The sequence below is a fragment of the Vreelandella sp. 2A-K22 genome (assembly GCF_054065485.1).
Map to the genome: position 1 here is coordinate 343240 of NZ_JBSUGC010000001.1, position 55990 is coordinate 399229.

At 54.3% G+C, this 55990-nt stretch carries 56 protein-coding genes (2 of these 56 running past the window's edge); 20 read left to right on the top strand and 36 right to left on the bottom strand.

Annotated elements, in window-relative coordinates:
- A protein-coding gene (locus ACW17M_RS01605; RefSeq protein WP_027957973.1) for a DUF423 domain-containing protein crosses the window boundary here: on the top strand, nt 1-383 show its 3' portion. The gene continues 1 nt to the left of window position 1, outside the view; only the last 383 of its 384 coding nucleotides appear in the window; only part of the start codon is in view: it crosses the left edge, with 2 bases visible at nt 1-2; it ends in the stop codon at nt 381-383.
- 461 nt (nt 384-844) lie between these two features.
- Here the strand turns inward: ACW17M_RS01605 and ACW17M_RS01610 are convergent, their stop codons facing one another.
- The 4 genes from ACW17M_RS01610 to ACW17M_RS01625 all read right to left on the bottom strand — a co-directional run bounded on the left by ACW17M_RS01610 (nt 845) and on the right by ACW17M_RS01625 (nt 4853).
- Nucleotides 845-2515 (bottom strand): phosphoethanolamine transferase, encoded by a 1671-nt coding sequence (locus ACW17M_RS01610; RefSeq protein WP_009286207.1) that lies wholly within the window; start codon nt 2513-2515, stop codon nt 845-847.
- Between the two features lie 24 nt (nt 2516-2539).
- Nucleotides 2540-3226 (bottom strand): phosphatase PAP2 family protein, encoded by a 687-nt coding sequence (locus ACW17M_RS01615; RefSeq protein WP_035539266.1) that lies wholly within the window; start codon nt 3224-3226, stop codon nt 2540-2542.
- Entirely contained in the window at nt 3208-3585 is a 378-nt protein-coding gene (locus tag ACW17M_RS01620) for a diacylglycerol kinase (RefSeq protein WP_081742678.1), read from the bottom strand. Before ACW17M_RS01620 ends, ACW17M_RS01615 begins: the two co-directional genes overlap by 19 nt.
- A gap of 77 nt (nt 3586-3662) precedes the next feature.
- Nucleotides 3663-4853 (bottom strand): glycosyltransferase family 9 protein, encoded by a 1191-nt coding sequence (locus ACW17M_RS01625; RefSeq protein WP_027957969.1) that lies wholly within the window; start codon nt 4851-4853, stop codon nt 3663-3665.
- A 217-nt stretch (nt 4854-5070) separates the two neighbouring features.
- Between ACW17M_RS01625 and ACW17M_RS01630 the strand changes: the two genes are divergently transcribed.
- From ACW17M_RS01630 to ACW17M_RS01640, 3 genes are all read left to right on the top strand, one after another.
- Complete coding sequence (locus ACW17M_RS01630) at nt 5071-5733, top strand: response regulator (protein WP_027957968.1); 663 nt, start codon at nt 5071-5073, stop codon at nt 5731-5733.
- On the top strand, nt 5730-7142 hold the full coding sequence (locus tag ACW17M_RS01635; protein ID WP_027957967.1) for an ATP-binding protein: 1413 nt from the start codon (nt 5730-5732) through the stop codon (nt 7140-7142). The genes ACW17M_RS01630 and ACW17M_RS01635 overlap by 4 nt, the downstream gene beginning before the upstream one ends.
- Before the next feature lie 234 nt (nt 7143-7376).
- Nucleotides 7377-7820 carry a DUF411 domain-containing protein gene (locus ACW17M_RS01640; RefSeq protein ID WP_400669660.1) on the top strand — a complete coding sequence of 148 codons (444 nt, stop codon included), beginning with the start codon at nt 7377-7379 and terminating at the stop codon, nt 7818-7820.
- 11 nt (nt 7821-7831) lie between these two features.
- Here ACW17M_RS01640 and ACW17M_RS01645 read toward each other — a convergent pair whose 3' ends face one another.
- Together ACW17M_RS01645 and ACW17M_RS01650 are read right to left on the bottom strand one after the other, a co-directional pair.
- Nucleotides 7832-8248 carry a PaaI family thioesterase gene (locus tag ACW17M_RS01645; protein ID WP_039857653.1) on the bottom strand — a complete coding sequence of 139 codons (417 nt, stop codon included), beginning with the start codon at nt 8246-8248 and terminating at the stop codon, nt 7832-7834.
- Between the two features lie 70 nt (nt 8249-8318).
- Nucleotides 8319-10505 (bottom strand): malate synthase G, encoded by a 2187-nt coding sequence (locus ACW17M_RS01650; protein ID WP_457546802.1) that lies wholly within the window; start codon nt 10503-10505, stop codon nt 8319-8321.
- Between the two features lie 217 nt (nt 10506-10722).
- Here ACW17M_RS01650 and ACW17M_RS01655 point away from each other — a divergent pair, with 217 nt between their 5' ends.
- On the top strand, nt 10723-11706 hold the full coding sequence (locus ACW17M_RS01655) for an alpha/beta hydrolase (RefSeq protein WP_022521274.1): 984 nt from the start codon (nt 10723-10725) through the stop codon (nt 11704-11706).
- Nucleotides 11707-11778: 72 nt separating this feature from the next.
- On the opposite strand, the gene ACW17M_RS01660 is transcribed toward ACW17M_RS01655, so the two are convergent.
- Nucleotides 11779-12681 (bottom strand): LysR family transcriptional regulator, encoded by a 903-nt coding sequence (locus ACW17M_RS01660; protein WP_009286202.1) that lies wholly within the window; start codon nt 12679-12681, stop codon nt 11779-11781.
- Nucleotides 12682-12821: 140 nt separating this feature from the next.
- On the opposite strand from ACW17M_RS01660, the gene wrbA reads away from it, so the two are divergent.
- Both wrbA and ACW17M_RS01670 read left to right on the top strand, forming a co-directional pair.
- Entirely contained in the window at nt 12822-13433 is a 612-nt protein-coding gene (wrbA, locus tag ACW17M_RS01665; protein ID WP_022521275.1) for an NAD(P)H:quinone oxidoreductase, read from the top strand.
- Between the two features lie 15 nt (nt 13434-13448).
- The gene (locus tag ACW17M_RS01670; RefSeq protein WP_022521276.1) at nt 13449-14084 is read left to right on the top strand and encodes a DsbA family oxidoreductase; all 636 of its coding nucleotides are present in this window, start codon (nt 13449-13451) and stop codon (nt 14082-14084) included.
- A gap of 77 nt (nt 14085-14161) precedes the next feature.
- Here ACW17M_RS01670 and ACW17M_RS01675 read toward each other — a convergent pair whose 3' ends face one another.
- Nucleotides 14162-15472: an esterase-like activity of phytase family protein gene (locus ACW17M_RS01675; RefSeq protein ID WP_027957963.1), complete on the bottom strand. Its 1311-nt coding sequence runs from the start codon at nt 15470-15472 to the stop codon at nt 14162-14164.
- A 219-nt stretch (nt 15473-15691) separates the two neighbouring features.
- On the opposite strand from ACW17M_RS01675, the gene ACW17M_RS01680 reads away from it, so the two are divergent.
- Nucleotides 15692-16270, top strand: a complete 579-nt coding sequence (locus tag ACW17M_RS01680) for an NADPH-dependent FMN reductase (protein WP_022521278.1) — start codon at nt 15692-15694, stop codon at nt 16268-16270.
- On the opposite strand, the gene ACW17M_RS01685 is transcribed toward ACW17M_RS01680, so the two are convergent.
- Nucleotides 16267-17799 carry a YifB family Mg chelatase-like AAA ATPase gene (locus ACW17M_RS01685; protein ID WP_457546803.1) on the bottom strand — a complete coding sequence of 511 codons (1533 nt, stop codon included), beginning with the start codon at nt 17797-17799 and terminating at the stop codon, nt 16267-16269. The genes ACW17M_RS01680 and ACW17M_RS01685 overlap by 4 nt on opposite strands.
- A gap of 207 nt (nt 17800-18006) precedes the next feature.
- Here ACW17M_RS01685 and ACW17M_RS01690 point away from each other — a divergent pair, with 207 nt between their 5' ends.
- On the top strand, nt 18007-18339 hold the full coding sequence (locus ACW17M_RS01690; protein WP_027957950.1) for a type II toxin-antitoxin system PrlF family antitoxin: 333 nt from the start codon (nt 18007-18009) through the stop codon (nt 18337-18339).
- A 179-nt stretch (nt 18340-18518) separates the two neighbouring features.
- Here ACW17M_RS01690 and ACW17M_RS01695 read toward each other — a convergent pair whose 3' ends face one another.
- Nucleotides 18519-18989, bottom strand: coding sequence for an OsmC family protein (locus tag ACW17M_RS01695; RefSeq protein WP_081742675.1), 471 nt, complete (start codon nt 18987-18989; stop codon nt 18519-18521).
- A 63-nt stretch (nt 18990-19052) separates the two neighbouring features.
- Here ACW17M_RS01695 and ACW17M_RS01700 point away from each other — a divergent pair, with 63 nt between their 5' ends.
- Nucleotides 19053-19658, top strand: coding sequence for a GntR family transcriptional regulator (locus ACW17M_RS01700; protein ID WP_233974130.1), 606 nt, complete (start codon nt 19053-19055; stop codon nt 19656-19658).
- Between the two features lie 102 nt (nt 19659-19760).
- On the opposite strand, the gene ACW17M_RS01705 is transcribed toward ACW17M_RS01700, so the two are convergent.
- From ACW17M_RS01705 to ACW17M_RS01735, 7 genes are all read right to left on the bottom strand, one after another.
- Nucleotides 19761-20261, bottom strand: a complete 501-nt coding sequence (locus tag ACW17M_RS01705; RefSeq protein ID WP_027957948.1) for a GNAT family N-acetyltransferase — start codon at nt 20259-20261, stop codon at nt 19761-19763.
- On the bottom strand, nt 20258-20545 hold the full coding sequence (locus ACW17M_RS01710) for a type II toxin-antitoxin system TacA family antitoxin (RefSeq protein ID WP_027957947.1): 288 nt from the start codon (nt 20543-20545) through the stop codon (nt 20258-20260). Before ACW17M_RS01710 ends, ACW17M_RS01705 begins: the two co-directional genes overlap by 4 nt.
- Nucleotides 20546-20631: 86 nt before the next feature.
- A complete protein-coding gene (locus ACW17M_RS01715; RefSeq protein ID WP_041157292.1) occupies nt 20632-21522 on the bottom strand; it encodes an ABC transporter substrate-binding protein in 891 nt (296 codons plus the stop codon).
- 170 nt (nt 21523-21692) lie between these two features.
- Nucleotides 21693-23795 (bottom strand): TonB-dependent siderophore receptor, encoded by a 2103-nt coding sequence (locus ACW17M_RS01720; protein WP_457546804.1) that lies wholly within the window; start codon nt 23793-23795, stop codon nt 21693-21695.
- Between the two features lie 157 nt (nt 23796-23952).
- Nucleotides 23953-24951 (bottom strand): helix-turn-helix transcriptional regulator, encoded by a 999-nt coding sequence (locus ACW17M_RS01725; protein WP_457546805.1) that lies wholly within the window; start codon nt 24949-24951, stop codon nt 23953-23955.
- 49 nt (nt 24952-25000) lie between these two features.
- Complete coding sequence (locus ACW17M_RS01730; RefSeq protein WP_231500632.1) at nt 25001-27178, bottom strand: TonB-dependent receptor; 2178 nt, start codon at nt 27176-27178, stop codon at nt 25001-25003.
- A 143-nt stretch (nt 27179-27321) separates the two neighbouring features.
- On the bottom strand, nt 27322-27669 hold the full coding sequence (locus ACW17M_RS01735) for an accessory factor UbiK family protein (RefSeq protein ID WP_022521302.1): 348 nt from the start codon (nt 27667-27669) through the stop codon (nt 27322-27324).
- A gap of 344 nt (nt 27670-28013) precedes the next feature.
- Here ACW17M_RS01735 and ACW17M_RS01740 point away from each other — a divergent pair, with 344 nt between their 5' ends.
- The 3 genes from ACW17M_RS01740 (at nt 28014) to glnK (ending at nt 30174) form a co-directional block, all read left to right on the top strand.
- Complete coding sequence (locus ACW17M_RS01740) at nt 28014-28352, top strand: P-II family nitrogen regulator (protein ID WP_007112359.1); 339 nt, start codon at nt 28014-28016, stop codon at nt 28350-28352.
- A gap of 45 nt (nt 28353-28397) precedes the next feature.
- Nucleotides 28398-29645: an ammonium transporter gene (locus ACW17M_RS01745; RefSeq protein ID WP_009286189.1), complete on the top strand. Its 1248-nt coding sequence runs from the start codon at nt 28398-28400 to the stop codon at nt 29643-29645.
- Nucleotides 29646-29835: 190 nt separating this feature from the next.
- Nucleotides 29836-30174, top strand: coding sequence for a P-II family nitrogen regulator (gene glnK / locus ACW17M_RS01750; RefSeq protein ID WP_027957942.1), 339 nt, complete (start codon nt 29836-29838; stop codon nt 30172-30174).
- Between the two features lie 150 nt (nt 30175-30324).
- Here the strand turns inward: glnK and ACW17M_RS01755 are convergent, their stop codons facing one another.
- Nucleotides 30325-31101 carry a ferredoxin--NADP reductase gene (locus ACW17M_RS01755; RefSeq protein WP_007112363.1) on the bottom strand — a complete coding sequence of 259 codons (777 nt, stop codon included), beginning with the start codon at nt 31099-31101 and terminating at the stop codon, nt 30325-30327.
- A 180-nt stretch (nt 31102-31281) separates the two neighbouring features.
- Between ACW17M_RS01755 and ACW17M_RS01760 the strand changes: the two genes are divergently transcribed.
- A complete protein-coding gene (locus ACW17M_RS01760) occupies nt 31282-32208 on the top strand; it encodes a LysR family transcriptional regulator (protein ID WP_009286188.1) in 927 nt (308 codons plus the stop codon).
- A gap of 4 nt (nt 32209-32212) precedes the next feature.
- Here the strand turns inward: ACW17M_RS01760 and ACW17M_RS01765 are convergent, their stop codons facing one another.
- The 7 genes from ACW17M_RS01765 to phnD form a co-directional block, all read right to left on the bottom strand.
- Nucleotides 32213-34321, bottom strand: coding sequence for a methyl-accepting chemotaxis protein (locus ACW17M_RS01765; RefSeq protein ID WP_009286186.1), 2109 nt, complete (start codon nt 34319-34321; stop codon nt 32213-32215).
- Nucleotides 34322-34332: 11 nt separating this feature from the next.
- Entirely contained in the window at nt 34333-36204 is a 1872-nt protein-coding gene (locus tag ACW17M_RS01770; RefSeq protein WP_233974125.1) for a methyl-accepting chemotaxis protein, read from the bottom strand.
- 125 nt (nt 36205-36329) lie between these two features.
- Entirely contained in the window at nt 36330-36758 is a 429-nt protein-coding gene (locus ACW17M_RS01775; protein WP_022521305.1) for a host attachment protein, read from the bottom strand.
- Between the two features lie 92 nt (nt 36759-36850).
- Nucleotides 36851-37660 carry a phosphonate ABC transporter, permease protein PhnE gene (phnE, locus tag ACW17M_RS01780; RefSeq protein ID WP_022521306.1) on the bottom strand — a complete coding sequence of 270 codons (810 nt, stop codon included), beginning with the start codon at nt 37658-37660 and terminating at the stop codon, nt 36851-36853.
- Complete coding sequence (phnE, locus tag ACW17M_RS01785) at nt 37654-38466, bottom strand: phosphonate ABC transporter, permease protein PhnE (RefSeq protein ID WP_022521307.1); 813 nt, start codon at nt 38464-38466, stop codon at nt 37654-37656. The genes phnE (ACW17M_RS01780) and phnE (ACW17M_RS01785) overlap by 7 nt, the downstream gene beginning before the upstream one ends.
- Complete coding sequence (gene phnC, locus ACW17M_RS01790) at nt 38453-39250, bottom strand: phosphonate ABC transporter ATP-binding protein (protein WP_233974124.1); 798 nt, start codon at nt 39248-39250, stop codon at nt 38453-38455. Before phnC ends, phnE (ACW17M_RS01785) begins: the two co-directional genes overlap by 14 nt.
- A 56-nt stretch (nt 39251-39306) precedes the next feature.
- The gene (gene phnD, locus ACW17M_RS01795) at nt 39307-40299 is read right to left on the bottom strand and encodes a phosphate/phosphite/phosphonate ABC transporter substrate-binding protein (protein WP_022521309.1); all 993 of its coding nucleotides are present in this window, start codon (nt 40297-40299) and stop codon (nt 39307-39309) included.
- 173 nt (nt 40300-40472) lie between these two features.
- Between phnD and ACW17M_RS01800 the strand changes: the two genes are divergently transcribed.
- Complete coding sequence (locus ACW17M_RS01800) at nt 40473-41072, top strand: histidine phosphatase family protein (RefSeq protein WP_027957939.1); 600 nt, start codon at nt 40473-40475, stop codon at nt 41070-41072.
- A 50-nt stretch (nt 41073-41122) separates the two neighbouring features.
- Entirely contained in the window at nt 41123-42586 is a 1464-nt protein-coding gene (locus tag ACW17M_RS01805) for a sensor domain-containing diguanylate cyclase (protein WP_457546806.1), read from the top strand.
- A 19-nt stretch (nt 42587-42605) separates the two neighbouring features.
- On the opposite strand, the gene ACW17M_RS01810 is transcribed toward ACW17M_RS01805, so the two are convergent.
- The 7 genes from ACW17M_RS01810 to hemE all read right to left on the bottom strand — a co-directional run bounded on the left by ACW17M_RS01810 (nt 42606) and on the right by hemE (nt 49592).
- Nucleotides 42606-42998 carry a RidA family protein gene (locus ACW17M_RS01810; RefSeq protein ID WP_022521312.1) on the bottom strand — a complete coding sequence of 131 codons (393 nt, stop codon included), beginning with the start codon at nt 42996-42998 and terminating at the stop codon, nt 42606-42608.
- 99 nt (nt 42999-43097) lie between these two features.
- Nucleotides 43098-43874, bottom strand: coding sequence for an amino acid ABC transporter ATP-binding protein (locus ACW17M_RS01815; protein WP_022521313.1), 777 nt, complete (start codon nt 43872-43874; stop codon nt 43098-43100).
- Between the two features lie 36 nt (nt 43875-43910).
- Nucleotides 43911-45011 carry an amino acid ABC transporter permease gene (locus ACW17M_RS01820; protein ID WP_009286182.1) on the bottom strand — a complete coding sequence of 367 codons (1101 nt, stop codon included), beginning with the start codon at nt 45009-45011 and terminating at the stop codon, nt 43911-43913.
- 15 nt (nt 45012-45026) lie between these two features.
- Nucleotides 45027-46217: an amino acid ABC transporter permease gene (locus ACW17M_RS01825; RefSeq protein WP_022521314.1), complete on the bottom strand. Its 1191-nt coding sequence runs from the start codon at nt 46215-46217 to the stop codon at nt 45027-45029.
- A 101-nt stretch (nt 46218-46318) separates the two neighbouring features.
- Entirely contained in the window at nt 46319-47344 is a 1026-nt protein-coding gene (locus tag ACW17M_RS01830) for an amino acid ABC transporter substrate-binding protein (protein WP_009286180.1), read from the bottom strand.
- A 269-nt stretch (nt 47345-47613) separates the two neighbouring features.
- The gene (gene speE / locus ACW17M_RS01835) at nt 47614-48480 is read right to left on the bottom strand and encodes a polyamine aminopropyltransferase (RefSeq protein WP_022521315.1); all 867 of its coding nucleotides are present in this window, start codon (nt 48478-48480) and stop codon (nt 47614-47616) included.
- A complete protein-coding gene (gene hemE, locus ACW17M_RS01840) occupies nt 48480-49592 on the bottom strand; it encodes a uroporphyrinogen decarboxylase (protein ID WP_035539256.1) in 1113 nt (370 codons plus the stop codon). The genes speE and hemE overlap by 1 nt, the downstream gene beginning before the upstream one ends.
- 252 nt (nt 49593-49844) lie before the next feature.
- Between hemE and ribA the strand changes: the two genes are divergently transcribed.
- The 3 genes from ribA (at nt 49845) to cheZ (ending at nt 52204) form a co-directional block, all read left to right on the top strand.
- Complete coding sequence (ribA, locus tag ACW17M_RS01845; protein ID WP_009286177.1) at nt 49845-50480, top strand: GTP cyclohydrolase II; 636 nt, start codon at nt 49845-49847, stop codon at nt 50478-50480.
- A gap of 36 nt (nt 50481-50516) precedes the next feature.
- Nucleotides 50517-51236 (top strand): PAQR family membrane homeostasis protein TrhA, encoded by a 720-nt coding sequence (gene trhA, locus ACW17M_RS01850; RefSeq protein ID WP_457546807.1) that lies wholly within the window; start codon nt 50517-50519, stop codon nt 51234-51236.
- A gap of 281 nt (nt 51237-51517) precedes the next feature.
- Entirely contained in the window at nt 51518-52204 is a 687-nt protein-coding gene (cheZ, locus tag ACW17M_RS01855; RefSeq protein WP_022521318.1) for a protein phosphatase CheZ, read from the top strand.
- A 72-nt stretch (nt 52205-52276) separates the two neighbouring features.
- Here cheZ and ACW17M_RS01860 read toward each other — a convergent pair whose 3' ends face one another.
- Together ACW17M_RS01860 and ACW17M_RS01865 are read right to left on the bottom strand one after the other, a co-directional pair.
- Nucleotides 52277-52900 (bottom strand): glutathione S-transferase family protein, encoded by a 624-nt coding sequence (locus ACW17M_RS01860; protein ID WP_027957924.1) that lies wholly within the window; start codon nt 52898-52900, stop codon nt 52277-52279.
- A 42-nt stretch (nt 52901-52942) separates the two neighbouring features.
- Nucleotides 52943-53896, bottom strand: a complete 954-nt coding sequence (locus ACW17M_RS01865; RefSeq protein WP_342584477.1) for an AraC family transcriptional regulator — start codon at nt 53894-53896, stop codon at nt 52943-52945.
- A 98-nt stretch (nt 53897-53994) separates the two neighbouring features.
- Between ACW17M_RS01865 and ACW17M_RS01870 the strand changes: the two genes are divergently transcribed.
- The gene (locus ACW17M_RS01870; protein ID WP_342584476.1) at nt 53995-54732 is read left to right on the top strand and encodes an SDR family oxidoreductase; all 738 of its coding nucleotides are present in this window, start codon (nt 53995-53997) and stop codon (nt 54730-54732) included.
- Between the two features lie 80 nt (nt 54733-54812).
- Here ACW17M_RS01870 and djlA read toward each other — a convergent pair whose 3' ends face one another.
- Nucleotides 54813-55577, bottom strand: a complete 765-nt coding sequence (djlA, locus tag ACW17M_RS01875; RefSeq protein ID WP_027957921.1) for a co-chaperone DjlA — start codon at nt 55575-55577, stop codon at nt 54813-54815.
- Between the two features lie 32 nt (nt 55578-55609).
- A protein-coding gene (gene dxs, locus ACW17M_RS01880) for a 1-deoxy-D-xylulose-5-phosphate synthase (protein WP_400669588.1) crosses the window boundary here: on the bottom strand, nt 55610-55990 show its 3' portion. 1545 nt of this gene lie beyond the right edge of the window; only the last 381 of its 1926 coding nucleotides appear in the window; its start codon lies beyond the right edge, outside the window; the stop codon is at nt 55610-55612.

Below are 55990 nucleotides of genomic sequence, written 5' to 3' on the forward strand. Positions count from 1 at the left end.
TGCAGCGAACAGATAAAGTGTGGTGGTGTATAGCGGCCCTTTCAGGCGCCATACTGGTGATGCTAGGCGCCTATGCAGCCCATGGTTTGGCGGCGCGCACCACAGAAGCGATGGTGAGTGCCGTTGAAACCGGTGTGCGTTACCAGGCCTGGCACACGCTGGCCATCATGATCGTGCTGGTATGGCGCCAAGTGCAGCCGCTTGCCGGACAGCGTTGGGTGCTGGCGCTGTGGGCGCTAGGCATGGGCTGCTTTTCAGGCTCGCTCTACCTGATGGTGCTGGCAGGACTGAATCTTGGCATTGTCACTCCTATTGGCGGGCTGCTGTTGATGGCCGGTTGGCTGGCGCTTGGGGTGATAGCGTTATTATGCAGCCGCACTTAACAGGTAGCAGTTAGATTAAAAGATATAAAACAACCACAGTACCAACGCCTGCCATACCTATCGCGTCCAGTGTCTCTATCACCTCGCCCCGTAAAGGGTAAATACGGCTACACATAGCTGTGCTTGTATTGCCTAACCTCAATAGCTGCGCTGTGCTGCTAACCCCAATACTGAAAATAGCGATAATGACTTCAAGTGACTCTATCTCAAATAGCATAAGAAGAGCGCTTAGCAAGCTGATTAAAACTACGCATAACCGAAATGAAAACCATTGCTTGAAAATGAGAGCAGTATCATCCTTATTTATCGAATCCTCAGGTGCTGTCTTTTTTGTTGATAAGAGCCGCCTTTCAAAAAACGGGTGAGTCTTTGATAAAAGAGTTATGAGCATGCCGACGCACCTGAGTTGTGATGAAGCTGAATCAATTTTGCCACTGAATAATTACCGATTACTTACGCGTTTAACTGCTGTTGGGTTGTCGGCACGTTTGGCTAATATCTTGTTCCTGCTGGTAGACAGTACTTGATACGCCAAGCAAACCCAACACGCTGTGAAATAGGTTGTCGTGTGAGGCGGCTTTGTCGGAAATCTGGTGTAAGCAGTCCGTATCTAGCCCTTGCTGCTGTGAAAAGGTGCTGGAAAGCCACCAAACCATAGGCACATGCGTCTGTTCGTCGGGGGCAATGGCGTAGGGAATGCCGTGCAAATAAAGCCCTTTTTCACCCAGTGATTCACCATGATCAGAGAGATAGATCATCGCAGCTGCGTAGTCATCCTGACGCTTTAACGTCTCAATTACCTGATTCAACACAGTGTCGGTATATAGAATGGCATTGTCGTAGCTATTGGTAATGGCATCTCTTGAGCACTTCGCTAAATCAGCGGTGGTGCAAGCAGGAACAAAACGTTCGTAGTCAGCAGGGTAACGCTGGTAATAGCTGGGGCCATGGTTGCCTAGCTGATGCAGCACTATCACCTGATCAGTTGGGGTGCTGCTAATTTGCATGGTTAAGGCTTGAACCAGTGCCTCGTCCAAGCAGCGCCCATCTTGGCATAAAGAAGCGTAGTCCTCTGGAGAGAGTGCTTTTGTCGTCACTCCTTCGCAGACGCCTTTGCAGCCCGACTGGTTATCAAGCCAGGTGACCTCTAAACCGGCGTGTGCTAATACGTCCAGTAAGGATTCATGTTGCTGAGCATAGAATTTAACGTAATCGGCACGCCCCGGTAATGAAAACATGCAGGGTAATGAGGCAGCCGTGCTGGTGCCGCATGCGGTAACGTCTGAAAAATTAATAACGTCGGGCTGTTGGGCAAGTTTGGGCGTGGTTTGACGTTCATAACCATTTAACCCCCAATTCACCGCCCGCGCCGTTTCGCCCACCACGATGACGAGCAGCGTGGGTTTGTCACCCACTTGTGAACTGATACGGGCATCTTCTCCCACTGGGGAGCGCACCGTATTTGCGGAAGCGTGCTGGCTGAAAACTGCCTGCGCCATCGAAACAATATAATTGCCTGGAGTCACCAAGTAGCGAAGCTCTTTATTGTTGCGCATGAGTGACGATACTTCTTGATAAGATAAGACTATCGCTAACAGCAATATAGTCGTACTGGCGAGGTAATAAGCTGAGCGGCGCAAAACAGCCTTCTTCCAGGTTGAAGGCGCGATTTTAACTCTCCAAATGATAAGGGTAGGCAAACCAAAAAAGATTGCCAAATGAATCAGCAAGCCAGCTGTAAGAAGCTCCCGTGCTTCGTTAGTATCCGTTTGAAGCACATTGTCTAACATTGAAGTATCAAAATAGGTGCCATAGTAAGTGGTAAAGTAGCTGACGAAGGCGGCTATTAGAAACAGTAAGATTAATAGGGGTTTTACCAATGTTCGAACAGCAAGGCTAACGAAGACCAAAAAATGAATGCAGGTCATTACCAAAAACATATTGGCGAAGGTAAGCCACGTCTGAACTGCAAGAAGATCATAGCCAACAAGGGCTTGTTGCCAAAAAGGCGCATTGTAAAAAACACTGAATATGACAACGGCCCATAAGACAAGTTGCTCCGTGCTCAATATGGGACGATAATGCCCAGCGGTGTAAACAATTTTTAAAGGCAAGGACAACAAAGGGGGCATCGAAAGGCTCTCTGTGTGAAAAAATTAATGCACTCTGGGAGGTAATAAAAATCTTGAAAGGGCAAAGCTTACAGTCCAGCAAATCATGATGGTCCAGAGGTCGTGGGACAGAAAGTGCGCCCCGCGTAACTGTTGAGTGATCCCAAACGTAAGGCCAAGCCCTAAACCCAGCACAAGCCCTGCCCATCGCCAGCGGGGCAGTGTGGCGGCCAAAAAGAAGTAAAGTGCTATCCACGTATATCCTGCGCTGGCATGCCCGGCTGGAAAGCAAGCGGACGCTGGCATTACAGGAGGGCGTATGTCGAGCAAGCCAATAAAGTTTCGTTCCCCTCCATAGCGAATTAAATCCCAAGGGCATTCCATGCTCACCAGGTGCTTAATAGTCGCCACAAGTAATGCCGAAACAAGCGTTGCAGAAAAAAGATAAAAAAGTGGAGTGCGATAGTCTTTAAGACGAGTAGCAGTGGTGCTTAGTATCAATAGAAGAAGTGTGGCTAATCCCATAGCCAGACTTAGCCACTTACCGCCTTTGTGAAGAATATCTTGGGTAATTAAGGTGTCTTTCCATGCCCAAGTATTACCCTGAAGATGATATATAAAATCAGCTAGCGAAAAATCTATGCCTAAAACACTAAAAACTGACATGGCTGCCAAAAATAAAAGCCAAACAGTTACCAAGGGTTTGAGGGAGTTTAGTTTAGCAGTACGCATAGCCACACACCGACCATCATGAGAATTGTCAACATGACGGCGGCTGCTCCCATGTCTTTAGCTCGCCCACTAAGTTCGTTATTTTCAAGTCCGATGCGGTCAATAGTGTTTTCGATGGCGGAGTTGATGAGTTCCACTATCAATACAGATGTAAGTGAAAAAAACAGCAACGCTTTTTCCACGCAAGTGACATTAACAAAAAATATAAAGGGGTAGAGGATGAGGCATAGCAATACCTCTTGCCTAAAAGCGGATTCATTTTTCCAGCAAGCTTCTAAACCAGAAACTGCATTAATAGAAGCACGGAAAATACGTTTAAAACCCTTGCCATTGGGTTTTGGCGTAGTGGAAATATGCAAGGCGGTAGACTCGGTGACGTAATATTAGGGCCACTATAAAGCGCAAAACTTAACGAATAGTTATGCGCTTTCATTCATTAACGGGCGTACGTATGGACTGCACTAGGTGGTGGTGTTACGTACTGTTTTGGATAGTATTTTACAGAGGTCGGCTGACCGGGGGGCGTTGAGGCTTGCCCGTCAACATTAGCTTGTATGGCTTCTACTACCGTGTTGATCTCTGGGCGCCAAAGGATGGTGTCATAGGATTCTCGAGGTACGAAGGCGAGAGATTTTTGCTGGCGTACCAGGGATATTGTGGGGACGTCGAGCGCTGCCGCTAAATGCATAGGCCCTGAGTCTGGTGTCACGAGTAATTGGGCACGCTCCAAAACGGCGGCAAAGTGACGGATAGGAAGAGGTGGGCATAAGCTGCCGTAGAGGGAGGACTTTAAACGCTGCTCAATAGGTGCTAGAAGCCTAAACTCCTCGGGCCCAAGGAAAACGACATAGCGTATTTTGTGGGCTTCCATGGCATCGATGAGCATTAGCCAAAATGCCAACGGCCAACGTTTGTTTTGATGCCCACCTACGAAGATAGCAATAAAGTCAGTATCTGATGGGTGATCGCTATGAAGACTGGTTAGCTGTCTTATCTTCGTCATTGCCTGAGAGCGCTCCTGCTTCGTTAGCTGGAGCAATGGCCGATTACGGCAAGCGACACCGAGCTGATGTGTTAAATTAATGATGGCATCGTAGGCATGTGATGACTTCCCTTCCGCCTCAATGCTGTACCATCGCTGGTGACCTTTACGTGAACCCATGCTATACCGTGCCCCTATTAACTGGGTCACTATAAAACCGCTCGTTGATCCTCCGCTCACTTGTACCGCTAGATCATAACGTTGAGCCCTTAGGCGTCGTAATAATGTCACACACTTCCAAGGACGAAGGATCGCGGATCTCGACAGTAAATAAAAATGGTCAATAGGTCGTTGTTGCAACAGTGGAAAAGTTTTATCCGTCGCTAGATAGTCTATGCGTGCGGAAGGAAAACGTTCACGAAAAGCATCAATGACAGGGGTGCTGATTAGCGCATTTCCCAGACGAAAATTGGGGCGAATAATTAGAATTTTTTCTATACCCACAAGGCTGTCGATGGTTTCTGGCGCAGGCGGTTTGACGATATACCGTATACCTCTCAGTAAATATCGTTTCATTCCTTTTTCTAAACCACGAGCCATTATTTTTAAGTAATAGTTTGTTCTAATGAGGGTTAGTAAATGCATGCTCTGGCGCTCTTTTGGCTTTTCCCACGTCGGAAGAGGCAGCATGAGCCTAATAACTTAAAGAAGAGTTAAACTGTGTAAGAGCTTTACAAAAATAGGGTGGTAGGCTTACTGGTTTAGTTTAGACGAAACTACTTTGTGGGTTATAAGTCTCCGTATTTAAGAAAAGCTTAAGTTTTGGCATCCACGATAAAGGTTTGACGATTGAGGAAGCAAAATGCGCGCACTGCTGATAGAAGACGATCCCCTGCTTGGGGATGGCATTAAGACAGCCCTGGAGCGAGAGGGGTATACAGTCGATTGGTTTATGCTTGGGCGTGAAGCAATCAATGCTGTCAATAGCGAGACCTTCAGTGTGATTATTTTGGATCTTGGGCTGCCCGATATGGACGGTATGCAGGTACTGCATTTACTCCGTCAGCAATCGACTATGCCTATTCTGATTTTGACGGCCCGTGATGCGATGGAAGACCGTATTGGCGGCTTAGATGCCGGGGCGGATGACTATGTACTCAAGCCATTTAATTTGCAGGAGTTACTTGCCCGTTTGCGTGTCGTAATGCGGCGCGCTGAGGGACGCGCCTCGCAGATGTTGACGCTGGGTGCACTGAGTATTGATGAGGCTCGTCATGCGGTGAGTTGGCGGGGCAAAGACGTAAAGTTGGGCCGACGGGAGTATGCCTTGTTGTTAGAGCTAGCTAGGCATCCCGACAGAGTGCTATCTCGTCCTCGTTTAGAAAGTTTGCTTTACGGTTGGGGCGATGAGATAGAGTCCAATGCGGTGGAAGTTCACATTCATCATCTGCGTAAAAAACTTGAAAAACATTTGATCATTAATGTGCGCGGAATTGGCTACCGGCTGGATAGCCAAGCACAATGATATCGATACGGCGTTATCTACTTCGTACCCTGGCCATTACCATGGTTGTCGCCGGGGGAGTCGCGGTTACCGCGGCCTACTTAATTACGGATCACGAGCTAGAAGAAATTCTCGATACACAGCTTAGTCTGCATAGCCGGATTGTGGCTGGCCAACTCGACCCCAACGCGACCATTGACGACTATGCTCGACTGGCTTCGCGCATGGGCCTTCCAGAACATCCGGCTCAGCTATATCGCGACGGTAACACAGTGCCCGACAGCAGCTTTGAATCAGGTATCAAGCTTTACCACGAGGAAGAGCTTAAATTAGTACTGGGTTTTTGGAATGCCGATGGCTCACCCAGGCTTCTAGGGGGCAAATGGAATGATGCCGGGCCTTTCCCCGCGCCTTTAGAGGAGGGTTTTCGCTGGGAAAGCTACGATGGTCATCGTTGGCGGGTTTTCAGCATGTTCGATGTTGCCAGCAATACCTGGATCAGCATGGGGCTGCGAGGTTCGTTTCATGATGAAGTGGTGGAGCGCATCACCTGGAACAATTTATTGCCGATGCTCTTTTTGCTTCCACTCCTCCTTTGGCTGATGAGTCGTATTATCCGGCGAGGTATTGCGCCCATTCAAGCGCTTTCCAACCAAGTACAAGGCCGCTCCGCCCACGACCTGCGTAAAATTGATGACCCGGTTCCTCAAGAGCTTAATGAATTACGCCAATCGCTAAACGACTTTATCGCCCGGTTGAAAGAAACGTTAGAGCGCGAGAGGCGCTTTACAGCAGATGCGGCCCATGAATTACGTACTCCCTTAGCAGCGCTGAGAATTCATCTGGATAACGCGCAGGAGGGGGGAGAGCAATCATTAAAAAAGGCTTATATCGGAGTAGAACGGCTGCAGCGGGTGGTAGAACAACTGCTTATTTTGGCTCGTTTGGATCAAGTAGCCACAACCTCACCGGCCACTATCGATCTCTATCCTATTGTTGCTGAATTGGTAGCAGAGCTATGGCCACTCGCTGAAGAGCGAGATCAGCATTTGAGGCTAACAGGATTAACCCGGCTGGAGGTTCGCGCCGACGAAGTCGAGGTGGGCATTCTCTTTCGTAACTTACTGGATAATGCCTTGCGCTATACGCCAGAAGGCGGCTGGGTGGAGGTAGAATTGGCGCTTGAGGAGGGTTTTCCTCAACTTATTGTGAAAGATACTGGCCCCGGACTCCCCGAGGCACTATTGGATAAAGTCACTGAGCGCTTTAGGCGCGCGTCTGGTCAGGGTACTACCGGCAGCGGATTGGGTTTGTCGATTGTTTCGGAGTTGGCTCAGCGCCAAAACGCACGCCTTGCACTTAGTAACCGCATGCCCAACGGGCTAGCGGTCAGTGTTACGTGGGGAAAAAACAAGCTGCAAGCCATCTAAGGTAGGTGAGGGCTGTGGGTTATATTTTCCTCTATGCATGCGCCCAAAGTCAGATTTGCGTCTATTTTGCCGCTTGACCTTGGGGCTACCTATAGGTTGTAAGATAAAAAGTTAATGGATGCCACTAACTTTTTTGTTGATAGAGCTTATGACTGAGGGCCTATGGCTGATAGAGCTGGGTATAGTCCTGCTGGCCAGCTATTGGTTTAGTCACACACCTCAAGGAGATCGCTCATGAAACGTTTTACCGCTACGGTTTTATCTAGTGCTTTGGTTCTGGGGGCCACCTCGGCCCAGGCGGCACTGCCTGACGAGGCCACGCTGTATAAAAATCCCCAGTGTGGCTGCTGTGACGCTTATGCGCGCCACCTCGAAGAGCTCGGCGTAGAAGTAACGATTATTGATGACGTAGAGCTAGGCGGTATCAAGCAGCAGGCGGGCGTGCCCTATGGCCTGGGGTCGTGCCATACCATCGAGATGGGCGAGTATTGGATCGAAGGTCACGTACCGATGGAGGCCGTTCAGGCGTTGTTTGAGCAACAGCCTGATGTTGACGGTATTGGTTTGGCGGGTATGCCCATTGGCACTCCGGGTATGCCGGGGCCTCAGGATGAACCCTATAACGTCTACGCGTTTAGCGATCAGCAAGATGAGCCGTTCATGACGTTGGCGCCGTAATTGACGGTCCCTTAAGGCTTTTCGGGCAGCGCATAGCTGGCGGTGACATGCACCACGGGGCGCGTTTCGTCGCTGACTGAGAAGAGTTGAACTTCGCCCACCGCTAAGCGGCGGCCGAGTTTGATCAGCTTGGCGTGGGCGATAATGTCATGATCACCTGACGCTGCGCGGAGGAAGTGGCAGTTTAAGTCGCTGGTCACCGCCATGGGTTCGGGGCCAATCTGCGCCAATATCGCCACGTACATAGCTACATCCGCAAAGCCCATCATGGTGGGCCCGGAAACCCGTGGACCGGGTCGTAGATGCTCGTTGCCTATCTTCAAGCGCAGGGTGGCCGTCATTTCGCCCACGCTCTCTATCTTGCCCATCCGCTGGGGAAACACTTCGTCTAAAAAGTGTTCGATTTGCTCGGCAGTCATTACGGTCATTGTTGTTTTCCTTTATAAAAAAGCCCCGAGGGATGAACCTCGAGGCTGATTACACCATAAAACGAACTTACTATGCCTTATGCACCTGGGCCTTATGCACCTGACGCCACTCGTGGAGTAGCGGCTCGGTGTAGCCGGAAGGCTGTACGCGGCCTTTGAAGATCAGGTCGGAGGCGGCTTTGAAAGCCGTGGAGCCTTCAAAATTGGCGCTCATGGCGGTGTAGGTGGGGTCGCCAGCGTTCTGCTCGTCGACTACCTTGGCCATGCGCTTGAGGGTCTCTTCCACTCGCGGTGCATCGACAATGCCGTGGTGTAGCCAGTTGGCAATGTGCTGGCTGGAGATACGCAGCGTGGCGCGGTCTTCCATCAGGCCTACGTTGTGGATATCCGGCACTTTCGAGCAACCGACGCCGTGCTCTACCCAGCGAACTACGTAGCCGAGAATACCCTGGCAGTTGTTATCCAGCTCCTGCTGCTTCTCTTCATCTGACCAGTTGGCGTTTTCCGCTACTGGCACGGTGAGTAGGTCGTCCAGGTAGTCGGGCTCACCCAACGCTTCCAGCTCGCGCTGAACGTCGGTGACGTTGACCTGATGATAGTGCAGCGCGTGAAGCGCAGCGGCCGTAGGTGAAGGCACCCAAGCCGTGTTGGCACCCGCTTTCGGATGGCCGATTTTCTGCTCTAGCATGTTGTGCATCAGGTCAGGCATGGCCCACATGCCTTTACCAATCTGGGCACGACCGCGCAGACCGCAGGCAAGGCCCACTTGCACGTTGCTCTTCTCGTAGGCCTGAATCCAAGCGGCGCTTTTCATGTCGCCCTTGCGCACCATGGGACCCGCTTCCATGGCGGTATGCATTTCGTCGCCGGTACGGTCGAGGAAGCCGGTGTTGATAAATGCCACCCGTGAAGCCGCTTCAGCGATACACGCCTTGAGGTTAACGGTGGTGCGACGCTCTTCGTCCATGATACCCATTTTCAGGGTGTCGCGGTTCATGCCCAAAATGTCTTCAACGCGGCTAAACAGCTCGTTGGCGAAGGCAACTTCTTTAGGGCCGTGCATTTTCGGCTTGACGATATAAACAGAGCCAGTGCGCGAGTTGCGCGGCTGGTCAGCGTCTTTCTTCAGATCATGCAACGCGAGCAGCGAGGTAACCACGGCATCAAGGATACCTTCCGGCAGCTTGTTACCGTTCTCATCCAAAATCGCCGGTGTGGTCATTAAGTGACCCACATTGCGCACGAACATCAGCGAACGGCCGGGCAGCGTGACGCTGCTGCCATCGGTGGTTTGCCAGGTGCGGTCGGCGTTCAGCTTGCGGGTAAACGTCTTGCCGCCTTTTTCGATCTTCTCTTCCAGATCGCCCTTCATCAGGCCCAGCCAGTTACTGTAAACGCCCACCTTGTCTTCTGAATCCACTGCGGCAACGGAGTCTTCGCAATCCATGATGGCGGTCAGGGCGGCTTCCACCACGACATCTTTAACGCCTGCCGGGTCGGTTTTGCCGATGGCGTCGTTAGGGTCGATCTGGATTTCCAGGTGCAGGCCGTTGTTCCCCAACAGAATCGCGTCGGGTTTCGCCGCTTCGCCGTTAAAACCGATCAGCTTGCCGGAATCCTTCAAGCCGGTTTCACGACCACCTTCCAGCGTTACTACCAAGTGCTCATCACGAATGGCGTAGTTCACCGCATCCCGGTGCGAGCCAGTCGCCAGCGGTGCCGCGCGGTCAAGCACGCCACGGGCGTAGGCAATCACTTTGGCGCCGCGTTTCGGGTTAAAGCTGGTGCCTTTTTCGGCGCCGTCGTCTTCGGAAATGGCATCGGTACCGTACAGGGCGTCGTAAAGGCTGCCCCAGCGGGCGTTCGCCGCATTCAGCGCATAGCGTGCGTTGCTAACCGGTACGACCAACTGCGGGCCTGCCTGAACGGCGACTTCCCGGTCAACGTTGGCGGTGGTCGCTTTGACGTTAGCCGGCGCTTCTGCCAAGTAGCCAACCTCTTTTAAGAAGCGGCGGTATCCCGGCATATCGGTCACCGGGCCGGGGTTTTCCCGGTGCCATACGTCGAGTTTCTCTTGCAGCGTGTCGCGCTCTTCAAGTAATTGACGGTTTTTCGGGGTCAAATCATGAAACAGGGCATCCACACCGGCCCAAAAGGCATTTTCATCAACGCCTGTTCCCGGTAGCGCCTGCTCATTGATAAAACGATCTAAATCGGCTGCCACCTGTAAACGGTGGCGCGTGATACGCTCGCTCATGGGGTTTCTCCTGTGAGGATGCCCGTGGGTGATGTGTTTGCTACGGTCAGCGTAAAATGTATTTATGGAAAATAATTCCACACCTGGCCGGGCATGTAAACAGCGTAGACCCTAATGCGCTAAAATGCTCGACCAAATGACTAGGCATTTGGTTCTGAAAGCGCGAAACATCAGCCGTGCCTAGGTCAAAGGACAATGGCGTTATGGAGAAACATCGATGAGTGATTTCCAACATCTGGAAGGCTTGTTTCGCCACGCCTCGGGCGATACCGCCCTTAGCCGCCTGTTGCCTGGGGAAGTATTGGCAAACGCCATGCAAGACTATTTCCACCACTATGGCTTGGAAGCACTGCTGTTAGATACCAGTGAAGTGCATGCAGGCTTTATCGATACGGGGCGCTTTGCGCTGTGGTGCCAAGTGTGGAGCCCCCCGCAGCCGGTGGGCACTGCCTTTGTGGTACATGGCTATTTCGATCATATGGGGTTATATCGCCATTTGCTTGAACGCCTGCTGGCTAAGGGCTGGCGAGTGGTGCTGTGGGATCTTCCCGGCCACGGCCTTTCCAGCGGTGCGCGGGCGGCAATAGAAGATTTCGATGATTATCAGCACTGCCTGGCTCACTTGCAGATGACTCTAAAGAGCCAAGGCATGGCGCCTGAGCCGTGGTTAGGCGTGGGCCAGAGTACCGGTGGGGCGATTCTGGCTACCGATGCACTCACCCGTCGTGGGGCTTCCGGCTGGTCGGGTTTGGTGCTGCTGGCGCCCCTGGTGCGGCCTTGGGGATGGAGCCAAACCAGCTGGCTGCACTTGATTGCCAGCCCGTTTGTAAAAGAGTTGCCGCGTAAATATCGCCCCAACTCTACCGACGAGCAGTTCACCGAGTTTCTACGCGAGGGTGACCCGCTGCAGCCCGAGCGTTTGAGCGTTGCCTGGGTGAGCGCCATGCGCCGCTGGATGCCTCGCCTACTGGCCCAGGAGCCCAACCCGCTGCCTACCCTGATACTCCAGGGCGAGCAGGATTTGACCGTTGATTGGGAGTGGAATTTAGCGATTTTGGCGAAGAAGTTTCCCAATGCCGAAATTCACCGCCACCCGGAAGCTCGCCACCACTTGGTAAATGAGGCAGATCCCATTCGTGAAGTGCTGTTTGAAGCGCTGGATAATTTTGTAGATGGGTTTGTCGATAGTGTTAGTAAATAACGTCGGCAATTCCAGACCCTAGAGGCATCCCTGGATCTAGGGCCCTGTTCTACCCTCTCAATGAGCCCTGCTTTACCCCCAGGGCGGTGTGCCGCCGAGCTGATTTACCATGAAGTCTACAAAGCAGCGTACCTTTGGCGAGAGGTAGCGGCTGGCTGGATAGAGAATATAGAGGCCTTGCTCAGGGGGGCGGTATGTCGGCATTATTTCAATCAAGCGCCCAGCCTTGAGATCCGCACTGACTACGAAGGTCGGGGTTAGAGAAATGCCCATGCCCGCAAGCAGCGCTTCTCGCAGGGCGATGCTGCTATTGGCGGTCAGGGTTGCTTTCACTCGCTGTTCGATAGTCTGCCCTGCATAGCCAAGGCGCCACACTTCCGGTGCGGCGCCCAGGCTGTAGAGCAGGCATTTATGCTCAGAAAGTGCTTGAGGTGTTGTCGGTTCGCCGAATCGCTCAAGATAGCCTGGCGAGGCGCACAATACGCGATGAATGCTTTGTAGTCGGCGTGCGATCAGTGATGAATCTTCCAGTGGGTCACCGGCACGTAAGGCGACGTCGAATCCTTCCTCCACCAACGCTACGCGGCGGTCATTCATAACCAGTTCGATGTTGATTTCCGGGTAGCGCTCGGCAAATACGGGGATCAAAGGCGCGATATGCAAAAGCCCCAGCGACATGGGGCAGTTGATCTTAAGAGATCCCCGCGGGATTGCTTGGTGAACTCCCAACGCTAGCTCGGTTTCTTCAATGTCGTCGAGGATGCAGGCGCAGCGTTCGTAGTACGCCCGCCCCGCATCGGTAAGGCTCAGCCGCCGGGTGGTACGCGTCAACAGCGTTACCCCAAGGCTGGCCTCCAGTTCCGCTACCTGTTTACTCACAGCGCCGTTGGAGAGCCGCTGGTCGTTCGCGGCCGCAGAAAAGCTCTGCAGCTCTACGACTCGCCGAAAGGTGCGCATTGCCGTCAGCTTATCCATGCATTGTTTCCAGTAAGGAAAATATCATTTTCGAATACTACTGATTATCTCTATTTAAACAAAGCTTATCCTGGGATTCATGGCGTCGACGAGATCGCCTACTCAGAACGTATTCGAATAGCAACGCATGGAGAATCACGATGACCCGGGTACTAGTCCTTTATTATTCAACCTATGGCCATATCGAGACGATGGCTGACGCTGTAGCGAAAGGCGCGGCCAGCATCCCTGGCACTGAAGTGACCATCAAGCGCGTGCCAGAACTGATGCCAGAAGAGGTCGCCCTCAAGGCGGGGGCTAAATTGGATCAGTCTGCGCCTATCGCCGAGCCGAGTGAACTGGCTGATTACGATGCCATTATTTTCGGCACGCCCACTCGCTTTGGCAATATGGCCTCCCAGATGCGCAATTTCTTAGATCAAACCGGTGGACTCTGGGCTAAGGGGGCGCTTATCGGCAAAGTTGGTGCAGCATTCACTTCCACCGCGAGTCAGCATGGAGGTCAAGAGAGCACCCTATTGTCCTTCCATACCACCTTGTTACACCACGGCATGGTCATCGTGGGGGTACCTTATTCTTGTCCCGACCTTACGACGATGGACGAGATCAGCGGAGGCACACCCTATGGCGCATCAACCTTGGCGGCGACAGATGGCTCGCGGCAGCCGTCGGCGGTAGAGCTGCGCATTGCTGAATTTCAGGGTCAGCACGTGGCATCCATTGCGCGTTCGCTCAGTTCACACAACGATTAGAGGGGGAGGTGAGACATGCATCCATTAAAGGTGGTGTTTGTGCACGATGTTGTTTGCGGTTGGTGTTACCTTCTCTCTCCCCGGCTGCACTCGCTTGCCAAGCAGTTGAACCTGGATGTGCATCACCAGTGCTTTACGCTTCAAGCAAGTAGAGAAGCCATGCTAGAAGCCTTCGGCTCTATGGGTGATGCCAAAGAAACAATTCTCGGTCATTGGGAAAAATGCGTTGCCGCAGAGGATACCCCGCGTATCAACATTGATGGTATGCGTGCCCAAACCTTCGAGTATCCTCACGGGATGCCTGGCGCGCTGGCGTGTAAGGCGGCTGAAATGCAGGCAGGTCAACAAGGGCACTGGCGTATGTTTGATCGTGTTCAGTACGCGCACCTGACGGAGAGCCGCAATATCGGTGATAGCCAGGTGCTGCGATCACTGGCTGAAGAAATCGGGCTCGACATGGTTCGTTATGATCTAGACGTGCTCTCGGAAACAACTCAGCAGGCGGTGGAAAAGGATCACCACCTCGCGTCCAAGTTGGGAGTTCAGTCGGTGCCGACATTGATTGTTGAAGACAGATGGCTGATTAATGGTGCGCAACCGATAGAAAGCCTGCGTCTCCAGTTACAGGAAGTCCGCCAGCATATTGGCTGAATTTGTCGAGAGATTGCTGACGTTTTAACGTGAGGCTAGGGTCATAATTGAGCGCCCCGGCCCCACGCTTGCTCACATTACTGGGCGTTCAGGAAGTCCTCTACATCGAGCAGTATTAGCTCATTATCATCGGCGCGGCCTTGCTGGCGGCCAATCGAGAAAGGGTAGTTGTTGTCATTGGCGACCACGATGGTGCTCTCATCGACACGATCCACGTTCTCAATGGTCACAAAGGGAAAGTTAAAGGTGCCGTTGATCGTGCCGCGCGGTGCAAGGCCCTCTGGATCCTGGATGTCCATCAAGTCGATATAGGCGATTTTCTCAAGCACACCCTGCTCGTCCGTACGTTCGAGATCGACGAGATAGATGCGTTTGAACTCGGCAGGGTTGTCTGCCCACTCTTCTCGCGGGTCGCCCTGGCGGCTATCACGCTCGATGATCAAGCCGCGAGTTCCGCCAATGAGGTTGAAATCGCCGATGGCGTGATCCGCTGATTCCAAGGGGTAGTAGCGGGTTGTGTCGCCCCATTCGCCGGTTTTAGTGTTGAGCTCGAACATTCTTAATACGGGGGTGCCATCAATCGTTTCCGGGGCGTTGGCGTTGCTATCCCAGATGGGCTTTTCCAGTAAGGGGTAGAGGGTTGTTTGGTCTTCGGAGAGCGCCATGCCCTCATAACCACCGGAGCGAAACACCCTCACATCATCAGCGAGAGGCGCGCCAGGGTTCGGGGTGAGGGCAAAGGCATTGTCGGGGGAGCGCATCAGCGTCCCACCAGGATTGGTGGCCAGCACTTGCAGAACTTCGCCCTGATTATCCACCTGGATAATCCACGGGCCAAACTCATCGCCAATCCAGTAGCTATCGCCCACCGGCTGTATCGATTCAATATCGAAATCAGCCCCGGTTAAAAAACGACCAGGAGTGGCTTCATTCATAATCGGGAAGGGCACCTTGCGGTTTGGATCCGAGAGTTGAACGGTTTCCTCGATGATGACACGCCCAGTGTCCCAGTCGGTCTTTATGATGTTAAACATCAGAATGACGTCGGAGGAGTTCGCCTTGGAGCCAAAGCCGTTATCGGTCAACACCAGGAAACGGTCATTGCCAAGTGAGCGAATACCTGAAAAACCCTGCAGGGGCTGGCTGGGGAAGGGTAGCGCTAAGCCGGTGGCTTGCATGTTCGTATACAACTGCTCAACGCGGCCCTCTTGGCCAGTAAAACGGCCTGAGACGTTATAGTGCTCAGCGGCACCGGAAGGAGCTGCCACAAAGGTGCTGCCGGGTAGCTGGGCATGGCCGGACAATGTGGCGGGAAAACTCTGCTGGGCGTGTGCCGCACTGGTAAACGCAAAGGCGAGTAGAGCAGTCGCTAGTAACGGCTTTGTCATCACTATTTCACCATTTCGGAGGAAAAATTAGGGCAGGTGCAGCTTTTGCTAATTTTCATCCGTAATAGTGATAGTTGAATGACAAAGTGCAGACGTTTTAATGGCAGCAGGGTTTCACGTCGAGTCTGGCCCTGAGTCGTAAAATACGTCTTGCTCAACAGGCGTAAATATTAATAAATGGTGTGGCTTTCAAATACATTATTCAAAGAGGAAATGGCAATGGGATCATCGGTCAAAAAGGTACTGGTCTTTGCAGGCAGTGCCCGAGAAGCGTCACTGAACAAGCAGCTAGCCAAGCTGGCCGCCAAGCGTATTGAGGCGCTTGGCGGGGAAGCAACCTTTATCGATTTAAAAGATTATCCCTGCCCACTGTTTGATGAAGATATTGAAGCCCGGGGCGTGCCGGAGAATGTGCTCAAGCTGCGTGAGATTCTGGCGGATCACCAGGCAGTGATGATCGCTTCGCCAGAGTACAACGGCTTTATCACGCCGCTGCTGAAAAACACACTGGACTGGCTGTCACGACCTTATCAGGATACGCCGGGGCTCAAGTTATTTGCCGGTAAGTGGGCAGCGCTGGTGGCGGCTTCCCCTGGTGGGCTAGGTGGCATCCGTGCGCTACCGCTTGGTCAGCAACTGTTAGCCAATCTGGGGTTGGTCGTGCTGCCACAGCCATTGTCGCTGGCGAAAGCTGGCAGCGCCTTCAACGATAGCGGCGCGTTACATGATGAAACCACGGGGCAGAAGCTGGATGCGCTGTGTCAGCGCCTAGTGGACTCACTGGCCGCCACCCACTAACCGTCCGGCTTTCGGGGGCTTACGCCCCCCTTTAGCATCCGATCCAGCTGTCGGTATCCAATCGCCTCAATTAGATGCGGCTGGGTGGGTTTGGGTTCGCCCTGAAGGTCGGCAAGGGTCAGGGCTACACGTAGTACGCGGTGATAGGCACGGGCGGAGAGCTTGAGCTTTTCGAGTACGCCCGCCAGCCAAGCGCGCTCTTCATCGTTAAGTGCGCAGGCGGCCTCCAGGGCTTTGCCGCTTAGCTGGCTATTTAATGCGCCACGGGCCATTTGGCGTTCTCGGGCGGCCATCACCCGCTCACGCACGGCTTCTGACGACTCGCCTTGGGTTTGTGCGGTGAGCTGCTCTGGCGGCAGTGCGGGCACTTCTACCTGTAGATCGATACGGTCCAGCAGCGGCCCGGAGAGCCGCGCTTGATAGCGCTGGATTTGGCTGGCGGTGCACTGGCAGCGTTGGCGTGGGTCGCCCAAGTGGCCGCAGGGGCAGGGATTCATAGCAGCTACCAATTGAAATTGAGCAGGGTAGCGACGTTCATGACTGGCGCGTGCGAGATGAATCTCGCCGGTTTCCAGCGGTTGCCGAAGTACCTCTAGCACATGGCGGGAAAACTCCGGCAGCTCATCCAAGAACAGCACGCCGTGGTGGGCCAGCGAAATCTCACCGGGTTTGGGTTTTGAGCCGCCACCTACCAGGGCGGCGCCGCTGGCACTGTGATGGGGTTGTCGAAATGGCCTTTTGCCCCAGTCTGCTTCCAGCGGTAGCCCGCAAACCGAACGCACGGCAGCGACTTCCAAGGCATTCTCCTCGGAAAGCGGCGGCAGAATGCCCGGCAGGCGGCTGGCCAGCATGGTTTTGCCGGTGCCAGGAGGGCCTGCAAACAACAGGTTATGCCCCCCGGCCGCAGCGACTTCCAGCGCCCGGCGCGCCTGCTGCTGGCCGCGCACATCGGCGAGGTCATCCACCGGGGCGGTGGTTTTCACCGAAGCGCTGAGTTTGTGTGGGGAGATCTTCTCTTGGTCGAGTAGGTGAGCTACTACCTGCCAGAGAGTATCGGCAGGCAGCACCGGCAAATCGCCTGCTAGGGCGGCCTCATCGGCGCAGTCGCGGGGAATGATCAGTGCTTTTTTTGCCCGCCGGGTGGCCAGGGCAAAGGGCAGTATGCCCGGCACCGCGCGCAGTTTGCCATCCAGGGCCAGCTCACCAGCGCACTCCATACCTTCCAGCGCTTCCACGGGAATTTGCCCGGAGGCGGCGAGGATACCTAGGGCGATGGGGAGGTCAAAGCGGCCGCCCTCCTTAGGTAGATCGGCGGGGGCGAGGTTTAAGGTAATACGGCGGGTATTGGGAAAATCAAAGCCCGCATTAACCAGTGCACTGCGCACCCGTTCGCGGCTCTCTTTTACCGCCGTTTCCGGCAAGCCCACTAGCGTTAGCCCCGGCAAGCCGTTGGCTAGATGCACCTCAACATGCACCGCCGGTGCATCTAAACCTACGCCTGCCCGCGTGGCTACAATGGCTAGCGTCATCGCCTTTCCTCGCTGTTTTTAGGTAAAACTCTAACCCGAATGTAAGCGAAATCTACATTACCTTAAGTACTTAACCTATCGTAATTAAGAACGCTTTGGTAGCGCTTGAGTGGCCGGTTTAAAATAGTTGGGCAGCTTGTCGAGGTAATGCGGCTGCCTTAAATTATTGCGCATCACTTTTGCATTGCCACTAATCGGAGAGCGATGATGAGCACTCCCATTGCAGATCACTCTACTCTGACGGATCGCTATCAAACGACTGTTCCAGCATCGATTCGCCGGGCGCTAAAGCTGAAACGGCGAGACCGTATCCACTATTCCGTCCGCTCGAATGGTGAAGTGGTGTTTTCCCGTGCCAGTAATGAGACTAAACATGGTCCTGTGATGGTTAATTTTCTTAACTTTTTAGAGCGCGATCTTCTGGTGTATCCAGAGAGCATTTGTCCTGTTACCGCAGGTAGTTTTGTCGAGGTCGAATGTCTCATCGCAGGCATGGAGGCAGACCTCGAAGAGGTGCTGGAAGAGAATGATGACGAATGAAATCTCTAGCGGTGAATGGATGGACAATCTATGCCCATCCGATGTTTTGGGAAAAAACCGAAATGCTCGCCGCGAAGGTGAAACGGCTGTAAAGATTCCGTCGTCAATTAGGCCAACGCGTAGACGAGCAGAGTAGAACGGTTGATACAAGCATCATCCAGTCGTGGAAATGCTATTAATTAGCTTCCCTCTGTAGTGAAGGTGGGCTCGTAGTTCACAGGAAAATTTATTGATCGTGCAATAAAGCAAACCTCATGTATCCGGTGGTGGATGGCTTCTGCAGCTTGTAAATCAGTCCCTGTCTTCACCGTTATTTGAGGACGCAAAGTAGCGGATGAAAAACGCCCTGCTCCTCCTCGTCCGACCTTTCCTAGCCCGACAGGGTCATCGGCATAAGATGTAACCACGATGCCTTCATCGGACGCATAATGCAGATACCAGAGCATATGGCAGGCAGACAATGCTGATAGCAAAAGGTCTTCTGGATTCATCTTTGTTGGATCACCACCTAGAAGTGGGTCATTAGAACAGTGAATGACAGACTTACCAGCTATGGAAATATCCCAAGTCCGATCAAAATCGTGGTAGCCAGTCGTACCGTTCCCACGACTTCCAGTCCAAACAACATGTGAAGAATATTCATGACCCATGGTTTTGTCTCTTGGTTTTGATAGTATGTATACATGTATACACTTGCGTTGAAGGGAATGACAATGGGTCTTGTCGAAAAAATTCGAATGGAAATTTTAGAAGGACGGTATGCCCCTGGATCGATGCTGCATCAGGCTGCGCTTGCCGCTAAATATGAGGTCAGTCGTATACCTGTGAGAGATGCTTTACAGGCTCTTGCCACGGAGAAGTTAGTCCATGTCATTCCAGGAAAGGGAGCCCGTGTCATCTCTTTAACGTCCGAAGAGCTAGATGAGATCTATGACCTTAGGGTTACACTTGAGTGCGACCTTCTTGAGCGCGCTATCTATCTAGCAAATAACAGTGATCACACGGAAGTTAGCTATGCACTCAAAAAGTCATCCCTGGAAGCGGGACGCCCGGGATGGCAAACAGGAGATTGGCAATTTCACCGAGCGCTTTACTTACCTGCGCGTAGACCGCGTCAGCTAGCCATTGTCGAGGAGTTGCGGACTAGCTGTGCCTTGTATGCTAGCAATTATGAAGATTTATCATCAGAAACTAACCGCTGGTTAGATGATCACGAGGCAATCGTTCGTGCGTTTGTAAATGGTTTGATCGAAGAGGCCAGCTCCATCCTACGCAGTCACATTATCGCTTCACGCGCTAAGTTAGGCTCTAGTGGCTAAGTATAGGCTGGCAAATAGGTTTTGTCGGAGAGGAAGTTTAATGGAAGGAAAACATACGCTAAGACGATTTGGCTACTACTAATAAATTCTGAGGCAATACATTCAGATGGATTTAAGCGGAAGGAATAGGCGTTGGCTGTCTGAACTGAGAAGCGAGAAACCAAACTGTTCATAAAAGCGCTGTGCTCGCTCATCAATAGCGTCGACTACCATGGCGTAAATGGCGATCTCATCGCTGACAGCCAGCGTTCGCTTAATGGCATCGACCAGCAACATTTTTCCCACCCCGTGGGTCTGGGCGCCTTTATTAACCGCTAACCTGCCGAGCAGGGCTGCTGGGATAGGGTGCCGCGGGAGTTTACGAGCGAGGTCTTGGGGCAATTGCCCGAGTTCAATCGACAGCGTGGAGAGCGTGTAATAGCCCACAATGCTTGTTGGCTGCTCCACCATTGTTGCCACAAATACCCGACTGACACGACGCTTCACATCAAGGCGCGCCTGTTTTTGAATATAGTTATCCAGTGAGGGTACGCCGCAGTGAAACCCTGGCCTGTAGTGATCGCTGTTCAGTGGTCGTATGACCAGGTTTGTATCATCGGTCATTGGCTAGTGACACGCCGGTCATGCTCCTCGAAAGCGGCTGCCAGTTTTTTGTTAAAGCTAACCGGCTTATCCAACGCATGGAAAAAGGCTTCAGCGTCTTGGCTGTTTAGACTCATGGCTTCATGCGCATGAATGGTTTTTTCGGCATGCGCTAACGCGCTGGTCAGAATGAAATTGCTGACGGTTTTCCCTTCGAAGCTTGCCGCGCGTTCAAGCGCCATTTTGGCGCTATGTTTCAACCGGAGATTAATACGCTCTTGTTTGGCATCGGTGGCTACGTTCATGACGGATTCCTGATGTGGTTCATCTAGAATAAATGTACGTCAAAATGGTGCCTTTTTCAATTTGATGTGATCGAGGTATCCGCGGGCTAAAACGCTAAATCCGCTGGCGCAGCCTCTAGCGCCGTAGTCAGCTTCCGGGCAAAGCGCTGGGCGGAGGGAAGTGCGCCGAAGCTCCATACCGGCGGCAGGTGAACTATCCTGTTGTGCCTGACACTGGGGAGCTGCTGCCACAGGCCGCTTTTTGCAAGCTTCTCTTCGACTCCTGTGGGCAGCGGGTCGATGATCACCAACGTTGCCTCGGGGTAGCGCGCCAGCGCTTCAATCCCTACCAGCGCAAATCCCCAGGCATTTGTGGATTGATCCCAGGCATTGGGGAGGTCGAGCTGCTCCAGAACGGCGTTGTACAAGCTGTTTTCCCCAAACACCCGCACGTGGCGGGCATCCATAAACTGCACCATCAGTAGCGGCGCGATTTCTGACTGTGAGAGGGGCCGGGATTCGCGCAGCCTGGTCATCAAGGCCTGGGTTTCTTCAATAAGCTGCTCGGCCTGGGGCTGGCGCTCGGTTAACTCGCCCAGCTGACGGGTCAGGGTTTGCATTTCCTGCCAGGTATCGGTGCCGGGGGAGTAGAGCGAGAATGAAGTGACCGGGGCGATGCGCTCCAGGCGCGGTGTCAAACCGGCAAACATGGGCGAGATCAGCGTCTGTTCTGGTGGCACTTGAGCCAGCAGTTCCATATTGGGCTGGGTACGTAGCCCCATATCGGTGACACTGTCGGGTATATGGGGCTCGCCCACCCACTCCTGATAATCGCTTTGCTGAGCCACGCTGCTAACCGGCGCATCAATCGCCAGCAAGGTTTCGGCAATCGTCCAGTCCACCGTGGCCCACTGCGCCTGGGCAGTAGAAACGCTCAGCATACAAACGGCGAACAGCCCGCAGCGCGCGAGCAATGAGAACAGGTTGGTGTGGCACATGGTGGTGAGAGGCCATCCAGAAAATAAGAGCTGTATTTAAACGATAATATTTATTGTTTGCAAACCTGCATTCAAGAAAAAAAGCCCAGGCACAGTGGCCTGGGCAGGTTAGGTTACAATAAGTTAATAATGCTTAGACAAGGGCTTGAGCCGTCGCCTAGCACGAGCGTTTAGAAACGGTAGTGAACACTGGCGGTGACGCCGCGCTCGGCACCGAAGTAGCAGTACTCCAGGGAGTTGCAGGAGGCCACGTACTCTTTATCCAATAAATTGTTCACGTTTAAACGTGTTTCGACCCCTTCTACGCCGAGTTGGCTGAGGTCGTAGCCAATGGTGGCATCCACCAGAGTGTAGTCGGGCACGGTTTCGGTGTTGGCCCGGTCAGCGGCGATATCCGCGTAGTGACGCACGCCGACACCCATGTTCACGCCGTTTAGCCAGCCCTTGTTGGCCTCGTAGTGGCCCCAGAGCTGCACTTGGTGCCGTGGGGAGTAAATCGCGTTGTTGCCCTGGTTGCCATCATCGCTTTTGGCGTAGGTGATGTCGGTGAAGCTATAGCCTGCCTGAAGCGAGAGGGTATCCGTTAGCTGGGTTTGCGCTTCCAGCTCCAGCCCTTGGGATTCGATCTCCCCCACGGCGCGGTATGGGTCGGTGGGCTGCTCTTTGGTGGCGACGTTCTCCTGGCCGATATGGAACAGCGCCGCGCTGTACTGGCTTTGGCTACCGTTAGGCTGGTATTTGACGCCGGTTTCCCACTGTTCGCCTTCCATGGGCTGGAGCAGATCGCCACTCTCATCCACGAAACTGGTGGGGGTGAACGCGGTGGAGTAGCTCAGGTAGGGTGCTACGCCGTTATCGAACAGGTAGACCACCCCGGCGCGGCCACTGAACTGGGTGTCGCTAAGGGAGCTGGTATCACCGCTATCTCGGTTGGCATTGTCGATATTGACCCAGTCGTAGCGGCCACCCAAGGTGAAGCGCCAGTTATCGAGGGCTATCTGGTCTTGCAGGTACGCCCCGGTCTGGTCGATCTCATGGCGTTCGCGCACCGGGGCGTAAAACTCGATGGGGTCGCTGCCATAAACCGGGTCAAACGCATTGAGCGGCGGGAAATACCCAGTGGGCCACGATACGTCGTTTTCCCGCTGCTGGTAATCCACCCCGAACAGCAGTGTGTGATCCATAAAGCCGCTGCTGAGGGTGGCTTCAAGCTGGTTATCGAGTGTCCAGGCTTCCAGAGATTCATTGCTGCCGGAGTAGTAGCGGGTGAGTTCATCAGACGTCGGTGACGTCCAACCAAAACCGTAGACCTGATTGAGCACTACGTCGGAATTGAGGTAGCGCATCAATTGACGGCCGGTCACCTGGTCGTTGAAGCGGTGTTCCAGAGCGTATCCGAACATGCGCTGGGTTCGCTCGTAGGTGTCGTAATCCTCTTCACCATCAAAGAAGTTGTTGCTGATCTTGCGGCCATTATGGGCGACCACGGCCCCCTCATAGGGTACGCCGGAGTGGTAGCCACCTTCGGGTTCATCCTGTAGGTAGGCTTCTACGGTTAGGCTGGTGTCATCGGTGATATCCCAGGTGAGCCGGGGCGCAATGGCGTAGCGCTCCTCTTCTGCCGGGCCAAACTGGGTATCCGCGGCGCTGGCAATCCCGGTTAGGCGAAAGGCCACCCGTTGCTCTTCGCCAATAGGCCCGGTGAGGTCAAAAGCGGCGCTGCGCTGGTTATTATTACCCACTCGAAAACGCAGCTCACCGCCCTGTTCAAACTCTGGCCGCTTGCTGTTCAGGGCGACCACCCCGCCAGGGGAGGCGCGGCCATAGAGCACCGAGGCGGGCCCGCGCACCACTTCGATGCTTTCCAGAAACCATGGGTCAATGCGCATACTGCTATGGGAGTTGGCATCACCCATTACTTTCAGGCCATCCAGGAAGGTATTGCTCAAGCTGCCGTCAGAAAACCCGCGCAGTACCAGGTAGTCGAAACGGTTGGAGGCGCCTACCTGATTGCTGTAAACACCGGGCGTGTAGTCGGTGGTTCGCTGCACGGTACTTACCCCGCGGGTATCCATCTGTTCGCGGGTAATCGTGGAAACACTCTGGGGTATTTCGATCGTCGGCGTTTCCACTTTGGTGGCAGCCTGCTGGGCAGTCACCGTGACGGTGGCTAACTCGGTGCTCTCTTGAGCGTATACCGGGGAAACAGCCAGTGCCGAGAGAACGGCGGCGCTAAGCGGAGAGCGTAGAAAACGGTGATGGGGGATGAGCATGGAGGCACCTGCAATAAGCATCAATTAACCAATGTGTTAATGAGAATTATTGCGCTTAATGGCTACTGAAAGGTATGCGCAATGACAAAGGGAGTATGCGTACTGCCAAAAAAAGTCCAACAGAGGAACTTAGCGCTCCAAAAACAACCCTGCGGCTTTAATGGCGATGGTGTACTTCATGGGGCGCAATGCCAAAAGCGCGCTTAAAGGCGGTGGCAAAATTGGTGGCGTGGCGGTAGCCACAGGCGTGAGCGGTTTGCTGCACGCTATAACCTTTGCGTAAGTAGTCTTGAGCTTGGGTCAGGCGACAACGTCGTAGGTAGTCGAATATCGAGCAGCCGTAACAGCGGTGAAACTTGGTGCGTAGGCTGCTCGGGCTCATCGCGGCATTGCGGGCCAACTGCTCAAGCCGATAATCCTGGCTGGGGGAGTGTTCGAGCTGCTGACGCAAGTGCTCCAGGCGTTGGTGGTCGCGCTGGGTTAAACCCGACGGCAGGCTGACTGCTTTTCCTTCATCGCTGGACTCAAGTGAGGCGGCAGGCAGCCCATGAGCTAACAACTGGAGCGCGAGCCCCTGCCATAGCAGGCGCTGCCGCTCTATTGACCAGTTCGAAGCCAGTGCTGCCTCCAGGCTATGAATAAGGAACTGCGGCACCTGCCAGGTATGCAGTACGGGCGTTGCCGGAGGGGCAACATTGATAGGCGAAGAGTTAATGGGCGAGAAAGAGAGAGGCTCTGTGCAAGCCAGAATCGATACGTTGAGAATGCGCAATCGTTGTGGCGCGGGCTGGAAGACCTCAAGCCCGGTCTGCTCGTTGAAATGGGCACTGAAGGCATCGCCGGCCTGCAACTGAAACGACTGGCGCCCTAGGCCGACTTGGATATGGCCTTCGAGTATCACGCTGAGAAACCACGGCGCGGCATGCCGGGAAGTGGAGGCGTAAGCGTGCAGGACATCAAGATCAGAGTGTGTCACCCGCAGTGTGGGGGCTACCTCGACGTCCATCACCCGCCCATGGGCAACACAAGGCGCTGGCTGGGAGCGGTCGGGCGCTTCGGGAAAGCGGTAGTCGATCCCGAAGCGCTGACCAATAGCCAGCAGGTCATGGGTGGTCAGTGGTACGCAAGATGGCGTTATTGAGCCGAGTGTAGCCATCCCCGTTACCTCACCCTTGAGCGGTTGTCAGCGAGTAGCGAATCAGCACTTAGTACTCCATTGACCAGTTCAGGGTGTAAGTACGCCCGCGGCCCTGGTAGTCGTAGAGGTACTCTGGGCCGTAGTAGGGCGAATAGAACATGGCGGCTCGCTGACCCCAGACGGTGGAGTACTGATCATCCAGCAGGTTCTGCACTCCCAGGCTTAAGGTGCCAAAATCGGTTTCCTGGCTGAGCGATAAGTCGAGGGTGGTATTGCCATCGATCTCGCGGTCGGCATCGTCTTTCAGGTCGAAGTTGTGGTTGGCCTGCAAGCGAGCCGAACGTACATAGTCCGTCCAGCCAATAAAGGCAGTGGCGGAAGAGAGCGATGCATAGCGGGCGTCACGCTTCTCCCACTCCCCTTGGTCGTTCTCCTGCTCGGAACGCACCAGGTGCAGAGTGCCCCCTGCCTCCAGGCCATTATCAAAGTAACGGGTCACGGCGCTTTCCAGGCCGAAGTCGCGTTTCTTCTCATCGACGACGCTGACGCTTAAATCCTCGGCGTTCTCTACCGCTTTGTCCGACCAGGCGTAGTAAAGCGCTGTTTGGGTCGTCCAGTTGCCACCCTGGTAGCGCCAGCCTAGCTCTATCTGATCCGTCTCGATGGCAGATAACGGGTTGTTATCGACACTTACGCCGGGGCTCTTGCCGTAATATTTGGCAGGATCTGGCAGTTCGAAGCCCTGGCTAAACTGCAGCCAGTTCTGGTGACCGTTGCCGTAGTCGTAGAGGGCGCTGGCATTGAAGAGCGTTGCTTCATAGTCATTCTCGCCGCCAGGAATCCCCTGGAATTCATCCACTTCGACGTCCATATGCTGCTGCCGCAACCCTGCGGAGAGCTTGAGCGCCTGGGTGGCCTGCCAATCGCCCTGGAGGAAGCCTGAAAGCCCGTCCACTTGATAACCGGGGTAGCGGGGTTCAACCCCTGATGCCTGTTGCACCAGGCCGCCGGAGGCGTCCGAGATGTTGGTATCGAACAGCATCTGGCTGGCATCGAAAGTTTCACGATCCAGATCGAGGCCGTAGGTTAGCGAAACGTCATCACCCAGGCGCGATTCAAACAGCGCTTTGATGCCGCTTAAATCGGTGTTTTGTTGCGAGGCGCGAAATTGCAGGCCGTCGGAAATTGGGTAGGGAAATGCCTGGAAGCTGGACTCCTCCTCCCGGTGGAACGCCTGCAGGTAGAAGTTTTGCCCCCACAGGTTGGCGTGGTGATAGTTGACGTTGACGAGCTTACGGTCGGTTTCCGGATCGCGCTGTGAACGGTAGCCATCGCGAATTTCGGCATCGTTCAAGTTGGGCGTGGCAGCGTCGAGGTTGGGAAAGTAAACACCCCGGTCACCTTCATAACCTGAACGGTACAGCTGGGCACCCAGTTCCAGACTCTGTTCATCGGTCAAGCGGAAAGAGAGGTTGCCCAATACATCAATGCTGCGATTATCCTGTAGGTCGGTCTGGGCGATATCGGGAAAGATTTCCTGGCCGCTGCCGTCATAGTGGCGGCCGTTGTCGCCAATGGCGGTACCCAGATAGCCTTGAACCCGCTCGTTACCACCGCTGATGGATTGTGCGAGGCGTCGATCTATGTCATCGCTGTTGTTGAAGCCGGTGGTGATGCCTGCTTCAGTACGCCAGTTCAGGCCTTCTTCACCTTTGCGGGTAATGATATTGATCAAGCCCCCCGTAGCACCGCCGCCATACAGGCTGCTGGCGCCGGAAAGCACTTCCACGCGCTCAATATTGAAGGGATCGATGGCATCGAACTGTCGGGAAAGCCCACGGGAACTGTTCAGCGATACGCCGTCGATGAGCACCTGCACGCCCCGGCCTCGCATGTTTTGCCCATAATTGGTGCGCCCTTGAGGCGCCAGATCCAACCCCGGTACCAGATGCCCCAATGCTGTCTTTAGGTCTGCACCATTGCGGGTCTGCTGTTGCAGCATCTCTTTGTCAATTACCCATACAGCACCGGGAATTTGACTGATCTGACTAGGAGTGCGCGATCCAACAACCACCATGGTCTCGTCGGCGCTAGACGCAGTATTTTGGGCGAAAACGCCATTGGAGAAGCTCAGTAACAGGCCGGTGCCAACAAGCCCAGATATTGAAACAGACGACGGCGAAAAGAAAGGCTTTGCAAAAGGCAGCTTTGCAACAGATAGGTTTGATAGTGACAGGGCGTGCATAGTGAACAATCCGCAGACGGTAAGAAAATCAAATGCGGAGAGTATCACCACGAAAAACAAAGTCAACGATAGTGATTCGTATTTATTTTGCGGTGCGCGCAGCAATAGGCCATTTCCCTATTGCTGCTAATGAAGCTTGAACGTTAAGCGGGTTTATTCTTCTCGTCTTCTGCATCTGATTCCGGCGCATGCTGCTCTGGAACTGGTGGGGCTTCAGCTTCGAGCGGCGTGGACGTCGTTGGCGCGGAGGCATCAACGGCTGCTTCAAGGTTAGCGACTTGGCGCTCTAACGCCTCTACCCGCGAACGGGTGCGCTGCAGTACATCCATTAAAATGTCGAAATCTTCCCGTGAGACAAGCTCCAGGCGGTCGAAGGCGCCACGCACGACTTGCTGCACGCCCTTTTGAATATCTTCTGGCGCCTGGGAGGCGTTTTGTAAACGGTCACCAATCTGCTGGGCCAAGCGGCTAATACGGTCTTGAGGCGCCATCGTTCTCTCCTAGATAAACCTGCTTTAAATATTGCTTACCGGTAAGGATACGCAACAGTTGGCGAATTCGCATGTATCGCGTGCTTTTACTGCTTAACCCAGGGTGTGCATCGAAATAGAGCAGGCTACTTTTGCTTACGCTCTTTTTTGGTGCAATAGCGGTGGTGTGAGAATGGATTTGCTCAGATTTAGCGCTGAGCTGCACTTTTGATGACGGCTAATTGGCTGACTTATAAGCAAAAAAAGTCAGCTGGCACAGTATGCGCATTATCGGTTCAGGTGCTTATTCTGGCGGCTGTGCCGCTACCAATCTAGCAGGACTTATCCAGCAGGGGAGATCCGGGATGAAACTCATCACCGCTATCATCAAGCCATTTAAGCTCGACGACGTTCGTGAGGCATTGGCCGACAACGGCGTTCAGGGCATTACGGTCACTGAAGTTAAAGGTTTTGGCCGTCAGAAAGGGCATACCGAGTTGTATCGTGGCGCGGAGTACGTCGTCGACTTTCTACCCAAGGTAAAAGTGGAAGTGGCCGTAGACGACGCCCGTTTGGAGAGCGTATTGGATGCAATCTGTAGTGCGGCTAACAGCGGCAAGATCGGTGACGGCAAGGTGTTTGTGACACCGCTTGAAGACGTTATTCGGATTCGGACAGGCGAGCGCGGTGCAGACGCCGTTTAACGCTGCTTTTTCGGATCATTTCTATAGTTCAACGGGGAACTTACAATGAATGAGTTGACTGATCTGAGCTACGCGCTCGATACGTTCTACTTTCTAATTTGCGGTGTGCTCGTCATGTGGATGGCGGCAGGCTTCTCCATGTTAGAGGCGGGCTTAGTACGCTCCAAAAACACCGCTGAGATCCTGACCAAGAATATCGCGCTGTTTGCCATTGCCTGCACCATGTATCTGCTGGTGGGCTACTACATCATGTACTCCAGCAGCGCTGGCGGCTTCCTGCCCAATCTGGGCTTCTTGATTGGCGCTGAAAACAGTGTGGATGCGGTTACCGCAGGCGGCGATGACGCGCCCTACTACTCCATGCGTTCTGACTTCTTCTTCCAAGTCGTGTTCGTGGCAACCGCCATGTCAATTGTGTCGGGTGCCGTCGCTGAGCGTATGAAACTGTGGGCATTCCTGGCCTTTGCTGTGGTAATGACCGCGTTTATCTATCCGGTGTCTGGCTACTGGACTTGGGGTGGCGGCTGGTTGTCTGAAGTGGGCTACTCTGACTATGCGGGTTCCGGCATTGTGCACCTTGCCGGTGCGGCGGCTGCGTTAGCGGGTGTGATCGTGCTAGGCCCACGTAAAGGTAAATACGGTAAAGACGGTTCTATCCACGCTATTCCAGGTGCCAACATGCCGCTGGCAACGCTGGGTACCTTCATTCTGTGGATGGGCTGGTTCGGTTTCAATGGCGGTTCCGAGCTTAAACTTGCGGCTGTCGATTCTGCTAACAACGTGGCACAGGTGTTTGTAAACACGAATGCAGCAGCGGCAGGTGGTGTGATTGCGGCACTGATCCTGGCCAAACTGTGGTTCCGCAAAGCTGACCTGACCATGGCATTGAACGGTGCCCTGGCTGGCCTGGTGGCCATCACCGCCGATCCGCTCTCTCCGACCGCACTGAGCGCTACCATTATCGGCGCGATTGGCGGCATCATCGTGGTCGCAGCCATCGTCACCCTCGATAAAGTGAAGCTGGATGATCCGGTCGGCGCGATCTCGGTTCACGGTGTTGTCGGTATCTGGGGCGTGCTGGCAGTGCCGCTGAACAATGACGGCGCATCATTCGGTGCCCAGATCATCGGTATCGTAGGTATCTTCGCTTGGGTATTCCTGGCCAGCCTGGTGGTATGGCTCATCCTGAAAGCCATCATGGGCATCCGGGTTAGCGAAGAAGAAGAGTATGAAGGCGTTGATATCGCTGAGTGCGGTCTCGAAGCCTATCCCGAATTTGGCATTAAGAAATAAACAGCGGCATTAAGAAATAATTTAATGCTGACCTAGTGAGCAGGCGTGCTCCTTCTGGCCTCCCCTTAGTGGGAGGCTTTTTTATTCTCTGCCGATAGCGGTGTATGCTGGTAGTTAGCGGTTAACGGCTGCAACATTAGCAGCCGTTCAACCCGACCCCATCATGGCCACCCAGTTAGAGGATATGGTAATGAAATTGATCACAGCGATTATCAAGCCGTTTAAGCTCGACGATGTACGCGAGTCGCTCTCCGATATCGGCGTTCAGGGTATTACGGTGACGGAAGTGAAGGGCTTTGGGCGCCAGAAAGGGCATACCGAGCTGTATCGTGGTGCTGAGTATGTGGTGGACTTCCTGCCCAAGGTGAAGCTGGAAGTCGCCGTGGACGACGACATGGTCGAGCAGGTGATTGATGCCATCACCCAGGTGGCGAACACAGGTAAAATCGGCGACGGCAAAATCTTTGTGATGCCGCTGGAGCAGGTGATTCGTATCCGTACTGGCGAAACGGGCAAAGACGCGGTTTAAACGCTGGTGAGTTGTAAGTGGTAAGTAGTAAGTAGCACAAAGCCCCTGTGGAGCATCTCCAGCAGGGGCTTTGTATGAGTGATGCGATCATTCTTGCGGCTAAACTTTTTTCTTTTCACCACTCACTCATTACGATTCACTATTTACGTCTCACTTCTCGACAAACGCACGCTCGATGACGTAGTCGCCCGGCTCGCCCATGCGCGGCGAGATATTCAGACCCAGCTCGTCAAGTAGCGCGCTGGTATCGTCCAGCATGGCGGGGCTGCCGCAGATCATCGCGCGATCCTGGCGCGGATCAATGGGCGGCAGGCCGGTGTCTTCAAACAGCTTGCCCGTACGGATATGGTCGGTTAGGCGCCCCATGGTGTGGAACTCTTCCCGAGTAACGGTGGGGTAGTAGACCAGCTTTTCAGCGATGTCTTCACCCAGGTATTCATGAGCTGGCAGCTCTTTGGTGATAAAGTCGGCGTAGGCTAATTCAGAAACTTCCCGCACACCGTGAACCAGCACTACCTTCTCGAAGCGCTCGTACACTTCAGGATCCTGGATCAGGCTCATAAACGGCGCCAAGCCGGTACCGGTGGAGAGCATGTAGAGGTTGCGGCCCGGCAGTAGGTCATCGCATACCAGTGTGCCGGTGGGCTTGCGGCTAACCATGATCTGATCGCCTACTTTCAGGTGCTGAAGGCGTGAAGTGAGCGGGCCGTCGGGTACTTTAATGCTGAAGAACTCAAGGTGGTCTTCGTAGTTGGGGCTGGCAATGGAGTAAGCGCGCATCAGCGGCTTGCCGTTCACTTCCAAACCAATCATCACGAACTGACCGGTTTTGAAACGCAGGCTGCGCTCGCGGGTGGTGCGGAAGCTGAACAGGGTATCGTTCCAGTGATGGACGCTAAGCACTTCTTCCAGAGCAAACTTACTCATGCCGTTTTCTCCATTAGTCGATGCTGGCGCTAGTCCGCATCGGTCATATTCTTAAAAAGAATAAAAATGATTAAATATGTTGCCAGCAAGTCTAAGCAAAGGGTGGTATATCTGTTAAGCGAATTATATTGATAACGGTTATCTGAAAAATAGATATAGATCAAATAAAGGTCAGACTCTATGCACTACACCCTGCGGCAGTTGGAAGTCTTTGTGGCGGTTGCTCAGCATGAGAGCGTCTCCCATGCGGCGCGGGCGCTGGCCATGTCTCAGTCGGCAACCAGCACGGCGCTTGCGGAGCTTGAGCGGCAGTTCGACTGCCAACTGCTGGATCGGATTGGTAAACGCTTAAAACTTAACGCACTGGGTTTTCAGCTGTTGCCCAAAGCGGTGGCGCTGCTGGATCGCGGCGAAGAGATTGAAGAGCTTCTACGTGGCCAGAAAGGGGTTGGGTCGCTGGATGTAGGGGCTACGCTGACCATTGGCAACTACCTGGCCACGCTGCTGATCAGCGATTTTATGCAGCGCCACCCCGGTAGCCGGGTGCGCTTGGCAGTGCGCAATACGCGCCATATTATCGAAGGCGTGCGCCAGCACTCGCTGGATTTAGGCTTGATCGAGGGGCAGTGCGACGATGACATGATCATCAGCCAACCCTGGGTGGAAGATGAGCTGTGCGTGTTTTGCTCGCCGCGACACCCACTGGCAGGCCGCGAGCACCTTGAACTTGAACAACTGCTGCGTGAGGACTGGATTATGCGCGAAGAGGGCTCTGGCACCCGCATGACTCTGGAGCATGCCGCGCGCCACCGCCGCAGCCGGTTTAACACCCTGCTAGAGCTAGAGCATACGGAAGGTATTAAGCGTGCCGTGGAGTCAGGGCTGGGGATTGGCTGTGTCTCGCGCCTGGCACTGCGAGATGCCTTCCGGCGCGGCAGCTTGGTGCCGCTGCCTACGCCGGAGTTGGATCTAAAGCGTCAGTTTACGTTTATCTGGCACCGGCACAAATACCTCACCACCGGCGTGCGAGAATTCCTGCGCCTGTGCCGTGAAATGACCGCTGGGGCCAAGCGCAGCGACGATATTGCGCTGCCGCCGATTCCTTAAGCGTTTATCGCTCAGTCAATTCGGGAGCAGGCAACTGATGGTTGCTAGGGGCGTTTTTTGGCTCAAGTGTAAAGCCGCCTACCAGCGCAGCGAGCCTATCCGCCTGATCGTTTAGCTGTTCAGCGGCGGTCGTCGACTCCTCCACAAGCGCGGCGTTTTGCTGGGTCATTTGGTCTAGGTCGGTGACGGCAATGCTCACCTGGCTAATGCCCTCGCTTTGTTCTCGAGCGGCCGTACTGATATCTCCCAACATTTGCGTTACCCGCGTGACGCTTTCTGCTAATTCGTGCATTGCCGACTCCGCATCTCGAACCATTTGGGTACCGCTTTCAACCTTGCCAGCCGAAGTATTAATACGCTGGCGGATATCCTTGGCGGCTTCGCTACTGCGAGAGGCTAATTTGCGAACTTCGTCGGCGACCACGGCAAACCCACGACCGTGTTCGCCAGCCCGGGCGGCTTCCACAGAAGCATTCAGGGCAAGCAGGTTAGTCTGAAAGGCGATGCCGTCGATGACGGTCACGATGGCCTGAATTTCATCGGAATTGGATCGAATATCATCCATCGTTGCCACGACTTGCTCAAACGCGCTGTCGGTACGCGAGGCTAACTGCGAGGCGGTTTGTGAAAGCCCACTGGCTTCTTGCGAGGCGTGAGTGGTATGGCTAACGGTGCTGCTGATTTCTTCCATCGCAGAGGAGGTTTGCTGCAGGCTGGCAGCGGCCTGTTCAGTGCGCCGTGAGAGGTCGTGGCCACCTTGAGTAATTTCATTAGCCGCGTGGTTGACGGCTTCACTACTACGGCGCACATCCAGCAGAATAACCTGAATTTTTTCTGCAAAGGCATTGAACTGCTCAGCTACCGCGGCACTTTCATCTCGCCCATGCACCGGTAGACGTTGGGTAAGGTCACCATGGCCTGAAGCAATCTCTGCCATGCGGCTTGCAAGCCGCTTAAGAGGCCGTGCGATTCGCCCGCCAATCCACCATAGCGCTGCCACCCCCAATGCTGCCAGAAGTAGCCCTACTACCGTCATGCCCAGCGTATTTTGCTGGCGCTGCTCGCTGAGAACTGCTTGCAGCTCGCCTAACTCCGCAAGCGCTACGTCTTCAGGGAGCTGGAGTACCAACACCCAGGGGAGGCGAGTATCGCCAATGGTAATAGGCTGATAGCGCTGCAGTAGACCATCGTTAACGCTGCTTTGCAGGCTACCTTGCTCTGATGCCTCTCGGATGCCCGCGAGAATTGTACTGCTAAGGGAGTCACTGGCAGGCGAGCCCAGACTCTCTACGCCTGCCGTGTCGGCGACTAGCCCCCCACTTCCCGCGACGAGAGCCATGCGCCCAGCGCCTTCGTATAGCGCTTGGTTGGCATCGCTTAGCAGGGTTTGGATAAAGTTAAGGGAGAGGTCTACCCCCGCAACGCCACGAAACTCGCCATCCACCAAAATGGGGGCGTTAAACGAAGTGACCAGTTGCGTCTCGCCGCCATAGTCATAAGCCGCCGGATCGATAATGCAGGGAACTAGGGTTTCACGAGGGCAAAGATAGTATTCGCCTTCCCGAACGCCGCTGGGAAGGCGTTCTTCACTCTCCATGGTATCTCCCAGCGGCAGCACTTCTAGCGTTTCATCCTCGGTGCGGTACCACCAGGGCATAAAGCGACCGCTACCGTCATGGCCATAGCGCTCATCTCCTGCATATCGTGCGTCGTCACCAAACGCATTGGGCTCCCAGCCGATAAATGCATCCAGCAGTGTCGGGTTGTCGGCCACAGTTTGGCGCACTAAGTTAGATAGTTCGCGGCGGTTCAGGTAAAGCGAGCGGCGCCCCTCTTCATCCTCCATACCCATCAAAGCATTAGTAGTCGCCAATTGATTGGCGATAGTCATGGCATTGTTGAGTTCGCGCTGAATACGCCCGCCCTCTGCTTCGGCAATGGCATCCAAGCGCGCATTCAATGCACTTTCCATCAATGCGCCGGTATGCTCATTCACCGTTTGCTGGGTGCGGGCCGCGGCGACCAAGTTATAGATGACTAGCGCAGCCACAATCGCGAGCAAGCAAGGGCCCGCAAGTGCGACGACAAAAGAGCGTAACGAACGAAAATGCATAGCGTTACCCCTTAAGTAATGTGATGGCGGCGGTTGTCATGTGCTTGGTACTGCACTTGCAGGGCAGGTGCCGCGGCGTGAGACAGCTTAAAACTACTGATAGTGCCTGCCAGATGATCGGCCTGTTCTTTTAGCTGCTCGGCGGCGGTCGTGGACTCTTCCACCATGGCCGCGTTTTCCTGAGTCATGCGATCCAGTTCTGCGACGGCAATGTTGACCTGATTGATGCCATCGCTTTGCTCGCTGGTGGCCGCATTGATCTCCTCCAAAACATCGGTAACGCGGGTAATATGCGCGACGATGTCTTGCATGGTAGATCCCGCATTACGCACTAAAGTGGTGCCATTGTTAACCTTGGTTTGAGAGTCCTCAATCAGCTTTTGAATATCGTTGGCGGCATCACTGCTACGCCCAGCCAGCTTGCGTACTTCGTCGGCCACCACGGCAAAACCACGGCCATGCTCGCCAGCGCGGGCAGCTTCCACCGACGCGTTAAGCGCCAGCAGGTTGGTCTGGAATGAAATGCTGTTCATCAAGGTGACAATCTCACCGATCTTATCCGAAGCGTGGGTAATGTCTTCCATGGTGGTCACCACATTTGCTACAACCTTCCCACCTTCGTTGGCTACCTCTGAGGCGGTTTGGGAGAGCTTGTTGGCTTCTTTTGCGGATGCAGCCGTGTGTTGAACCGTGCTGGTGATTTCCTCGATCGATGCAGAGGTCTGCTGCAGGCTAGCGGCAGCGTTATCGGTGCGACGGGATAAGTCCTGACCACCCATGGCGATCTCATTGGCCGCGTGGTGAACAGATTCACTGCTGGTGCGTACATCAATTAATACGGCCTCCATTTTACCTACGAAACGGTTGAAGGCCTTGGCAATTTGAGTGACTTCATCATTACCCTCTTCGGGCAAGCGTCGGGTTAAATCGCCCTCTCCCGATGCGATATCATCCATCGCATTACGAACTCCCAGCAAGCGGCGTAGCAGCAGAGAAAGCAGCAAACCGAAGACCACTGCCGTGATTGCGGCCACAATCAGCAGCGTGACTATCGATGTAGTGGCGATGGCGCGCAGGCCCGCTGTTGCCTCGTGTTCGTCCAGTGCCACAATCAACTGCCAGCCACTGCTACCACCCACGTTATTGCCCATCAGCAACGTATCGCTGTTTTGCAGTGAAAGCGATTGGGGTTCATCGGCTTGGGCGATTTCGCTAAGCCGGGTGTTGGTCAGTTCATCGCTCAAACGTGTGGAAGGTTCGAGCGTCATGTCAGCGTCAGGATGCGCGATCAGGGTGCCGTCTTCAGTGGTTAAAAAGCCGAAACTGGACGGCGTAGGGGCAATGCCGGTAACAATTTCGATCACATCCTCAATAGTAATATCCGCACCAATGACTGCGGCCAACTGCCCATTACGGTAGAAAGGGCGTGCAAAGGTAACGATTAAGCCCCCCGTTTGGGCATCAGTGTAAGGTGCCGTAATAATGGTCTCTTGCGCTTCGGCTGCGCCTTGGTACCAGGGCCGCTGACGCGGGTCGTAATCGCTGGGGGGCTGCCATCCATCGGAAAAAATAGCGTCTGGTGTGGAAGGATAAGCAATGTAGGCTGTCATAAAGCTGCCTGAGCCAGCCAGTTGTCGAAGTGCGGCAAGTGGCTCATCGCTATTGGCTGCATCATCCATGCTGGAAAGCATGGTATAGCGTGCGTTAAACCACTCGTTGATAGCTTGCGTATTACCGTTAACCACGGCGCTAAGATTGCGCGTTATTTGCTGGCTATTATGGTGTTTTACGGTGGTGTAACTGGCAATGCCGTTAATCACCAGGGCGAGGGTAATCGCCACTAATGCGGCCAATAGGATGCGTGCTCGGAGGGTAGATAGCATGGTCGCTCTCGACGTAGAAGTGCATGTCAGTACTCAGGGGGAGGTACCGTTTATAATGTCTTCTAGGCTATCGGCGAGAGCGACCCTTTCTTTAGTCTTACATGGGCTTTAAGTTTTGGATATTACTAGCGTAAATCACTAACTGCTTGTTGGATATCGGCCATCGAAGCTTTACTTAGATCTTTTGATAGGGAATGAATCACCAGCTTTTGGGTAGGGGCATCGAGTTTATCGCGTAAAAGCCCTAAAAATTTAGGTGGCGCCACCATAATGAGCTTCTTCATACTGTTGCCTACTCGAGCACTATAAAGTCGCTGAGCGACCTCTTTCGCAAACAACTCGTTTTCGTGCTTAGTAGCCGTTCCCTCTTCGCCAGCCGAGCGAGAGGTAGTGGACATCGACTCATGCACATCGCCTCGACCGTCGGTGACCAAGTCACCTTCGTGTAGACGTCCTTCAGCGTGAACCATGCTTTCTTGCTCTGCCAACGTTAAGGCATCTCGGGTAAAAATGCGTGCGCGAGCGGCGTCGGCTACCACGATATAGGTTGTCATCGCTGTGCATACTCCATGTCGTTGATGGTCATCTAACCATGGCAAGCGTTTGGCGTTAGGTCAAACGCTTGCCTCGGCTTAAGCAACGTGGGTTACAGCACCTTGCTACGCAGCAAGCTGGTGACGGCTTCACCAATCAGTACCAGCACAATAATGGCAATCAAAATGGTCGCCACGGTAGGCCAGGCAAAGGTGTCAATTGCGCCCTGGAGGATAACGCCGATACCCCCGGCGCCCACCAACCCAAGTACCGTCGATTCGCGGATATTGATATCCCAGCGGAGGATGACGATGGCAAAAAACGCGGGCATGACCTGAGGCACGATTGCATAGGCGACCACTTTGGCCTTGGAGGCCCCGGTGGCTTCCATGGCCTCTACGGGGCGCCGGTCAATCTCCTCTATTGCTTCGCCCATCAGCTTGCCGATAAAGCCAATCGAGCGAAACATGATGGCGAGTATGCCCGCTAATACCCCAGGGCCAAAAATGGCCACGAACAGCAGCGCCCAGATGATGGTGTTCACCGAACGGCTTGAGACCAGAATGAAGCGACCAAACCACAAACAGGCGCGGTTGGGGGTAGTATTCTGGGCGGCGATGTAGGCCACCGGGAGCGCCAGGAAAATCGTCAGAAAGGTAGCCAGCGTAGCGATATGCACGGTCTCGATCAGCGCTGCGATAATGCCATTGAGCCCCGCCGCACTGGGTGGCCACATGCGTGCGCCAAGCCCGGAGATTTGGTTGGGCGCATCCCACACCCAGGGCCAGAAAATATCAATATCGCGCACCGCCCAAACCACTAACATCAAGGTAGCTAGCAGAACGGCGTAACGAATCAGGCGCTGTTTGCGGTCATAGCGTTGCCAAATACGATCGGCAAGCTGCTGTGCGTGATCTACCATATTTTTTTCCTTACCCAGCCGCTGACACCTTCACTGAGCAAAATGACCGCGATGATAATGAGCAGAATCGCAAAGGCGAAATCGTAGTCGTAACGCCCAAAGGCATTCATCAGGGTGCCGCCAATGCCGCCTGCCCCAACGATTCCGACCACCGCTGATGCGCGCAAGTTACTATCCAATTGGTACATGGATAGCCCTACCTGGCGTGGCAGAATTTGCGGAAAGACCGCATAAAACAGAATGGCCACATAGCCAGCGCCGGCGGCTTTCATCGCCTCTACTTGGCCCCAATCAATCTCCTCGATCTCTTCGGCGAGCAACTTGCCCACAAAGCCGATGGAGTAGAGTGTCAGAGTCAGAATACCTGCGAGTGGGCCAAATCCAACGGCAGCGACAAACAGGATGGCAACAATTACCGGATGAAAGCTGCGCGATACGATAATCACCGACCGGCCAATCACATAGATAGGCATTGGGGCGATATTACGTGCCGCCATCACGGCAAAGGGAATAGAGAGTAAAACCCCCAATAGCGTCGCCAGAATGGCGATTTGAAAGCTCTCTTTAAAGCCTGTCAGCAGCAGCTCGTAGCGCTCTAGGCTGGGTGGGAAGCCGCCGCTAAATATGCGTGCCGCGCGGGGCAACCCTTCAGAGATCCGCGCCCAGTTGAACGGCAGCGAGCCGAACGCCCAGACCAGATAAACCACGGCAACCACGATTAACCCATAGCGTAGCAACGGGTTGGCAATGAACGGCGGCTTTCGCCAGGTGCGGGGCGCCGTTGAAGGGGCCTCAGGCGGAGTCATGTGAGGGTTCCTCCGCTGGCGTATCAGTAATCGCATCGTCCGGCGCTTCAATGCCACCGTAGATGGCGTCTAACGCGTCTTTGTTGAAATCGGCAGGCAACCCATCAAAGATCATCTTGCCGTGGCGTAGGCCCACAATCCGCTCGGTATAGGTTTTGGCCTGTGCGACGTTGTGGATATTGATGAGTACTGGCAGCGAGAGCTCACTGGCCAGGCTTTGCAGCAGTATCATGATTTGCTCGGAGGTGCGTGGATCCAGCGAGGCAGTTGGTTCGTCCGCCAGCAGAACATCAGGCTCCTGCATCAGGGCTCGCACGACGCCTACCCGCTGGCGCTCGCCGCCGGATAGCTCATCAGCGCGCTTGTTGGCGTAATGAGCGATTCCCACCCGCTCCATTAGCACAAACGCACGCTCAATATCTGCCTGAGGGTAGCGGCGCGATATCGCTTGATAGAGATTCACATAACCCAACCGCCCGGCCAACACGTTCTCCATCACGGTCAAGCGATCCAGTAGGTTAAAGCCTTGGAACACCATGCCGATCTTGCGGCGAGCACGGCGCAGCTCGGCGCCTTTCAGGTTCACCAGCTCATTGCCGTTGAGTTTGATCGAGCCGGAGGTTGGTTCGACCAGGCGATTGATACATCTCAGCATGGTGCTTTTGCCCGCACCCGAGGCGCCTACGATAGAAACAACGCTGTTTCCCTCTACCTGGAGGTCAAGCCCTTTCAGCACGGCTTCATCGTGGCCATAACGTTTGACCAGATTGGTAATTTCCAGCATGTGTCCGCTTCCATCGTCGAGACAATAACCGCACCGCCGGCGGCGGTGCGCTACGTTTACTCTTCCAGGTTTTCTGGCGTATAGCTCACGTTATTGGCCGCTTGGATGGTACGAATTACCTGCCAGTTGTCTTGGTAGTTGATGGGTATGAATTTCTCGACGCCCTCAAACTCTTCACCAAGTTCGGTGCCGACAAAATCAAAGCTAAAAAAGGCTTCCTCTATTTTCTCGACCAGGTCGGGATGCAAGTTGTGCGCGTAGTTATAGGAGGTAGTGGGGAAACGGTCGGATTCGTAGATCAGGCGCACGTCTTCTTCATCGTAAAGACCGCGTGCTGCCATCCGCTCGACGACTTCTGAGGCCACGGGGGCCGCGTCGTAATCCTTGGCCACCACGCCCAGCATGGATTGGTCGTGGCTACCCGAATAGACCACTTCGTAATCCTCATCGGGGGTGATGCCGAGTTCCGGCAGCAGCGCACGAGGGGCTAAATTGCCCGAGTTTGAGGTGGGTGAGGTATGGGCAACGCGTTTGCCTTTGAGATCCTCAACCTCATGGATATCAGAGTCGACATGAGTAAATAACTGCAGGGTGTAACCGAATTGGCCGTCATCAGAGCCCATCAAGGCAAACGGCACGGCACCGGCCAAATTCACCGCAAACGGCGTAGGGCCAGTGGAGAAGCCAGCGATATGCAGCCGACCGCTGCGCATGGCTTCAACTTGGGCAGCGTTTGACTGTACGGCGAAGAAACGCACATCCCGTTCGGTAACCTCGGCCAAGTGATCGATAAACGGCTGCCAGATATCCGAATAGATAGCCGGATCCTCCACGGGGGTATAAGCAAAAATCAGCGTGTCTGGATTGACCCACTCAGCCTCATCGGCAGGGCGATCCGCCACCATATCGCCATCTTCATCACAATAGATGGTATCCAGGGCGCCACGTTCGCACTCCGCGAAGGCATGGGTAGAGAGCAGGGTGAGCGGTAGTAGGGATGTAGCGATAAGTATCGCAAGCGGGCGCTGGCGGAAGAGCGAAGTTGTCATGGTGAGCCTCGTTTGTGCGTTATTGTTGTGTTCTTGCTATGGGTCAGGCTGTATTTCCTTGGCTGCGTTTTGCCACTATTGAAAGCGGAAACTGTTTCGTAAGTGGACATTCCGCGTCAAGGATGGTTATTTTCGAAAGTAGACACCTTCAATCTAGGGTTTGTGACAAACTTATGTCAAATACTTTACAGCCGCTCTCCGACCATTGGCGCAACCGCTATTTATTCATGCGCCACGGCCATAGTCAGGCTAATCAACAGAGGGTGATTGTCAGCTCGCCGGGGCGCGGGGTGGAAAACTTTGGTCTCTCCGAGCATGGTGAGCAACAGCTTGCCCAGCTCGTTGCCGACTGGCAGTGGCCTGTGCCGACCCGCGTGGTGCATTCAGACTTTTTGCGTACCACCCAAACCGCTGCCCATGTGGCGGCCAGGTTCGAGTTGGTACCCAGCGTGGATACGCGCTTGCGGGAACGAAATTTTGGCGAACTAGAGGGGTTGGGGGACGAGCACTATCCCAGTGTATGGGCGTTAGATGCCGAGGATGCTGAACACCAGCACCATGGAGTAGAAGCGTTGAGCCGGGTGGCGAGCCGTATGCAGGCGGTGATCGGTGATTGGGAACAACAGGTAAGCGGGGAAGTCATTCTGCTCGTCAGTCACGGTGATCCGCTGCAAATTCTGCTGACTGCCCTGGCCGGGAAACCGCTGACGTCCCACCGTGAGCAAACCCCGTTAGCACCCGCTAGCATTACTCTTTATGGGCATGGCGTGTAATCCACTAAAAGCTGTGTGGTAGTCTCTAAGAAAAGTAAAGAGAACCTGCTATGCCTGCTCCTTTTTCGCCGGATGCGCCGAGCCTGCTGAATGCCCTTGCTGTGGGCAGCCGCGCGCTCATCGACGCGCACTTTTGGAGTGAGGGCGTCGATCAGCTATTGGCGGCGCTAGGGGAAGCGTCGGGTGTCAATCGGGTGTGGATATTTCAAACCATAGAGCGCAACCCAAACGGTGTCTTGCAGGATTTTGTTTTTGAGTGGGCATCTTCATCGCACTATCGTGAGCGAACGCAAAAACGCTTTCGCTTTTTTACCACGCTGATCGACGATCCCGAGTATGAGGAAATGGTCAATCGTCGGGAGCGTGGTGACTCGCACACCTGTATTACCTCGCAGGTGGATTTGGGGTCGCTGCGCGACAATTTGGAAAGCCAGTCGATTCTATCGATGGTGACCGTTCCGATTATGGTGGATGGTCAGTGGTGGGGCACTTTGGGCTTCGATGACTGTGAGCGTGAAGTTGACTGGGAGGGAGCGGGGTTGCAGGCGCTAGTGATCGGCGCTGAACTGATCGCTTCGGCTATTTATCGTCAGCAGCTTACCCGCAGGCAGCGGCAGGTTGATCTGCTGCAGCAGGTCGCCGCCTGCGGCACCTGGGAGATTAATACTCGCAGTGGCGCAACCTGGTGCTCTTCGGCGTTGCTGCTTTCGCTGGGTTATCCTGGCGATTATGCTAGGCTCCCGTTGCGTCGCTTACTGGCCCACGCCATGCCCACTGACCGCATAAGGGTGTTTGGTTTGATTCGCGAGTGTCAACAGCGGCTGCAAACCCAATGCCGCATCGATGTTCAGCTCAGGGTCGCATCCGGGCAATGGCGTTGGCATGAGTTGGTGATGGAAAGCTACTACTCCGATGATGGCTCTTTAGCGCGTATCGGCGGCCTAGTCATCGATATTAGTCAACGTAAAAAAAGCGAAGAGCAGGCCTGGGCGGCGGCGGAGTTTGACGCCTTGACCGGCACACGCAACCGACGTGGCTTGGCTAATCACTTAGCACAACTCAATGAGCAAGCTGAAGCGGCAGCCTATTATTTGCTGATGATTGATATTGATTACTTCAAACATATCAATGATCGCTACGGTCACCCCGCGGGGGATACGCTGCTGGTGGAGATGGCAAAGCGAGTACACGAGGCCCTGCGGCCCGAGGATTGTCTGGCAAGGTTCGGTGGTGAAGAGTTTGCTGTTACGGCGGGTGATTTATCGCACCAACAGGTAGTCCAGCTGGGTGAGCGTATTCGCCAACGAGTAGCCCAGCAGCCGTTTTACCTGACGGCGGGTGATTCGCAAGCGCCGCTGATGGTGACACTCACCGTCAGCGTGGGGATTGCACCTCTGGCGCTCACCAGTGATTTAGACCACAGTCAGGCAGTAGCCGTTGCCCAGGCCGACCAAGCGCTCTATGCCGCCAAAGAGGCGGGGCGAAATCGCGTTGTGGCTCACTGGCAGCCGTGATGACGACGACTGATGAGGTTTATTGCTGCGACGGTGGAATCCAGGCAATCATATCGACTTCCACATCAGCGCCGCCAGCCAAGCCGGTTACCCCGATACAGGTGCGGGTGGGTAGAGGCTGGGGAAAGTAACTGGCGTAGACCTTATTCACTTCGTCGAAGTGGCCCATATTGGTAATAAACACCCGGGACTGCACCACATATTCGAAGGCACTTCCGACTTCTTCCAGCACAATCGCCAGGTTCTGCATTACCCGATGAGTCTGTTCGGTGAAGGTGCCCAAAAGCATCTCGTTGGTCTCTGGCACCGTCGGCATCTGGCCAGTGATAAAGACCAGATCACCTACGCGGCAGGCGTGGGAAAAAGGCGCAATCGGTTGCGGGGCGCGGTCGATAAACAGCTTTTCAATCATGTTTTTATCCTTTTTTAATGTTTTTAAAACATCATGGGCCTCAAGTGAGGCCCATGATGACGAACTTATCCACAGCTGCTTTGTCGCTGGGGCTGTGTATTAATGCCCCAGAATCTGGCTTAAGAACAGCTGGGTACGTTCAGACTGCGGGTTGTTGAAGAACGGCTCTGGCGCGTTCTCTTCAATGATTTGCCCCTGATCCATAAAGATCACCCGGTCGGCGACGGTTTTGGCGAAGCCCATTTCGTGGGTCACGCAGATCATGGTCATGCCCTCTTCCGCCAGTTCCACCATAACGTCCAGCACCTCTTTGATCATCTCGGGGTCGAGGGCGGAGGTGGGCTCGTCAAACAGCATCACGTCGGGGTGCATGCACAGCGAGCGGGCAATCGCTACACGCTGCTGCTGACCGCCCGAGAGTTGCCCCGGGTACTTAGTTGCCTGCTCGGCAATGCGCACCCGTTCTAGGTACTCCATGGCTAGCGCTTCGGCCTCTTTGCGGGGCTTCTTTTGTACCCACATTGGCGCAATACAGCAGTTTTCCAGCACTGATAAATGCGGGAACAGATTGAAGTGCTGAAACACCATGCCGACGCTACGACGAATCTGCTCAATGCGTTTGACGTCTTGGGTCAGCGGTAGACCGCCCACCACAATTTCACCCTTTTGGTGCTCTTCAAGGTGGTTAATGCAGCGAATTAGCGTTGATTTACCCGAACCTGATGGGCCGCAAACCACGATACGTTCGCCGCGTTTTACCTCAAGGTAGATATCCCGCAGTACGTGAAAATCGCCGTACCACTTGTTAACGTTGTGCATCTCGACCATCAGGTCAGAAGCACTGGTGTCAGAGGTGTTGGTGGCTGCTTGTGTCATGTTGAAATCCTACTTAAAACGTAATGAGATGCGGCGTCAGTGCTTATGGCCGGTGTTTAGCTTGCGCTCCAAGTACTGGCTGTAGCGCGACATGCTGAAACAGAATATCCAGAACACGAACGCGGCAAATACATAGCCCTCTACCGAGAAGCCCAGCCAGCGCGAGTCGGAAAGCGCCGCTTGCACAATGCCCAACAGGTCAAACAGCCCGATGATCATGACCAGGGTGGTGTCTTTAAACAGTGAGATAAACGTATTGACGATGCCAGGAATCATCATTTTCAGTGCCTGAGGCATCACGATTAGCCCCATGCGCTTCCAATACGTCATCCCCAGTGCCGCGGCGGCCTCATCTTGCCCTTTGGGAATCGCCTGCAAACCACCGCGAATAACCTCGGCCATATAGGCACTTTGGAACAGCGTCAGGCCGATTAGCGCACGTATAAGGCGATCCACGTTAAGTTCAGACGGCAGGAACAGCGGCAGCATCACCGAGGCCATAAACAGAATGGTGATTAGCGGCACACCGCGCCAAAACTCGATAAAAATCACGCAGAAGGTTTTGACGATGGGCATGTTCGAGCGTCGCCCAAGGGCTAATACAATGCCAATAGGCAGTGCGCCAATCATCCCCACGCTAGCCAGTAGCAGCGTCAGCATCAAACCGCCCCAGCGGTGGGTGGAGACACGCGGTAGATCAAAGTAGCCGCCGTGTAGCAGCACGTAGGCGATCACCGGGAAGATCAGCAGCGCAAACAGTGTCATCCAGCGCTTAAACGGCAGGCGCGGAATGACCATCCAGGCAATAATGCCCGCGAACATGGCAAACACGATATTGGCGCGCCAATACTCCTCACTCGGGTAGAGGCCGTACATAAACTGGGAAAAGCGTGCGTTAACGAATACCCAGCAGGCGCCCACCCGTGTGCAGTCTTCGCGGCTGTCGCCCACCCAGTTGGCATCAATAAATGCCCACTGAACCGTTGGCACCACGAGTAGATAGAGCACGTACAGGCCCAGTAGCGTGAAGATGCTATTGATAGGGCCGTTGAACAGATTGCCTCGTAGCCAGGCAACTGGCCCAATGGTGCCTTTAGGAGCCGGGCGCTGAGGTATGGTTTCTTTATTGTGAATCATGGGGTCGCCTCCGGCCTAGCGTTCGACCAGCGCAACGCGAGCGTTGAACCAGTTCATGAACATGGACACCAGCAAGCTGATGATCAGATAAACCGCCATGGTCATGGCAATGACTTCGATTGCCTGACCGGTCTGGTTGAGCGTGGTGCCGGCAAAAACCGATACCAGGTCGGGGTAGCCGATGGCGGTGGCCAGTGACGAGTTTTTAATCAGGTTGAGGTATTGGCTGGTGAGTGGCGGAATAATGACGCGCATAGCCTGGGGAATGATGATTAGGCGCAGCACTAGCTTGCGCGGCAAGCTCAATGCCTGGGCGGCTTCCGTTTGGCCATGGGGGATGGCTTGGATGCCCGAGCGCACAATCTCCGCAATGAAGGACGCGGTATAGATAGACAGCGCCAGCCACAGGGCCAAAAATTCAGGGATAATGGTAATACCACCGCCGAAGTTAAAGCCGCGCAGTACCGGCATCTCCCAGGTCACCGGTACACCGGTAGCGACCAATACCAGCAGCGGTAGGCCAAAGATAATCACCAGCGACATCCAGAAAACCGGCAGGCGCTTGCCGGTGGCTTCGTGACGGCGCTTGTTCCACATGACCAGTGCGATGCTGGCAATAATGGCTACCACGAAGGTGGCTGGGATAAGACCAAATCCTGATTCGAACAGCGGTTGAGGCAGGTACAGCCCGCGCACGTTCAGGAAAATGGCTTCGCCAAAGGCCATGCTCTCTCTAGCGCTGGGTAACGTCCGCAGTACCGCGAAGTACCAGAAGAAAATTTGTAGCAGCAGCGGGATATTACGAAACGTTTCGATATAAGCGTTAGCTAGCCGGGCGATCAACCAATTGGGCGATAGCCGCGCAATACCGACGATAAAACCAATAATCGAGGCAGCTAACACCCCCAATCCACCGACTAGCAGCGTATTGAGCAAGCCAATCACAAAAGTGCGGCCGTAGGTACTTTGGGAGGAGTACTCGATTAAGCTTTGACCAATACCAAAGCCGGCTGTGTTGCCCAGGAAGCCAAAGCCAGTGGTAATGCCGCGAGCATTCAGGTTGGCTTGGGTATTGCCGATAATATAGATCAGGAAAGCCGCGACAACGGCGACCAATATAAGCTGAAAAATAAGTGCGCGCTTAGCGCGGTCTCGCCAAAACGGCGGCTTGTGGCCAGCGGGGCGAACGTTAGGTCTTACAGACATGGATGGCGTCTCCGCTACACGGAAGGTCAATCAAATGGCCCGCCACGACCTTTAAACAGATACCTGTGAAGAGGGCGGCGGGCCGGGGTCAAGCGAGACGCTTAGCGAATCGGGGGAGCGTACTGGAAACCACCGTCGGTCCACAGGGCGTTAACACCGCGCTCAATTTCCAGCGGCGAGCCCATGCCCACGTTGCGGTCGAAGCTTTCAGCGTAGTTACCCACTTGGCTAATAATGTTGTAGGCCCAATCTGCTTCTAGGTTCATGCCTTCACCGTAGTTGCCGTCTTGGCCTAGCAAGCGAGCGATGTTGGGGTCTTCAGAGTTAAGCATTTCTTCAGCGTTTTCACTGGTGACGCCGTACTCTTCGGCGTTAATCATGGCGAACAGCGACCATTTCACAATGTTGAACCAAAGATCGTCACCCTGACGAACCACAGGGCCTAGTGGCTCTTTGGAGATAACGTCAGACAGGATCATCGAGGCTGAAGGATCGTCTAGCTGAATACGTAGCGCCGCTAGCTGAGAGGTATCGGAGGTTAGCACGTCACAGCGGCCGGCCTGATAGCCACCCACGGTTTGCTCAGAGGTATCAAATACGATCGGGTTGAATTCCATGTCGTTAGCACGGAAGTAGTCAGCCAGGTTCAGCTCGGTAGTGGTGCCAGACTGAATGCAGATGGAGGCGCCGTCGAGTTCATCAGCACCGGTAATACCCAGGTCACGGGATACCATGAAGCCCTGACCATCATAGAATGTTACGCCGGTGAAGTTCAGGCCCAGGGTGGTATCGCGGGTAGTCGTCCAGGTGGTGTTACGTGAGAGAACATCAACTTCACCAGACTGCAGGGCGGTGAAGCGCTCTACGGCATTGAGTGAAATATAGTTGACGGCTTCTGAGTCGCCGAGCACCGCTGCCGCTACTGCGCGGCATACATCAACGTCGATACCTTGCCAGTTACCGTCGTCGTCCGGAGCTGAGAAGCCCGGCAAACCATCGCTCACACCACACTGAACGGCGCCACGCTCAATGGTATCTTCCAGGGTGTCGGCTTGAGCAGTTGCCATTCCCGCCAGGCTAAGTGAGCCAGCGGACGCCAGAAGCGCTAAGTGTTTTTTATTGAACATCTAGTTTCCCTCGAAGTTATTGGAATCAGCTACTGAAATCAGTTAATGAAACCAGTAGTTGAAATAGTTATGCATGCCGTAGCATGTCACTAAACCTAGCAAGGAAGATGCCAACAAGGGTACAGGCGTTAATTCAGCGCTTTTCAACGCTACTCAACGAATTCGAGACGAAGGTCTAGGTGCAAAAAAGGTTACCGCCCACCTCGCATTGCACCGTAATAGGGCAAGCTGAGGTGGGCGGTAACACGAAGGCAGGTATTAGGCGTGGTTTACTCGGCTGCGAATGCCTTGCGCATAAATGGCGGAAGGGCGAGCGCACCGCGATGGGCGTCAACGCTATAGTATTCAAGCGGCAAGTCGTGGTTGGTGGCTGCCTGCTCGCGGAACGTATTCACGTCGGTGGCTTTACCCGCCAATGTTACGCTCCACCAGCCTGAAGGATAAACCGGCTGCGGGAAGGGCAGCGTGGCAACGCTGTCAAAACCGGCTTTCAACATGTCGTTGCGCAGCTCTCGGATGATCGAGCCACTGTGGTAAAGCGGTGATTCGCTCTGCTGCACCATTACGCCGCCGCTTTTCAAAATACGGTGGCAGCGCTTGAGAAAATCGGTTTTAAACAGCCCTTCAGCGGGCCCAACCGGGTCGGTGGAGTCGATAATCAGCACATCGATGCTCTCATCAGGTGCATCGTCCACCCACTTGACGCCGTCGGCGAACAGCAGTTCAGCGCGGGGGTCGTTATTCGACGCTACCAACGACGGGAAGAAGCGCTCAGAGGCCTTGGTGACCTCTTCGTCGATATCAATTTGGGTAACTTTCTCGACACTCGGGTGGCGCAGCACCTCTTTTAAGGTGCCGCAGTCGCCACCGCCGATGATCACCACGCGTTTGGGATCTTGGTGGGTAAACAGCGCCGGATGCGCAATCATCTCATGGTAGAGGAAGTTATCGCGATCAGTCAGCATCACGCAGCCGTCCAGCACCATTAGGTTGCCGTAGGTTTCGGTGGCGTAGACCTCTAGATGCTGGTATTGGCTCTGCACATCCAGCAGTTTTTCAGAGATCTTCAGTGAGAAAGCGCTGCCGTGGCTATCAAAGACTTCGGTAAACCATTGGTCGTCGCGTAAATCGCTCATCAATTGGCTCCTGAGTGCTGTGCATTTGTGTGCGTTGGAATATCGCGGTGATACTGCGGGCTTAATTCGTGCAGCGCCTCCATAAAGGCAGTGACGTTGTCGGGGTTGGTAAACTGGCTGATACCGTGGCCCAGGTTAAACACGTGGCCAGGGCCATGGCCGTAGCTTTCCAACACGCGGGCTACTTCAGCGCGGATAGCCGAGGGGCGGGCAAACAGAACGTTGGGATCAAGATTGCCCTGTAGCGCCACTTTGTGACCAACCCGGGCACGGGCATCGGAAAGCTCGGTAGACCAGTCGATCCCCAATGCATCGGCACCGGCGCAGGCGATATGCTCAAGCCACTGGCCGCCGTTTTTGGTGAAGAGAATCACCGGTACGCGGCGACCGTCGTGCTCGCGGATCAGTCCCGAAACGATCTGCTCCATGTAGCGCAGCGAGAACTCAAGGTACGCAGGGGTAGAAAGTGCGCCGCCCCAGGTATCAAAAATCTGCACCGCTTGGGCGCCCGCGCGAATTTGGGCGTTCAGGTAGTCAGTTACCGCATGCGCCAGCGTATCCAGCAACTGGTGCATGGTATCCGGGGTATCATAAAGCATGGTTTTCAGATGGCGGAAGTCCTTGCTGGAGCCGCCCTCCACCATGTAAGTCGCCAGCGTCCAGGGGCTGCCTGAGAAGCCGATCAGCGGCATGCGGCCGTTCAGCTCACGACGAATGGTCGACACCGCACGCATCACGTAATCCAGGTCGCGCTCGGCGTCGGGCACGCTTAGCGCGGCGACTTCTTCCTGTGTACGCACGGTTTTGCGGAATTTTGGGCCTTCGCCGGTTTCAAAATAGAGCCCCAAGCCCATTGCATCGGGAATGGTTAAGATATCTGAAAACAGAATGGCCGCATCAAGCGGGTAACGCTCCAAGGGCTGCAGGGTGACTTCGCAGGCCAGGTCATGGTTGCGGCAAAGATCCATAAAACTGCCCGCATCGGCCCGGCTGGCGCGGTATTCCGGCAGGTAGCGGCCCGCTTGACGCATCATCCACACCGGGGTGCGGTCGACGGGCTGGCGCGCTAGTGCGCGAAGAAAGCGATCATTTTGCAAAGGTGTAGTGGTCATAGACACTTGCTCTTAGGAAATTTGCCCGCATCGTATTGGAAACCGTTTTGGGGATCGTATGAGGGCAATTGTACTTGAAGATAGGTGTTAGGGCGGCGTACTCGATGGCAAAAATCGTCGCACCCGGCCAATTTTTCTCCATTATTTAGTCGCCTTGTCAGCGTGAGGCGGGCGCCGCTTCCTGTTAGAATACTGACCCACTTTGCCAACACTGGTGTGGTTAACTGGTTTGGTCAATCAGCGAGGTAACCTGTGACCATTCGCTTCATTGCCGCTTCCCGGCTGCCCACGCCCTGGGCAACGTTTACTATGCATGGCTTCGAAGATGAGGCTACCGGCAAGGATCATATCGCCTTAACGTTGGGTGATGTGACCGGCGGCGAGCCGGTGTTGGGGCGGGTGCACTCCGAGTGTTTGACCGGTGACGCACTCTTCTCCATGCGCTGCGACTGTGGCTATCAGCTCCAGGAAGCGCTAAAACGCATCGCTGAAGAGGGCCGCGGCGTGCTGTTTTACCTGCGCCAAGAGGGGCGGGGAATAGGCCTGTTAAACAAAATTCGTGCCTACCACCTGCAAGATCAAGGTGCTGATACGGTCGAGGCCAACGAGCAGCTCGGTTTTGGCGCCGACATGCGTCGCTATGATCTGTGCGTGCCGATGCTTAACCATTTGGGCATCACAGCGTTAAGGCTGATGACCAACAACCCGCGCAAGGTGGATGCCCTCACCCGCGACGGCGTGAATGTCGTCGAACGTTTGTCGATCACCACCGGTCTCAACCCTCATAACGAGCAGTATCTCTCAACCAAAGCGGGCAAGCTTGGTCATATGATGGCTTTGGATGACTTCACTCACGCCAGCGATGTGGATATTGAGCGCAAGGGGTGATACGAGTGGGGGATGGCATGCGAGGAGCGCTCCAGGATGAACGCCGTCAGTAAGGAGCAGTACAAGCAGTATAAACAGCAGCGTGAAAAGCCTTCCGAAGAGCAGGGCGAATTCAGCGTTGTCGAAGAGTACCTGAACAGCATCACCCACGGTATCGGTGCTTTGCTCAGTTTGGTGGGAATGGTAGTACTGTTGGTTGCGGCGAGTTACGCCGCCCATGCCGACCCGTGGAAAATTGTCAGCCTGAGCCTGTACGGCACCACGCTAGTCCTGCTTTATACCGCCTCTACCCTTTACCACGGCATCCCTCATCGGCGCTGGAAGCAGCGCTTTCAGTTACTCGATCACTGCGCGATTTATTTACTCATCGCAGGTACTTACACGCCCTTTTTACTCGTCAATATGCGCGGCACTACAGGCTGGGTTTTGTTTGCCGCCGTGTGGTCGCTGGCGTTAGTGGGCATTGCCTGCATACTGCTATGGCCTCAACGTTTTTCGATATTACGTGTGGCGATTTATCTGCTCATGGGCTGGATGATCGTGCTGGCATCAGGAGAGATGGCGGCGAGTCTTTCAACGACCGGCATTGCCCTACTGGCCGCGGGAGGAATTACCTACACACTAGGGGTGATCTTCTACGCCGTGCGTGCGATCCCCTACAACCATGCGATTTGGCATCTGTTTGTAGTGGCTGGCAGCATCTGTCACTACTTTGCCGTTTATAGCGCCGTTCTACCGCACGTTTCAGCTGCTTAATGGTTAATCGCTCGACTTCGAACCATTGCCTGCTTGAACCCGCCTGTAAATTAGATGGTTTTTAAGGGGTTAAAAATACCTGTAACTCGCAGTTTCCCACTGTAGACTAAACGTTAAACTTAAGTTTTAGGATGTTGAGCCGACAGTAGTATCAGGTTTAGATGCAGACCTTGATGTATTTAACGCCGTGCATCCTGAAAAAACACAGTGGGTTCGTATAGTGATGTCTATTGCCACACCCAAAACGACATTCAATAAGCTTTTCCAACAAGAGGATTGTCATGAGCACTGTTAACAACGCCCACGACACGACGATGCCGTCGGTACTGGGCAAAAAAGACAGTACTGATGAGATGGTGCATCGCATAGGCCACTTAACGCGCCTACTGCGGGACAGCATGAAAGAGCTGGGCCTAGATCAGCAGATTAGCCAGGCGGCGCAGGCAATACCGGATGCCAATGACCGACTCAACTACGTTGCCTCAATGACGGAGCAGGCCGCAGAGCGGGCATTGAATGCCGTTGAGCGCGCTCAACCGGTGCAAGACAGCCTTGAAGAAGAAGGCGCTGCGCTTAATGAGCGCTGGCAGGCGGCGGCAGCTAAGCTCGCGGCAGTAGAAGGTGATGCTAAGCTCGTCGAGGATACACAGAACTTTTTGAGCAGTAAGCTTCCCACCGCAACCGGGGCTACTCAAAAAGAGCTGCTTGAAATCATGATGGCTCAAGACTTTCAGGATCTCACCGGTCAGGTGATTAAGAAAATGATGGAAGTCATCAAGCTCATCGAAGAGCAGCTTGTTCAGGTGCTGGTCGATAATGTTCCTCACGTCACCGACGGCGTTAAGATGGAAGATGACCGCGATGAACATGCCAAGCTTCGTAACGGGCCGCAGGTGAACCAAAATAAGACGGATGTGGTGGCAGGGCAGGATCAAGTAGACGATTTGCTTGATGACCTTGGCTTTTAAGCAACGCCCGACTAGTTTAAAAACCGTTGCCACATACTGCCAGCAACGGTTTTTAAAGCGTTTAGATGTTGATTAACTCTCTGCTGCTGCCTGCTCTTTTTCGATTGCTCTAGCCATCGCGGCGCGCTGAATATGGCGTTCGCGATAGGCCAATAGCGGTTCGGGTAAGCGGTGCTTCATGCTGACCGCCCACGATAAAGTATGGGTTAAAAACAGATCCGCAAGGGTAAAGGTGTTACCCACCAAGTTTTCTTGCCCGTTGTAGCGGCGCTCCAGCGCGCTTAGCGCACGCTGAAACTCCCATGCGCAGACCGGCAAAATAGCGGGAACGCGTTTGTCTGTGGGCAAGGCAAACTTATGCTTGGCCTGATTCCACAATGGCTGTTCCATTTCGGTGACGATAAAGCTGAGCCACTGGTCGACCTGAGCTCGAGCGGCAGGGCTGCTGGGTAGGAGGGTGCCGTCGCCATATTGCTCCGCTAGATAACGGCAAATCGGCACTGATTCAAATAGCGATACTTCTCCATCTTCAAGAACTGGCACCTTGCCATCCGGGTGACGCGCCAAATGCTTGGCTGTTTGCCCCTCGCCTTTATCCAGCGCCACATGCTGGCACTGATACTCTAGGCCTAACTCTTCAAGCGTCCACGCTGCTCGTAGCGAGCGGGAGTGGGGAAAGCTGTACAGCGTGATCATGGCGTGCTCCTGGCGAAAAACGATTCTTTAATCTAGCGGTCGTTAGCGACGCTGTCGATTCTCTTCCTTGCCCACAGGTTTTTTTAACTGGGCTTTGGGGGAGTGTCCAACGGTTCGTTTAAAGGCGGCGCCGAAAGCACTCTGTGACATATAACCCACGGTTTCAGAAACCTCTGCGATACTTAGGCCTTCCTGAATCAATCTTTGCGCCAGCTGCATTCGCCAATGCAACAAATAATCGATCGGTGATTTTCCTACAGCTGTTCGGAAGGCATTAGAGAACGAAGATCGCGACATGCCGACTCGATGTGATAGGTCTGCGACTGTCCAGGGGCGACTAGGCTCAGAATGCATGAGATCTAACGCGGCGCCAATTTGAGAGTTATTCAGTGCTCCAATCCAGCTGGTTAAAACATCTTCAGGTTCCGCTGTGGTGCCAGCATATTCCCGTTTTGCAAAAGCACGTAGAAGTTGAACCAGCAGCATGTCAGCTAAATGTCGCCGCATTAAACCGAAACCAATCTCGGTACGACGGATTTCGGTATCCAGGATTTCTAAAGTATGTCGCAAAGAGGCTGCCGATGGTGCAGCAGCCGGAATTCGCATGAATGGCGGTAGAGTGTCGATCAATAATTGCGCGTGTAGATCATCTAATAGAAAGCTTCCAGCAAGCAGTACTGTCTCGGCGCCGCCGTAATGACCAGTATCGGAATGTTCCCAGTCGATAACGGCCACTCCGTCCTCGGCCAAGAGGTTGGGATCACTGGCAATAACGTAGGGTGGCGTGTGTGAAAGAAGGAATACATCACCTTCATCAAGCCAGATATGTTCTTGGTTTGGATATATCAGCCAGCAGCCTCCACGCATAACGGCTGCGAATTTAAGAGCAGGTTTTGCAGGAAAGCGAAGTGCCCAGTCCCCACCGGCTTCGAGTCTGGTACATCGCGCACTACGCAAATCGAGTAGCGAAAATACTTCCGTTAGCGTATCGCTCATTATTAATACGATCTCTATAAAAAACTGTATTTTCCAGCATAGATAAACCAGCTGAGGCTCACCATAATATTTTCATTGACCGAGAAGGGGGATATGAAATGACGGGTATCAGCGGCAAGGTTATCGCTATCACGGGAGCAAGCAGCGGCATTGGCCGAGAAACCGCACTTAAGCTGGCTGGAGTGGGGGCAAAGCTAGTTCTAGGGGCTCGCAAAAGGGAAGCGCTGGAAAGCCTCGAGGAAGAGATAACGCTGATGGGGGGCGAAGCGGCCTTCGCAATAACGGATGTCTGCGTCCGCGAGGATCTGCAGAGACTGGTTGACGTTGCCTGTCAGCGGTTTGGTCAGCTTGATGTTTTCATTTCCAACGCAGGCATCGGCCCCATCTCAATGTTAGATGAACTGCGCGTTGACGATTGGGATGCGATGATTGATGTGAATTTGCGCGGAGTCATCTATGGCATCGCGGCTGCACTACCGATTTTCCGTCGGCAGTCCTCGGGGCACTTCGTGAGTGTGATTTCAACAGCCGGGCTAAAGATCGTTCCAGGGCAGGCTATTTACGCAGGTACAAAAAATGCCGTACGCACTATCCACGAGGGACTTCGACAAGAAGCAGGCCCCAACCTGCGAGTAACGGGGATATCTCCCGGCATAATTCGCACGAGTTTTGGCGACGCTATCCCTTCTCAAGAGCTTCGAAATAAGGTTGCGGACAGCATGGAGTCAATAGCCATTGACCCTGCTGCTGTTGCATCGGCCATCGCTTTTGCCATTGCCCAACCACCCGAAGTCGATATTGGAGACATTGTCGTTCGGCCAACGGCGCAAGGGTAAGATCAAAGGCCTAGAGCTATCGAAGTTACCCTTGTGGGGCCTCGTTAACTAGCTTTTGGAAATTGGCGATTGCGGTCAGACTAAGCGTTCCCCCTTGCCTCGCGGATCCGCTCGTAGGCATTGCCGATTTCGCTGGTGCGTGCCTGTGCGATATCACGCATGCTCTCGGGCAGGCCTTTGCCGGCCAGTTTGTCCGGGTGGTTTTGGCTCATCAGACGGCGGTAGGCTTTTTTGATTTCAGCATCGCTGGCGTCATCAGAAACCCCCAATACGCGGTAAGCGTCCTTGAGAGCCTCTTCGCTGGCGCCTTGAGAGTTCGCGGCCGCGCCGTGCAACATCGCTTCGATCTGCTGCACTTCGGCGTCGCTGCAGCCTACGCCCCGGGCGACACGTAGAATCATCTCGTGCTCGGCGGGGTGAAGCACGCCATCTGCGGCGATAGCAGAAAGCTGAACCTGGATAAATACCTGGCGCAGTACCGGCTGGCGTTGGGTTAAGCGGTTAACGGTGGCCAGCTCGGCGTCTAGATCGAAGTCATCGGCGCGGCCACGCTCGAAGGCGGCGCGAGCCTTGGCGCGCTGTTCGCCCTGGAGGTGCATTTGATCAAACAGCTTTTCGGCAACGTCCAACTCGCCGTCGGTCACTTTACCGTCGGCTTGGCATAAGCAGCCCATCACCGAGAAAATCGACTCCAAAAAGCCTTCCTGGATGCGCATCCGCGCGATATTCAGGCGGCGGCTAAGGCGCTTGCCTAGCCACCAGCCCAGGCCACCGCCAATCAGCAGCCCTACCGGGCCTCCAAACGCAAGGCCAATCAAGGCGAAAATAATAATTAGAAATAGCATATTAGTCTCAAAGTAATTTAAAAAATAATGGCTTATGGCAGTCGAGCGCGAATAGCCTGCTCAATGCCTTCGATATCCAGTTGACAGTCGGCAAGCAGCTGCGCGGGAGTGCCGTGCTCTACAAAGGCGTCCGGCAGGCCGAGATTGAGCACTTCCACCTGAACGCCTTCGGCGTGGAGCAGCTCATTCACGGCGCTACCTGCGCCACCGGCAACCACATTTTCTTCCAGTGTCACCAATAGTTCGTGCTCGTCGGCTGCGTGCAGCACCGCATCGCGATCCAGCGGTTTGATGGAGCGCATATTGATATGGGTTGCGTTGAGTCGTTCGGCGACTTCCGCTGCGGCGCTGTTGAGGCTGCCAAAGGCGAGCAGCGCAATACGCACACCATCGTTGTCGGCATGGCGGCGCAC

Bases quoted from the DNA above. Each gene is read 5' to 3' on its own strand.
- ACW17M_RS01730 (WP_231500632.1), bottom strand. From the start codon at position 27,178: ATGCACGCCCTGTCACTATCAAACCTATCTGTTGCAAAGCTGCCTTTT.
- trhA (WP_457546807.1), top strand. From the start codon at position 50,517: ATGAACGCCGTCAGTAAGGAGCAGTACAAGCAGTATAAACAGCAGCGT.
- djlA (WP_027957921.1), bottom strand. From the start codon at position 55,577: ATGCTATTTCTAATTATTATTTTCGCCTTGATTGGCCTTGCGTTTGGA.
- ACW17M_RS01675 (WP_027957963.1), bottom strand. From the start codon at position 15,472: ATGACAAAGCCGTTACTAGCGACTGCTCTACTCGCCTTTGCGTTTACC.
- speE (WP_022521315.1), bottom strand. From the start codon at position 48,480: ATGAGCGATTTACGCGACGACCAATGGTTTACCGAAGTCTTTGATAGC.
- phnE (WP_022521306.1), bottom strand. From the start codon at position 37,660: ATGGTAGATCACGCACAGCAGCTTGCCGATCGTATTTGGCAACGCTAT.
- cheZ (WP_022521318.1), top strand. From the start codon at position 51,518: ATGAGCACTGTTAACAACGCCCACGACACGACGATGCCGTCGGTACTG.
- ACW17M_RS01745 (WP_009286189.1), top strand. From the start codon at position 28,398: ATGAATGAGTTGACTGATCTGAGCTACGCGCTCGATACGTTCTACTTT.
- ACW17M_RS01670 (WP_022521276.1), top strand. From the start codon at position 13,449: ATGCATCCATTAAAGGTGGTGTTTGTGCACGATGTTGTTTGCGGTTGG.
- ACW17M_RS01650 (WP_457546802.1), bottom strand. From the start codon at position 10,505: ATGAGCGAGCGTATCACGCGCCACCGTTTACAGGTGGCAGCCGATTTA.
- phnE (WP_022521307.1), bottom strand. From the start codon at position 38,466: ATGACTCCGCCTGAGGCCCCTTCAACGGCGCCCCGCACCTGGCGAAAG.
- ACW17M_RS01700 (WP_233974130.1), top strand. From the start codon at position 19,053: ATGGGTCTTGTCGAAAAAATTCGAATGGAAATTTTAGAAGGACGGTAT.
- ACW17M_RS01830 (WP_009286180.1), bottom strand. From the start codon at position 47,344: ATGTTCAATAAAAAACACTTAGCGCTTCTGGCGTCCGCTGGCTCACTT.
- ACW17M_RS01690 (WP_027957950.1), top strand. From the start codon at position 18,007: ATGAGCACTCCCATTGCAGATCACTCTACTCTGACGGATCGCTATCAA.
- ACW17M_RS01630 (WP_027957968.1), top strand. From the start codon at position 5,071: ATGCGCGCACTGCTGATAGAAGACGATCCCCTGCTTGGGGATGGCATT.
- ACW17M_RS01610 (WP_009286207.1), bottom strand. From the start codon at position 2,515: ATGCCCCCTTTGTTGTCCTTGCCTTTAAAAATTGTTTACACCGCTGGG.
- ACW17M_RS01775 (WP_022521305.1), bottom strand. From the start codon at position 36,758: ATGACAACCTATATCGTGGTAGCCGACGCCGCTCGCGCACGCATTTTT.
- phnD (WP_022521309.1), bottom strand. From the start codon at position 40,299: ATGACAACTTCGCTCTTCCGCCAGCGCCCGCTTGCGATACTTATCGCT.
- ACW17M_RS01635 (WP_027957967.1), top strand. From the start codon at position 5,730: ATGATATCGATACGGCGTTATCTACTTCGTACCCTGGCCATTACCATG.
- ACW17M_RS01705 (WP_027957948.1), bottom strand. From the start codon at position 20,261: ATGACCGATGATACAAACCTGGTCATACGACCACTGAACAGCGATCAC.
- ACW17M_RS01770 (WP_233974125.1), bottom strand. From the start codon at position 36,204: ATGCTATCTACCCTCCGAGCACGCATCCTATTGGCCGCATTAGTGGCG.
- ACW17M_RS01695 (WP_081742675.1), bottom strand. From the start codon at position 18,989: ATGGGTCATGAATATTCTTCACATGTTGTTTGGACTGGAAGTCGTGGG.
- ACW17M_RS01645 (WP_039857653.1), bottom strand. From the start codon at position 8,248: ATGACCGTAATGACTGCCGAGCAAATCGAACACTTTTTAGACGAAGTG.
- wrbA (WP_022521275.1), top strand. From the start codon at position 12,822: ATGACCCGGGTACTAGTCCTTTATTATTCAACCTATGGCCATATCGAG.
- ACW17M_RS01625 (WP_027957969.1), bottom strand. From the start codon at position 4,853: ATGCATTTACTAACCCTCATTAGAACAAACTATTACTTAAAAATAATG.
- ACW17M_RS01805 (WP_457546806.1), top strand. From the start codon at position 41,123: ATGCCTGCTCCTTTTTCGCCGGATGCGCCGAGCCTGCTGAATGCCCTT.
- ACW17M_RS01810 (WP_022521312.1), bottom strand. From the start codon at position 42,998: ATGATTGAAAAGCTGTTTATCGACCGCGCCCCGCAACCGATTGCGCCT.
- ACW17M_RS01735 (WP_022521302.1), bottom strand. From the start codon at position 27,669: ATGGCGCCTCAAGACCGTATTAGCCGCTTGGCCCAGCAGATTGGTGAC.
- ACW17M_RS01765 (WP_009286186.1), bottom strand. From the start codon at position 34,321: ATGCATTTTCGTTCGTTACGCTCTTTTGTCGTCGCACTTGCGGGCCCT.
- ACW17M_RS01760 (WP_009286188.1), top strand. From the start codon at position 31,282: ATGCACTACACCCTGCGGCAGTTGGAAGTCTTTGTGGCGGTTGCTCAG.
- ACW17M_RS01800 (WP_027957939.1), top strand. From the start codon at position 40,473: ATGTCAAATACTTTACAGCCGCTCTCCGACCATTGGCGCAACCGCTAT.
- ACW17M_RS01725 (WP_457546805.1), bottom strand. From the start codon at position 24,951: ATGGCTACACTCGGCTCAATAACGCCATCTTGCGTACCACTGACCACC.
- ACW17M_RS01720 (WP_457546804.1), bottom strand. From the start codon at position 23,795: ATGCTCATCCCCCATCACCGTTTTCTACGCTCTCCGCTTAGCGCCGCC.
- phnC (WP_233974124.1), bottom strand. From the start codon at position 39,250: ATGCTGGAAATTACCAATCTGGTCAAACGTTATGGCCACGATGAAGCC.
- ACW17M_RS01860 (WP_027957924.1), bottom strand. From the start codon at position 52,900: ATGATCACGCTGTACAGCTTTCCCCACTCCCGCTCGCTACGAGCAGCG.
- ACW17M_RS01680 (WP_022521278.1), top strand. From the start codon at position 15,692: ATGGGATCATCGGTCAAAAAGGTACTGGTCTTTGCAGGCAGTGCCCGA.
- ACW17M_RS01825 (WP_022521314.1), bottom strand. From the start codon at position 46,217: ATGTCTGTAAGACCTAACGTTCGCCCCGCTGGCCACAAGCCGCCGTTT.
- ACW17M_RS01640 (WP_400669660.1), top strand. From the start codon at position 7,377: ATGAAACGTTTTACCGCTACGGTTTTATCTAGTGCTTTGGTTCTGGGG.
- hemE (WP_035539256.1), bottom strand. From the start codon at position 49,592: ATGACCACTACACCTTTGCAAAATGATCGCTTTCTTCGCGCACTAGCG.
- ACW17M_RS01715 (WP_041157292.1), bottom strand. From the start codon at position 21,522: ATGTGCCACACCAACCTGTTCTCATTGCTCGCGCGCTGCGGGCTGTTC.
- ACW17M_RS01655 (WP_022521274.1), top strand. From the start codon at position 10,723: ATGAGTGATTTCCAACATCTGGAAGGCTTGTTTCGCCACGCCTCGGGC.
- ACW17M_RS01660 (WP_009286202.1), bottom strand. From the start codon at position 12,681: ATGGATAAGCTGACGGCAATGCGCACCTTTCGGCGAGTCGTAGAGCTG.
- ACW17M_RS01685 (WP_457546803.1), bottom strand. From the start codon at position 17,799: ATGACGCTAGCCATTGTAGCCACGCGGGCAGGCGTAGGTTTAGATGCA.
- ACW17M_RS01615 (WP_035539266.1), bottom strand. From the start codon at position 3,226: ATGCGTACTGCTAAACTAAACTCCCTCAAACCCTTGGTAACTGTTTGG.
- ACW17M_RS01865 (WP_342584477.1), bottom strand. From the start codon at position 53,896: ATGAGCGATACGCTAACGGAAGTATTTTCGCTACTCGATTTGCGTAGT.
- ACW17M_RS01815 (WP_022521313.1), bottom strand. From the start codon at position 43,874: ATGACACAAGCAGCCACCAACACCTCTGACACCAGTGCTTCTGACCTG.
- ACW17M_RS01820 (WP_009286182.1), bottom strand. From the start codon at position 45,011: ATGATTCACAATAAAGAAACCATACCTCAGCGCCCGGCTCCTAAAGGC.
- ACW17M_RS01740 (WP_007112359.1), top strand. From the start codon at position 28,014: ATGAAACTCATCACCGCTATCATCAAGCCATTTAAGCTCGACGACGTT.
- ACW17M_RS01755 (WP_007112363.1), bottom strand. From the start codon at position 31,101: ATGAGTAAGTTTGCTCTGGAAGAAGTGCTTAGCGTCCATCACTGGAAC.
- ACW17M_RS01710 (WP_027957947.1), bottom strand. From the start codon at position 20,545: ATGAACGTAGCCACCGATGCCAAACAAGAGCGTATTAATCTCCGGTTG.
- ACW17M_RS01870 (WP_342584476.1), top strand. From the start codon at position 53,995: ATGACGGGTATCAGCGGCAAGGTTATCGCTATCACGGGAGCAAGCAGC.
- glnK (WP_027957942.1), top strand. From the start codon at position 29,836: ATGAAATTGATCACAGCGATTATCAAGCCGTTTAAGCTCGACGATGTA.